The 57,671-nt window shown below is 45.8% G+C and carries 50 protein-coding genes (2 of these 50 cut by a window edge); 17 read left to right on the forward strand and 33 right to left on the reverse strand.

Features of this window, described 5'->3' with window-relative positions; all coding sequences use genetic code 11:
* The 5 genes from fabD to yceD all read right to left on the reverse strand — a co-directional run.
* Positions 1-407: the 5' end (the start) of an ACP S-malonyltransferase gene (fabD, locus tag RH89_RS20810; protein ID WP_004406116.1), read on the reverse strand. It extends 517 nt beyond the left edge of the window; only the first 407 of its 924 coding nucleotides appear in the window; it begins with the start codon at positions 405-407; its stop codon lies off the left edge, out of view.
* 76 nt (positions 408-483) lie between these two features.
* Complete coding sequence (locus tag RH89_RS20815) at positions 484-1,437, reverse strand: beta-ketoacyl-ACP synthase III (protein WP_004406117.1); 954 nt, start codon at positions 1,435-1,437, stop codon at positions 484-486.
* Positions 1,438-1,442: 5 nt separating this feature from the next.
* Complete coding sequence (gene plsX / locus RH89_RS20820; RefSeq protein ID WP_004406118.1) at positions 1,443-2,468, reverse strand: phosphate acyltransferase PlsX; 1,026 nt, start codon at positions 2,466-2,468, stop codon at positions 1,443-1,445.
* A gap of 9 nt (positions 2,469-2,477) precedes the next feature.
* The gene (rpmF, locus tag RH89_RS20825; RefSeq protein ID WP_004406120.1) at positions 2,478-2,648 is read right to left on the reverse strand and encodes a 50S ribosomal protein L32; all 171 of its coding nucleotides are present in this window, start codon (positions 2,646-2,648) and stop codon (positions 2,478-2,480) included.
* Between the two features lie 30 nt (positions 2,649-2,678).
* Positions 2,679-3,203, reverse strand: coding sequence for a 23S rRNA accumulation protein YceD (gene yceD / locus RH89_RS20830; RefSeq protein WP_004406121.1), 525 nt, complete (start codon positions 3,201-3,203; stop codon positions 2,679-2,681).
* 138 nt (positions 3,204-3,341) lie between these two features.
* Between yceD and RH89_RS20835 the strand changes: the two genes are divergently transcribed.
* On the forward strand, positions 3,342-3,923 hold the full coding sequence (locus RH89_RS20835; RefSeq protein WP_004406124.1) for a Maf family protein: 582 nt from the start codon (positions 3,342-3,344) through the stop codon (positions 3,921-3,923).
* Between the two features lie 71 nt (positions 3,924-3,994).
* Here the strand turns inward: RH89_RS20835 and rluC are convergent, their stop codons facing one another.
* A complete protein-coding gene (rluC, locus tag RH89_RS20840) occupies positions 3,995-4,945 on the reverse strand; it encodes a 23S rRNA pseudouridine(955/2504/2580) synthase RluC (RefSeq protein WP_004406126.1) in 951 nt (316 codons plus the stop codon).
* Between the two features lie 773 nt (positions 4,946-5,718).
* Between rluC and rne the strand changes: the two genes are divergently transcribed.
* Together rne and RH89_RS20855 are read left to right on the forward strand one after the other, a co-directional pair.
* Complete coding sequence (rne, locus tag RH89_RS20850; RefSeq protein ID WP_004406129.1) at positions 5,719-8,694, forward strand: ribonuclease E; 2,976 nt, start codon at positions 5,719-5,721, stop codon at positions 8,692-8,694.
* A gap of 296 nt (positions 8,695-8,990) precedes the next feature.
* Positions 8,991-10,550 (forward strand): SulP family inorganic anion transporter, encoded by a 1,560-nt coding sequence (locus tag RH89_RS20855; RefSeq protein WP_004406133.1) that lies wholly within the window; start codon positions 8,991-8,993, stop codon positions 10,548-10,550.
* Between the two features lie 40 nt (positions 10,551-10,590).
* On the opposite strand, the gene RH89_RS20860 is transcribed toward RH89_RS20855, so the two are convergent.
* The gene (locus RH89_RS20860) at positions 10,591-11,187 is read right to left on the reverse strand and encodes a DUF1287 domain-containing protein (RefSeq protein WP_004406134.1); all 597 of its coding nucleotides are present in this window, start codon (positions 11,185-11,187) and stop codon (positions 10,591-10,593) included.
* Positions 11,188-11,304: 117 nt separating this feature from the next.
* Positions 11,305-11,760: a low molecular weight protein-tyrosine-phosphatase gene (locus RH89_RS20865; protein WP_038146897.1), complete on the reverse strand. Its 456-nt coding sequence runs from the start codon at positions 11,758-11,760 to the stop codon at positions 11,305-11,307.
* A gap of 99 nt (positions 11,761-11,859) precedes the next feature.
* Between RH89_RS20865 and cobO the strand changes: the two genes are divergently transcribed.
* Complete coding sequence (gene cobO / locus RH89_RS20870; protein ID WP_004406141.1) at positions 11,860-12,465, forward strand: cob(I)yrinic acid a,c-diamide adenosyltransferase; 606 nt, start codon at positions 11,860-11,862, stop codon at positions 12,463-12,465.
* A gap of 83 nt (positions 12,466-12,548) precedes the next feature.
* Here the strand turns inward: cobO and RH89_RS20875 are convergent, their stop codons facing one another.
* The 4 genes from RH89_RS20875 to apbC form a co-directional block, all read right to left on the reverse strand.
* Positions 12,549-13,505 (reverse strand): nucleoside hydrolase, encoded by a 957-nt coding sequence (locus RH89_RS20875; protein ID WP_004406142.1) that lies wholly within the window; start codon positions 13,503-13,505, stop codon positions 12,549-12,551.
* Between the two features lie 206 nt (positions 13,506-13,711).
* The gene (locus tag RH89_RS20880) at positions 13,712-16,042 is read right to left on the reverse strand and encodes an AsmA family protein (RefSeq protein WP_004406144.1); all 2,331 of its coding nucleotides are present in this window, start codon (positions 16,040-16,042) and stop codon (positions 13,712-13,714) included.
* Between the two features lie 120 nt (positions 16,043-16,162).
* The gene (gene udk, locus RH89_RS20885; protein ID WP_004406146.1) at positions 16,163-16,804 is read right to left on the reverse strand and encodes a uridine kinase; all 642 of its coding nucleotides are present in this window, start codon (positions 16,802-16,804) and stop codon (positions 16,163-16,165) included.
* Between the two features lie 210 nt (positions 16,805-17,014).
* On the reverse strand, positions 17,015-18,088 hold the full coding sequence (apbC, locus tag RH89_RS20890) for an iron-sulfur cluster carrier protein ApbC (protein WP_004406147.1): 1,074 nt from the start codon (positions 18,086-18,088) through the stop codon (positions 17,015-17,017).
* 160 nt (positions 18,089-18,248) lie between these two features.
* On the opposite strand from apbC, the gene metG reads away from it, so the two are divergent.
* Both metG and RH89_RS20905 read left to right on the forward strand, forming a co-directional pair.
* The gene (gene metG, locus RH89_RS20895; RefSeq protein ID WP_004406149.1) at positions 18,249-20,324 is read left to right on the forward strand and encodes a methionine--tRNA ligase; all 2,076 of its coding nucleotides are present in this window, start codon (positions 18,249-18,251) and stop codon (positions 20,322-20,324) included.
* A gap of 631 nt (positions 20,325-20,955) precedes the next feature.
* Positions 20,956-21,837, forward strand: a complete 882-nt coding sequence (locus tag RH89_RS20905; RefSeq protein WP_022613122.1) for a hypothetical protein — start codon at positions 20,956-20,958, stop codon at positions 21,835-21,837.
* Positions 21,838-21,855: 18 nt separating this feature from the next.
* Here RH89_RS20905 and fadR read toward each other — a convergent pair whose 3' ends face one another.
* On the reverse strand, positions 21,856-22,695 hold the full coding sequence (gene fadR / locus RH89_RS20910; protein ID WP_004406152.1) for a fatty acid metabolism transcriptional regulator FadR: 840 nt from the start codon (positions 22,693-22,695) through the stop codon (positions 21,856-21,858).
* 637 nt (positions 22,696-23,332) lie between these two features.
* On the opposite strand from fadR, the gene nhaB reads away from it, so the two are divergent.
* Positions 23,333-24,916 (forward strand): Na(+)/H(+) antiporter NhaB, encoded by a 1,584-nt coding sequence (gene nhaB, locus RH89_RS20915; protein WP_004406154.1) that lies wholly within the window; start codon positions 23,333-23,335, stop codon positions 24,914-24,916.
* A gap of 77 nt (positions 24,917-24,993) precedes the next feature.
* Positions 24,994-25,515: a disulfide bond formation protein DsbB gene (gene dsbB / locus RH89_RS20920; RefSeq protein ID WP_004406155.1), complete on the forward strand. Its 522-nt coding sequence runs from the start codon at positions 24,994-24,996 to the stop codon at positions 25,513-25,515.
* 75 nt (positions 25,516-25,590) lie between these two features.
* On the opposite strand, the gene RH89_RS20925 is transcribed toward dsbB, so the two are convergent.
* Entirely contained in the window at positions 25,591-26,184 is a 594-nt protein-coding gene (locus RH89_RS20925; protein ID WP_004406156.1) for a YecA family protein, read from the reverse strand.
* A gap of 135 nt (positions 26,185-26,319) precedes the next feature.
* On the opposite strand from RH89_RS20925, the gene dusC reads away from it, so the two are divergent.
* The gene (gene dusC, locus RH89_RS20930; RefSeq protein ID WP_004406158.1) at positions 26,320-27,276 is read left to right on the forward strand and encodes a tRNA dihydrouridine(16) synthase DusC; all 957 of its coding nucleotides are present in this window, start codon (positions 26,320-26,322) and stop codon (positions 27,274-27,276) included.
* A gap of 11 nt (positions 27,277-27,287) precedes the next feature.
* Here the strand turns inward: dusC and RH89_RS20935 are convergent, their stop codons facing one another.
* From RH89_RS20935 to yfbV, 5 genes are all read right to left on the reverse strand, one after another.
* Complete coding sequence (locus RH89_RS20935; RefSeq protein ID WP_004406159.1) at positions 27,288-28,745, reverse strand: sensor domain-containing diguanylate cyclase; 1,458 nt, start codon at positions 28,743-28,745, stop codon at positions 27,288-27,290.
* 170 nt (positions 28,746-28,915) lie between these two features.
* Positions 28,916-29,710 carry an ABC transporter ATP-binding protein gene (locus RH89_RS20940; RefSeq protein WP_004406162.1) on the reverse strand — a complete coding sequence of 265 codons (795 nt, stop codon included), beginning with the start codon at positions 29,708-29,710 and terminating at the stop codon, positions 28,916-28,918.
* Positions 29,707-30,627, reverse strand: coding sequence for an ABC transporter permease (locus RH89_RS20945; RefSeq protein WP_004406166.1), 921 nt, complete (start codon positions 30,625-30,627; stop codon positions 29,707-29,709). Before RH89_RS20945 ends, RH89_RS20940 begins: the two co-directional genes overlap by 4 nt.
* Positions 30,628-30,691: 64 nt before the next feature.
* Positions 30,692-31,657 carry an ABC transporter substrate-binding protein gene (locus RH89_RS20950; protein WP_004406168.1) on the reverse strand — a complete coding sequence of 322 codons (966 nt, stop codon included), beginning with the start codon at positions 31,655-31,657 and terminating at the stop codon, positions 30,692-30,694.
* Positions 31,658-32,179: 522 nt separating this feature from the next.
* Complete coding sequence (gene yfbV / locus RH89_RS20955) at positions 32,180-32,632, reverse strand: terminus macrodomain insulation protein YfbV (RefSeq protein WP_004406170.1); 453 nt, start codon at positions 32,630-32,632, stop codon at positions 32,180-32,182.
* 345 nt (positions 32,633-32,977) lie between these two features.
* Between yfbV and RH89_RS20960 the strand changes: the two genes are divergently transcribed.
* Both RH89_RS20960 and pta read left to right on the forward strand, forming a co-directional pair.
* Positions 32,978-34,174, forward strand: coding sequence for an acetate kinase (locus RH89_RS20960; RefSeq protein ID WP_004406172.1), 1,197 nt, complete (start codon positions 32,978-32,980; stop codon positions 34,172-34,174).
* Positions 34,175-34,277: 103 nt separating this feature from the next.
* Positions 34,278-36,431, forward strand: coding sequence for a phosphate acetyltransferase (pta, locus tag RH89_RS20965; protein WP_004406173.1), 2,154 nt, complete (start codon positions 34,278-34,280; stop codon positions 36,429-36,431).
* Between the two features lie 52 nt (positions 36,432-36,483).
* Here pta and RH89_RS20970 read toward each other — a convergent pair whose 3' ends face one another.
* The 3 genes from RH89_RS20970 to RH89_RS20980 all read right to left on the reverse strand — a co-directional run bounded on the left by RH89_RS20970 (position 36,484) and on the right by RH89_RS20980 (position 39,168).
* On the reverse strand, positions 36,484-37,452 hold the full coding sequence (locus RH89_RS20970) for a DUF3137 domain-containing protein (protein WP_004406175.1): 969 nt from the start codon (positions 37,450-37,452) through the stop codon (positions 36,484-36,486).
* 8 nt (positions 37,453-37,460) lie between these two features.
* The gene (locus RH89_RS20975) at positions 37,461-38,024 is read right to left on the reverse strand and encodes a LemA family protein (protein WP_004406177.1); all 564 of its coding nucleotides are present in this window, start codon (positions 38,022-38,024) and stop codon (positions 37,461-37,463) included.
* 271 nt (positions 38,025-38,295) lie between these two features.
* Entirely contained in the window at positions 38,296-39,168 is an 873-nt protein-coding gene (locus RH89_RS20980; RefSeq protein ID WP_004406180.1) for a Tim44 domain-containing protein, read from the reverse strand.
* Positions 39,169-39,509: 341 nt separating this feature from the next.
* On the opposite strand from RH89_RS20980, the gene RH89_RS20985 reads away from it, so the two are divergent.
* Both RH89_RS20985 and RH89_RS20990 read left to right on the forward strand, forming a co-directional pair.
* On the forward strand, positions 39,510-40,106 hold the full coding sequence (locus RH89_RS20985; RefSeq protein ID WP_004406182.1) for a TetR/AcrR family transcriptional regulator: 597 nt from the start codon (positions 39,510-39,512) through the stop codon (positions 40,104-40,106).
* A gap of 9 nt (positions 40,107-40,115) precedes the next feature.
* Positions 40,116-41,990, forward strand: coding sequence for an MFS transporter (locus tag RH89_RS20990; protein ID WP_004406184.1), 1,875 nt, complete (start codon positions 40,116-40,118; stop codon positions 41,988-41,990).
* 63 nt (positions 41,991-42,053) lie between these two features.
* Here the strand turns inward: RH89_RS20990 and menE are convergent, their stop codons facing one another.
* The 6 genes from menE to RH89_RS21020 form a co-directional block, all read right to left on the reverse strand.
* A complete protein-coding gene (gene menE, locus RH89_RS20995) occupies positions 42,054-43,436 on the reverse strand; it encodes an o-succinylbenzoate--CoA ligase (protein ID WP_004406185.1) in 1,383 nt (460 codons plus the stop codon).
* Positions 43,430-44,416, reverse strand: coding sequence for an o-succinylbenzoate synthase (menC, locus tag RH89_RS21000; RefSeq protein ID WP_004406186.1), 987 nt, complete (start codon positions 44,414-44,416; stop codon positions 43,430-43,432). The genes menE and menC overlap by 7 nt, the downstream gene beginning before the upstream one ends.
* A gap of 75 nt (positions 44,417-44,491) precedes the next feature.
* Positions 44,492-45,358 (reverse strand): 1,4-dihydroxy-2-naphthoyl-CoA synthase, encoded by an 867-nt coding sequence (gene menB, locus RH89_RS21005; protein WP_004406188.1) that lies wholly within the window; start codon positions 45,356-45,358, stop codon positions 44,492-44,494.
* A gap of 15 nt (positions 45,359-45,373) precedes the next feature.
* On the reverse strand, positions 45,374-46,171 hold the full coding sequence (gene menH / locus RH89_RS21010; RefSeq protein WP_004406189.1) for a 2-succinyl-6-hydroxy-2,4-cyclohexadiene-1-carboxylate synthase: 798 nt from the start codon (positions 46,169-46,171) through the stop codon (positions 45,374-45,376).
* The gene (gene menD / locus RH89_RS21015) at positions 46,158-47,870 is read right to left on the reverse strand and encodes a 2-succinyl-5-enolpyruvyl-6-hydroxy-3-cyclohexene-1-carboxylic-acid synthase (protein ID WP_004406190.1); all 1,713 of its coding nucleotides are present in this window, start codon (positions 47,868-47,870) and stop codon (positions 46,158-46,160) included. The genes menH and menD overlap by 14 nt, the downstream gene beginning before the upstream one ends.
* Positions 47,867-49,156 carry an isochorismate synthase gene (locus RH89_RS21020; RefSeq protein WP_004406191.1) on the reverse strand — a complete coding sequence of 430 codons (1,290 nt, stop codon included), beginning with the start codon at positions 49,154-49,156 and terminating at the stop codon, positions 47,867-47,869. The genes menD and RH89_RS21020 overlap by 4 nt, the downstream gene beginning before the upstream one ends.
* 256 nt (positions 49,157-49,412) lie before the next feature.
* On the opposite strand from RH89_RS21020, the gene RH89_RS21025 reads away from it, so the two are divergent.
* The 3 genes from RH89_RS21025 (at position 49,413) to RH89_RS21035 (ending at position 52,727) form a co-directional block, all read left to right on the forward strand.
* The gene (locus tag RH89_RS21025; protein WP_004406192.1) at positions 49,413-50,627 is read left to right on the forward strand and encodes a pyridoxal phosphate-dependent aminotransferase; all 1,215 of its coding nucleotides are present in this window, start codon (positions 49,413-49,415) and stop codon (positions 50,625-50,627) included.
* A gap of 147 nt (positions 50,628-50,774) precedes the next feature.
* Positions 50,775-51,359 (forward strand): 5'-deoxynucleotidase, encoded by a 585-nt coding sequence (yfbR, locus tag RH89_RS21030; protein ID WP_004406194.1) that lies wholly within the window; start codon positions 50,775-50,777, stop codon positions 51,357-51,359.
* 48 nt (positions 51,360-51,407) lie between these two features.
* Positions 51,408-52,727: an anti-phage deoxyguanosine triphosphatase gene (locus RH89_RS21035; RefSeq protein ID WP_004406196.1), complete on the forward strand. Its 1,320-nt coding sequence runs from the start codon at positions 51,408-51,410 to the stop codon at positions 52,725-52,727.
* A gap of 32 nt (positions 52,728-52,759) precedes the next feature.
* Here the strand turns inward: RH89_RS21035 and RH89_RS21040 are convergent, their stop codons facing one another.
* Entirely contained in the window at positions 52,760-53,380 is a 621-nt protein-coding gene (locus RH89_RS21040) for a tRNA-uridine aminocarboxypropyltransferase (protein WP_038146900.1), read from the reverse strand.
* Here RH89_RS21040 and rrtA point away from each other — a divergent pair.
* Positions 53,369-53,935, forward strand: coding sequence for a rhombosortase (rrtA, locus tag RH89_RS21045; protein WP_004406199.1), 567 nt, complete (start codon positions 53,369-53,371; stop codon positions 53,933-53,935). The genes RH89_RS21040 and rrtA overlap by 12 nt on opposite strands.
* A gap of 56 nt (positions 53,936-53,991) precedes the next feature.
* On the opposite strand, the gene RH89_RS21050 is transcribed toward rrtA, so the two are convergent.
* The 4 genes from RH89_RS21050 to lon form a co-directional block, all read right to left on the reverse strand.
* Complete coding sequence (locus RH89_RS21050; protein WP_004406201.1) at positions 53,992-54,312, reverse strand: ComEA family DNA-binding protein; 321 nt, start codon at positions 54,310-54,312, stop codon at positions 53,992-53,994.
* 126 nt (positions 54,313-54,438) lie between these two features.
* Positions 54,439-56,310 carry a peptidylprolyl isomerase gene (gene ppiD / locus RH89_RS21055; protein ID WP_004406203.1) on the reverse strand — a complete coding sequence of 624 codons (1,872 nt, stop codon included), beginning with the start codon at positions 56,308-56,310 and terminating at the stop codon, positions 54,439-54,441.
* A 327-nt stretch (positions 56,311-56,637) separates the two neighbouring features.
* Positions 56,638-56,910, reverse strand: coding sequence for an HU family DNA-binding protein (locus RH89_RS21065; protein WP_004406206.1), 273 nt, complete (start codon positions 56,908-56,910; stop codon positions 56,638-56,640).
* Positions 56,911-57,105: 195 nt separating this feature from the next.
* Positions 57,106-57,671: the end of an endopeptidase La gene (gene lon / locus RH89_RS21070; protein ID WP_004406208.1), read on the reverse strand. The gene runs 1,786 nt beyond the window's last position; 566 of the gene's 2,352 nt are visible here — the last part of the coding sequence; its start codon lies beyond the right edge, outside the window — the gene reads right to left on this strand; the stop codon is at positions 57,106-57,108.

Raw genomic sequence — 57,671 nt, forward strand, 5'->3', positions numbered from 1 at the left:
ATGATAGCGTACATTGCACCCGTACCTGCTGGTACCGCTTCTTGCATAAGGCGACCGCGTAGCTCAACCAGTTTAATGGCTTCTTTGAAATCGATAACGCCCGCACAAACCAGTGCAGAGTATTCACCCAAGCTGTGACCCGCTAGCATTTCTGGTGCTGCAAAGCCCTGCTCTTGCCACACACGCCAGATGGCAACAGAAGATGCCAGTAATGCTGGTTGAGTGCGGAATGTCTGATTCAGATCTTCAGCCGGACCATTTTGTACCAGAGCCCAAAGATCGTAGCCTAGAGCGTCAGAAGCTTCTGCAAATGTATTTTTTACTACTTCATGTTGCTCGCCTAGTTCAGCCAGCATGCCAACAGCTTGTGAGCCTTGACCTGGGAATACAACAGCAAACTTGCTCATCGTAAAGTTCCTTTAAAGCAATGCAATAAAATTGAAAATGCCAGACAGCAGGTAACTGGCTGCCTGGCAGAAATGATTAGAATCGAACGAGCGCCGATCCCCATGTAAAGCCGCCGCCAAATGCTTCAAGAAGAAGCGTCTGACCACGTTGAATTCGTCCATCTCGTACCGCTTCGTCAAGGGCGGTTGGGATGGTTGCCGCAGAGGTATTACCATGGCGATCGAGTGTGACCACCACTTGTTCCATAGGCATAGACAGTTTTTTCGCTGTAGCCGAAATGATTCTTAGGTTAGCTTGGTGAGGTACCAGCCAATCCAATTCAGCTTTTTCCATTTGGTTCGCTTCTAACGTGTCTTTTACCAGACGTGAAAGCTGAGTAACGGCCACTTTAAAGACTTCGTTACCTGCCATATGCAGCCACTTATCCGCTTCTGCATCTTCACGGCTTGCCAAAGGTAAGTTAAGTAGATCACCAAAACGACCATCGGAATGCAGGTGGGTCGATAGAATGCCAGGCTCTTCGCTCTGACCGACTACAACAGCACCCGCACCGTCACCAAACAAAATAATGGTGGAGCGGTCAGTCGGGTCACAGGTTTTGGATAGAGTATCCGAACCAACAACCAAAACATTCTTACACATACCCGTTTTGATGTGTTGATCAGCAACCGATAAGGCATAAACGAAACCTGAACAAGCCGCCGCTAAGTCGAATGCCGGGCAGCCGCTGATGTCAAGTTGAGCCTGTAATTGGCAGGCTGCAGATGGGAAGGCATGACTACCGCTCGTTGTGGCAACGATAATCAGGTCGATGTCTCTGCGATCAATACCCGCCATTTCTATGGCATTTACCGAAGCATGGTAAGCCATGTCCGCTACCGTTTCGTTTTCTGCTGCGATACGGCGCTCTTTGATGCCAGTACGAGTTACGATCCACTCATCACTTGTATCTACCATTTTTTCAAGATCGGCGTTAGTACGCACTTGAGACGGCAGGTAGCTGCCTGTTCCTAAAATTTTGCTATACATGAAGACTAATAATGCCTCTCGAGTAAAACCGCTTCCAAACGATCGCTAATCCGGCTGGGAACCTGTCGTTTGACCTCGTGTACTGCTTCGCCAATCGCGTTGACGACTGCAGATACGTCAGCACTTCCATGACTTTTAATGACAATGCCGCGCAATCCTAACAAACTTGCGCCGTTATACTGGTCGGGGTTCAGTTTTTTTAGCTCATCCATTAGCCCACCGAACAATTTTCTTGCAATCCAGGCTTTTATACCCGAACTTCCAAGCTGGCTTTTCAACTTATCTATAAAAAGATGAGCAACCCCTTCCGTTGTTTTGAGACAAACATTGCCGACAAATCCATCGCATACGACCACATCGGCTGAATCATGCAATAACTGATCCCCTTCTACGTATCCTACGTAGTCCACTGCTTCGGTCTCTGAAAGTAATTCGGAGCAGCGTTTTACCAGATCATTGCCTTTGATGTCTTCTTCACCGATGTTTAGAATCGCCACTTTGGGTGTACGAGCCAAGTGCTGTTCAGCGAGTGCACTGCCCATAACTGCAAACTGGAATAAAGTATCGGCATCGCACGATACATTCGCCCCCAAATCCAGCATCCAGGTTTTGTTGCCATTGGCTGTGGGTAATGCGGAGACCAGCGCAGGTCTTTCTATTCCAGGTAACAGTTTTAAGCGAAAACGCGACAACGCCATCAACGCTCCCGTATTTCCGCCACTTACACATGCATCCGCAGATTCATCGGCAACAGAATCTATCGCCAGTTTCATCGAACTGCCATTACTGTTACGCAAAGCCTGAGACGGACGCTCGGTATTGGAGATGGTACGATCGCTGTGTTTGATACTTAAGCGTGAATTTGGGATATACCCAATTCGGGAAAGTTGAGATGTGATCAGATCGCGATCACCAATTAAGATCACTTTTAGCTCTGGGAAATGCGACAATGCCTGCACGGCGGCAGGCACTGTTACGCGGGGACCGAAATCCCCGCCCATTGCATCAAGTGCAACGGTAATAGTTTGCAAAGGTCAACCTTACTTGTTGATAACCTTTTTGCCACGGTAGTAACCGTCAGCAGTCACGTTGTGACGTAGGTGAGTTTCACCTGAAGTTGCGTCTACAGATAGTGCACTAGAAGTTAGCGCATCGTGTGAACGACGCATGCCACGCATTGAACGTGATTTCTTGCTCTTTTGTACGGCCATTGACCCTACTCCTATGTTATTACTTAAAAATTAACGTTTTAAGTCTTTTAAAACATCAAATGGGTTCGGTTTCTCTTCCACCACTTCTTCGGGGATTTCGCCAAACACCAAATTGTCTGAATTAACGCTACAATCCGCTTCGTCGTGCATTGGAACTTGAGGCAAAGATAAGATGAACTCGTCTTCAACCAGTTGTATGAGGTCGACTTCACCGTACTCGTTCAGATCTACCAAATCGTACTCTTCCGGTGCATCCTCTTCACTTTTCTCACTGTAATAAGGAGTATAAGTAAATTGGACTTCGCACTCATGTGCGAAAACTTCATTACAACGTTGACACTCTAAATCGATTTCGACGTTAGCTTTACCAGAGATAACGACTAATCGCTGTTCATCATGCCCAAAGGACAATGAGACTTCTGCGTCACGTTTTACGCCTTCGGCTGTATCGGTTAAGCGTTTGAAAAGGCTAGTTTGGATGATGCCATCGTAATCTAATCTTTTCTGAGCCGCTTTCGCCGGGTCAACCGTTCGCGGTATTTTTACCTTTTGCATAGGGCGCGAATATTATCGTCCAAATCCTCTTGAGTCAAAGAAAAAGGTAAAAAACTTGAGTTTTTTTCCTTACGATTAGGATAAGCGATAAAACTTGGTTTATTCTGCCACAAACCCGTAATTATTCTGACGAAAACCATGACTTCACGCACTTTGATTTTGGCATCCACCTCCCCTTTCAGGCGAGCTATTTTAGACAAGCTTTGTGTACCCTTTGAAGTCGCATCACCCAAATGCGATGAAACGCCTTTAGAGAACGAATCGCCTGAAGATCTTGTTCTACGGTTAGCCGAACTGAAAGCACGCTCTTGTTCAGTAGAATCGGACGCTCTGGTCATTGGTTCAGATCAGATCTGTGTGATCGACGGAAAGATCGTCGGTAAACCTCACACCCGAAAAAATGCGATCAAGCAGCTTACTTCACAAAGCGGTAAAGCCATCACTTTTTACACCGGAGTTGCTCTTTATAACTCTCAAACGGATCAGTGTGATGCGGAGATAGATACCTTTAAAGTTCACTTTCGCGAACTTTCTGCATCAATGATAGAAAATTATGTAGATAAGGAAGCGCCATTATATTGTGCAGGCAGCTTTAAAAGTGAAGGTTTGGGGATTGCACTGTTTGAACGTCTGGAAGGAAAAGACCCAAACACATTAGTTGGTCTTCCGCTCATCACGCTTATTTCAATGCTAGAGAAGCAAGGCTTTCAAGTCATCTAGCCGTCAAACTAGAAAGACCGCGATTCATGCGGTCTTCTTTATATCTGTTTTATGTCTGTGCGATTGGACAGTTAGCTTTTAAGCTTTCGAAGCCCAGCTAACACTTTTTCAAGTTTGTCTCCCATCGGAGCAGAAATATCGACCTTATCTCCACTCCCTGGGTGCTCAAACTTAATGTTTGCTGCATGCAAAAACAAACGGTTCAAACCAACTTTTGCTGTATAAGCATCGAAACGAGGATCGCCATACCGGTCATCCCAGCCAATCGGGTGCCCTGTATATTGCGTATGCACGCGAATTTGGTGGGTTCGACCCGTAATCGGGCTTGCTTGAATCAGGGTTGCTTGCTCGAACTTTTCCAGCACTTTGAAGCGTGTTTCCGAAGGTTTGCCTTTCGGGTTTACCCGAACAATGCTGTTGACTTCATTTTTCAGAAGCGGAGCATTCACGACTCGGCAACTGCTTTTCCACTGCCCCATCACTAGCGCAAAGTAATACTTCTGAACCGTTTTCTCTCTAAACTGAGCCTGTAGATGACGCAGCGCCGAACGCTTCTTCGCCACCAGAAGTATGCCCGATGTATCGCGGTCAATTCGGTGAACCAACTCCAGAAAACGAGCATCAGGTCTCAAAGCCCGAAGAGCTTCAATCGCGCCAAATTTCAAACCGCTGCCACCATGCACTGCAATACCAGACGGCTTATTCAGGATCAGCATATGATCATCTTCGAAAATGATGTGCTGCTCTAGCTCCGCAACTTTGTTCAGCTTAGTGCTCACGGGGGCGGCTTCTGGTTCTGCTGATGTTTTAACAGGTGGAATTCGAACAGTATCACCAGCCTGGAGCTTATATTCTGCTTTGATTCTTTTTTTATTCACGCGCACTTCGCCTTTACGCAAAATGCGATAAATCATGCTTTTAGGGATATTTTTAAGCTGATTGCGCAAAAAGTTATCAATTCTTTGCCCAGCCATGTCGTCGTCGATATCGACGAACTGTACGGAAGTTTTGATTTCGTTCATGACGCGCATTCTAACATTTTCAATCTTTGAAGCTAGATAAAATGAGCGCTAGCAGAGAAGCGAACGACCATTTGGGCAAAAAGCAAAAACTTAGAAAATTGTGCAGTGAAAAAAGTTGTGAATAACTGGTGGGCGAATAAATATACAATTCATTGAGTTTTACTAATTTAACCATTAATAACAGTGAATTACTGAACAGTTAAACTATTCATCTCTCATTTTTTTGATGCTTTCTATGAATCCTGATTGCCCACTTTTCTTTGCACTGCTATAGTTCAGTGCTGCAATGGTCGAATTGATTACATTTTGTACTCATACCGATAAACAGAGCTGTGTTAGGTCAGTTGCGCAGATAACTTTTCCAAGAAACAAGCGTGAATTACATTTTACCGGCAATTCCGGGATCAACTTTTCCGCTATTGGATCTTTTCAAACCGCAACCTTTACCCATTCTCTGTTTCCTTGGTAGCAGAATCCATGAGCAATCAGCAATAAAGAGTAGATCGCTTCTCAGCTTCTATGCAGCAGTCGGCGTCAGACATAGAAATGGAAGTGTCACTTGTCGTTCTACTCTCTTTATTTGTGTTGAGTTATGACTGCCAAATTCGGCAGGTCACACTTTTTAATAAGGTGTGGCAACTGAAGTGTCCGAGAGCATCCCTTCCAGCCGTGAGGTTGCATCGTAAAACCATGGGATCAGACACCACAAGCAAAGTGCTAAACGACAAGCTGAAAAATGAAAACAAAGAAAAAGACAACGAGATTTTTTTACAATGAAAAGAATGTTAATCAACGCAACTCAAAAAGAAGAGTTGCGTGTCGCTTTGGTCGACGGACAGCGACTTTTTGATCTAGATATCGAAAGTCCTGGTCACGAATCCAAAAAAGCGAATATCTACAAAGGACGTATCACTCGAATCGAACCTAGCCTTGAAGCTGCATTTGTAGACTACGGTGCCGAGAGACACGGTTTCCTCCCTCTTAAAGAAATTGCCAAAGATTACTTTCCTGAAGGTTATACCTACCAAGGTCGTCCTAGCATTAAAGAAGTGCTGCAAGAAGGCCAAGAAGTTATTGTTCAAGTAGAGAAAGAAGAACGCGGCAGCAAAGGTGCTGCGCTAACTACTTTCATTTCTCTTGCTGGTAGTTACCTGGTTCTTATGCCTAACAACCCTCGTGCTGGCGGTATTTCACGCCGTATCGAAGGTGATGAGCGTACACAACTGAAAGCGGCGTTAAGCACTCTTGAGCTGCCTCAGGGCATGGGCTTGATCGTACGTACAGCTGGTGTAGGCAAAAGTGCTGAAGAGCTAGAGTGGGACTTAAACGTTCTGCTTAATCACTGGAGCGCAATTAAAGAAGCGTCTGATGCCAATGCAGCCCCTTTCCTGATTCATCAGGAAAGTAACGTCATCGTACGTGCAATTCGTGACTACTTGCGTCGTGATATTGGTGAAATCCTGATTGATAGCAATACCATTTATGAGCGTGCTAAACAGCACATTCAATTGGTTCGCCCGGACTTCATTAATCGAGTTAAGAAGTACGACGGTGAAGTACCGCTATTTAGTCACTACCAAATCGAAAGCCAAATCGAATCAGCATTCCAGCGTGAAGTTCGCCTTCCGTCTGGTGGTTCTATTGTAATCGACCCGACAGAAGCACTGACGTCTATCGACATCAACTCAGCGCGTGCTACTAAGGGTGGTGACATCGAAGAGACCGCGCTAAACACCAACCTAGAAGCAGCTGATGAAATTGCCCGTCAACTTCGTCTACGCGACCTGGGTGGTCTGGTTGTTATCGACTTTATCGATATGACGCCTGTTCGTCATCAGCGTGAAGTTGAGAACCGTCTGCGTGAAGCCGTTCGTTTAGACCGTGCCCGCGTTCAGATTGGTCGTATCTCTCGCTTTGGTCTTCTGGAAATGTCTCGTCAGCGCTTGAGCCCTTCTCTGGCAGAAGCAAGCCATCACATTTGTCCTCGCTGTTCTGGTACAGGTGTGGTTCGTGATAATGAATCACTGGCTCTGTCCGTTCTTCGTCTGATTGAAGAAGAAGCACTAAAAGACAACACATCCCAAGTACTGGCTGTTGTTCCTGTTGCTATTGCTTCCTACCTTCTTAACGAAAAACGTCGCTCGGTGAACCACATCGAGAAACACCAGGAAGTGAAGATCACGGTTGTTCCTAACTCAGATATGGAAACGCCGCACTTCGAAGTAATTCGTGTTCGTGATGGTGAAGAGCAAGATCTGCTTTCCTACTTGGTTCCAAAGAAACTGGAAGCGATGAAAGAAGCAGAAGCGAAAGAATCTGAAGAGCCTTCTCTGAAGCCTAAGAAAATTGAAGAGCCTGCTCTGAAAGGGTTTGCTGCACCGGCACAATCTGCTCCGGCACCGAAACCAGCACCTGCTAAAAAGCCTGAAGCGAAGAAAGAAGAAGATGCTCAACCAGGATTGTTTGGTCGCATTTTCAAAGCTCTGGGTAGCTTCCTGTTTGGCTCTGATGAAGAAGAGCAGAAACAAGAAGAGAAGAAAGAAGAAAGAACGGATAATCGCCGTGGCAACCGTCAGCGTCGTGATCGCAAAGACCAGCGTGAAAACCGCCGTCGTAACTCTCGTGATAACAAAAACCGTAATCGTCGCCGCGATCGAGATCAGGAAGCTGAGGTATCTGAAAACGATACTAAGAAAGCTGCAGATTCTCGTAAGCAAAACCGCAAACCTCGTAACGAGAAACGCACCAAAGACGAGAACAAGAACTCTAAACTAGCGAAAGAAGGTCAGCAGCTAGCCGCTGATGCTCAAGCAACCGCTAAACCAGAGAGAAAAGAGAAGAAAGCGGAACAGGTTAAAGAACGTCGTCAGCGTCGTAATCTTAAGAAACAAGTTCGCGTTAAAGACCAGAAAACGGCAGAAGAAGCTAACACCGAACAGCAACTAAAACAGGCTGCTGAAGTGGAAGCGAAGAAGCCGGAAACAGCAGGTGAAGAAGAGGAAACCAAGCAACGTCGTAACCGTCGTTCACCTCGTCATTTGCGTGCGAGTGGTCAGCGTCGTCGCCGTGGTCGTGATCGCAAGCCGAACCCGTTCCGTCTACGTAAAGGTGGTGTAGCGTCACCTGAGATGGCGATGGGTAAAGTCATGCCTAGATACGATCTTGCTAAGCCAAAACGTCGTAAAGACGACAAGGTTGAGAAGAAAGTTGAACTGGCAGCACCAGTACACGGTGGTTACGCATTCCCAGAAATGGCAATGGGCAAAGTGATCATTCGTCGTGAAGAGGTTGCAGTTGAAGAAAAACCAGTAGCACCTGTGGTTGAAGCTACTCCTGTTCAGAATGATGTTGTTGTAGCGGCAGATAAACCTGAACAAGAAGCAGTATCAGCGACTGAAACTGTAGCACCAGCAGTTGAAACAAAAGCGGAGCCAGAAGCACTGAAAGATGCGCCTGTGGAAACGAATACTGTTGCGGAAACTGAATCAGCACCAGCACTTGAAGTTAAAGAACCAGTACAAGCTTCTTTAGCCGAAGAGTCTGCAGAGCCGATTAAGGTGAAAGTCGCGCATCAGGTGAAATCTCACGTTTCAGCGCCAATGGCAAGTGCGCCAGGCAGCACAGAGATGCGTGAAATTCAGGTCGTTGCTGCACCTTTCCGTACAGAACGCTTCCAGCCAATTGGAGCCGGAGCCGTTTCTGCGAAAAACCGCGCTTCTGCTGAAATGGCAAAGCCTGATTTCAGCTAATCTGAACCAGAAACGAAAACGGGTCGCAAACGCGACCCGTTTTTTTCTTTGCAATATTTAATGGCTATTCTAGGATTCTGGTGTCTGTTCACCTAAACCAGTAAATAAGGTGTCTCGATAGAGAGCGTTATTCACGAAGTCTATTGATTAGTTTGGTATCAATATTGAACTTCATCACGCTTTTCTGTAGGATTCGCCGACTCAAGTGTCGATTATTGAGCTGCTCTTTTAAACAACCTGTTACTCAGCCCCAATAGTCGGAAGTATGTATTTTTAAGCTAATTGACTGAGCTAACATGTTCGAATTTCCACAATTTTCCAAGCATTCCGTAAAAAATGATGTGCTTTCTGGTTTAACCGTTGCACTAGCACTGGTACCAGAAGCAGTTGCATTTGCTTTTGTCGCTGGTGTCGACCCTATGGTCGGTCTTTACGCAGCATTCATTGTTGGTCTGATTACCTCTGTATTCGGCGGTCGTCCAGGCATGATCTCTGGTGCAACTGGTGCAATGGCCGTTGTTATGACCAGCCTGGTTATTTCTCACGGAATCCAGTATTTATTTGCCGCTATCTTGTTAGCGGGTATCCTGCAGATCGCAGCGGGTATCTTCAAGTTAGGTAAGTTCATCCGCATGGTGCCACATCCGGTAATGATCGGCTTCGTAAACGGATTGGCGATTGTCATTTTCCTGGCTCAGTTAGGTCAGTTCAAAGCACCAGACATCGACGGAATGCTAACCTGGTTGCCATCAGACCAGATGTTCCTCATGCTTGGTCTTGTTGCTCTGACTATGGCTATCATCCACTTCTTGCCAAAATTCACCACGGCAGTGCCTTCTTCTCTGGTCGCTATCGTCACGGTGACTGGTTTGGTTGTTGGCTTGGATCTGGAAACGCGCACCGTTGTCGATTTCCTTCGTACTATGTCTGGCGATGAAGCGGCAACGCTGGCTGGCTCACTGCCAACCTTCTCCGTGCCTAGCGTGCCTCTTTCTCTGGAAACACTTCAGGTTATCTTGCCTTACGCCATTATTCTTGCGGCAATTGGCTTGATCGAATCACTACTGACTCTGACCGTTCTGGATGAGATGACAAATACCCGTGGTCAGTCAAACCGTGAATGTGTCGGTCAGGGCATGGCTAACGTTACTTGTTCTATGTTTGGTGCTATGGGTGGCTGTGCGATGATTGGTCAGTCTATGATCAACGTAAACTCAGGCGGTCGTGGTCGTCTGTCGGGTATCGTCGCTGCACTGGCACTTCTGTTCTTCATCCTGTTTGCATCTGACCTTATCGAAATGATTCCGCTGGCAGCATTGGTTGGTGTGATGTTCATGGTGGTTATTGGTACATTCGAATGGGCAACGTTCAAGCTTGCGCGCCGTGTACCTAAGCAGGACTTCTTTGTCATTGTGTTGGTAACTGTAGTAACGGTTCTTACTGACCTCGCAGTTGCGGTTGCGGTAGGTGTGATTGCTTCGGCTCTGATGTTTGCATGGGAACACGCAAAACACATTTACGCGACAAGCAAAATCAACGAAGAAGGTTCAAAGGAATACCACATCAACGGTCCTATCTTCTTTGGTTCAGCAGCGAATTTCCTTGAGCTTTTCGACGCTAAAAATGACCCTGAAGATGTCATTGTGGACTTTGCAGATTCTCGCGTTGCAGACCACTCCGCAATCGAAGCGATCGAAACACTGGCAGAGCGTTATGCCGCAGCAGGTAAAACTCTGCATCTTCGTCACTTGAGCCAGGATTGTAGAGCGCTACTGGATAAAGCAGGAAGCTTGGTTGAAATCAACGTGAAGGAAGATCCAAGCTATAAAGTTGCCACTGATGTGCTAGCTGGCTAATTCAGTTGAGAAAAAAAACCGACGCCATCGCGTCGGTTTTTTATTTCTGAGGGAAGTATCGGTAGTGGCCTGTTATTTGATAATCAAACAACATGTCATCCATCTTGGGACCAAAGCCAATATTGTGAACGATTAACGGTCTCTCCCCATCTTCAGAACGCTGATCAACCACAATGCCAATATGAGGCAAGTTACCGGGAAGCATCCAAGTTACAATGTCGCCAGGTTTATAGTTGGTGCCCTTCTGAGAAACCCTCAGGCTTTCTCCATGACGTTTAAAGTAAGCCTGCAAATTAGGCACGCGTCGGTGGTCTATGTTTTTGTCTGGACGACTTAAACCCCAGATTCGTTTAGATGGGTACTGATCAAAATGGGCTTTGATATCTTCATGCACCCTTTTTTGTAAATCGATATCTAAAGTCCGATAGCTTCGAATAATGACGTCTGTACACACTCCTTTGTTAGGAGCTACATCCCCATTGGGATATGGAATACTCACATAGCTGCCGTCATAGATAACAAAATGTTCTGTACGCTCCATAGCAGCGTCAACCAATTCATTTGGGGAAGCACTGTATGCTCCGCTACTTAGCGCCGCGTAGCACGCCAATAGACCCGCTTTAAATATTCTTGTCATTGCCAGTCCGTCGTTGTGATTTCATGCACAAGCATAACCCGAGCACCTCAGGCTTTGTGCCAGCGAGAAGTAAAATGAGAGTGACCGCAAAATCAAGGTGACGTCATCTTGATAGGTCTAAGATGCAATCTCTTCCAACAGTACGTCACTGGCTTCTTCAATCAAATCGATAACAAGTTCAAACCCTTGCTCACCACCGTAGTAAGGATCCGGTATTTCATCATAGCCACTCTGCCCATAGCTTAAGAACAGCTTGAGCTTATAGCGGTATTGTTGAGGACAGATGTCTTCCAAATCCGATAAGTTGGAATGATCCGCTGCGAGAATAAGGTCGAATTCCTCAAAATCGCTTTGTTCGACTTTCCTTGAGCGAATCCCCTGAAAAGAATAGCCTCTTCTTTTTCCAGCCTGCATGGAACGACTGTCTGGACTTTCACCAATGTGGTATCCAGCTGTACCCGCGGAGTCTACCTGTAAATCAACCCCTGATTGCTTCGCCTTTGCTCTTAGAATCGCTTCTCCGGTTGGTGATCGGCAGATGTTACCTAAACACACCACCAGAACTTTAGAAATCTTTGCTTTCACCTGTTTTCCTTATGGTTTTTCCACCGACTTTGTTAGGCTATTATACCCAGGTCGCTTCAACCAGAACCAGTAAGAAAGGGATGCTCCATGTCGGCAGAAGAAAGAAAAGATGAAAGATACAAAGCACGTCAACAAAGAGTTAAAGAACAAGTTGATGAGCGCATTGCCGCCGCCCAAGATGTAAAAGGAATATTGCTGGTTATTACCGGAAACGGTAAAGGAAAATCAACATCGGGCTTTGGAACAATTTGCCGAGCAGTCGGACATGGCTTGAACTGCGCAGTGGCTCAGTTTATCAAGGGAACATGGGACAACGGTGAGCGTAACCTGCTTGAAAAGCTTGGAGTAGAGTTCCAGGTAATGGGCACTGGATTCACATGGGAAACGCAGAATCGCCAAAAAGACACCGATGCTGCACAGAAGATTTGGCAGGAATGCAAACGCATGCTGCAAGATGAATCTATCGACGTTGTCTTATTCGACGAAATTACCTACATGGTAAACTACGGCTACATCGAGTTAGAAGAAGTTCTTGAAGCACTCAAGAATCGCCCATTCATGCAATCGGTCGTTATTACTGGTCGTGGCGCACACCGTGAATTGACAGAGCTTGCCGATACAGTTTCTGAAGTCCGTAATGTCAAACACGCTTTTGAAAACGGTGTAAAAGCACTGAAAGGCGTGGACTGGTAATTGCTCACATTCGTCTCTGAATGCTAAATTTCAAAGGGCTGAATGCAAGATTCAGCCCTTTTCTCTTCTTACAAATTCTGCGATTACGAAAATCTCTTACTGTAAGTGATAATGTTGTCTCTGTAGTCATTGAGTAAAGCTTCTGTATTCACTCTGACTGCCACTTTCTGCTGTACTTTTCCTTTCGCTGCGTCTCCTGTCACTAAAGTCGTCATGCCTTGCTTTTCTCCTTCAGTCGTTACTTCAATTGCCCCGACTTCAAATTCAAACAGTTCAGGTTTGACTACACAGGCAATGGCAGAAGGATCGTGAACATGGCAACCGTTGTACCCAATGATCGATGAGTAAAATTTAAGGTAAAAACGACTCACGTCCCAGATAAAATCACCTACAGACCCTGCACTTTCCTTTAAATGTGCAAAGTATGGATCATCAAAAACGCTGGACTCTGTCACATCCAGACCAATCACCGAAATCGGCCAAGGTGCAGAAAACACCTGCCGAGCGGCATGCGGGTCATCATGAACGTTTGCTTCTGCATAAGGAGTGACATTTCCACGACGGTTGTTTAAACCAAACGCGCCCCCCATGATGATTACCTCTTTCACCAAAGAAGTGATGCTTTCGTCTTTCTCCAGCGCTAACGCTAAATTGGTAAGAGGTCCCACTGCCACCAGCGTAATCTCTCCTGGGTGCGCCTTTAGAGTATCAATGATGTACTGGTGGGCAGGCTTGTCGCTTATGCCATTCACTTCAACACCCGATACATCGACATCACCTAATCCGCTCTCTCCGTGTACCGCAGACGATGCTCCAACGGGTTCACGGACTAAAGGATTACCAGTGCCCTGCGCAATATCACAGGTGAGTTGGAATTTGTCCTTAAGATAGACGGCATTGCGTGTGCTGTTTTCGATTGTCGCATTACCAAAAATGGTGGTAATGCCAATAAGGTCAATATCTTCAAGAGCCTCGGCATACAGTAACGCCATGGAATCGTCTATGCCTGGGTCGGTATCTAATATGATTTTTGTTGCCATGTAATACATATCCTTATCTCAATTACATTGGGATAATAAACATTTCATTTCATATTTCTTGTGACTCAATTCACGACATAAAGGATATAAAGACCACCTTAATAAAAAGCGCACTGCCTTGCGAGACAGCGCGCTTTTTGTATCTGCAATAATATATAAAAACTCAGTAACCGTATGCTAGCCTACCGTGCTTAGAGGCTATTTGTTTAGTTAAACAAGCCTTTCAACAACTTATCTGCAATGTCTTTGGTCTGATCTGGATTTACTTTATCACCGAGCAGTTTTTGTAAACCTTTCTCAGCCTCTTTCTTGGCTTTTTGCTTTAATACATCATCAAAGACTAGCTTGTATTTAGGATCGGTCCATTTACCCGAAATCTGAACAGGAATGGTCACGTCTTTCAAGTCATCGATACTTTCGCCACCCTGACCTTTCAAAGAGCCGACAATCGACGTACGGATAACCATATCCACATCTTGTTTGATGTAGTTTGCATTACCCTTACCCGTAATACGAAGCAATGGTGACTGCATATTCAGATTGTCTGTAGTTACAACACCCTTATTTAGTTTAAGTGTGGCTGTCATTGCAGAGAAATCGGTTTTCTCTACCGTATCTGCAGCCGAAACATCCTGTCCTTTAAACCTTGCGTAGTGAGTGCGGATAAGGTGAGGTAAGTTCACCCCATATACTGCACCGTCTGCAAAGTTGATCTTTACTGTACCTTTCAAGTTTTCCTGAAGTGCAGTTGGTTTCAAGCTTTTACCCGTCAGAGCCAAATCGATGTTACCCGTTCCTTCCAGCAGGTCGGTTTCTGCAACATCGACCAACAATGGCTGAACTTTCACACCTTTGATTAAACCATTGACGCTGTATGTCGGTGTTGCTTTTCGAGCATCTAACTTAGCTTTTGTAGAGATACTGCCTTGATACAGGTTTGCGCTAAAACGAGTAAGGTCAAAGACCCCATTTTTCAAAGTAAATTGAGTCGTGACTTTTTGCAGTTTGGCATTGTTGGCTTTGAACTTGTCAATCACCACCTTACCTTTCGCATTCACCAATTTCAGTGCACTTAAGTCAGGCTCGACCTCAGGGGCTTTTGGTGCTTCTCCTGTCGGCGCACTTCCCCCACCAGTACTTTGACTGGTTTCTGCTTCTGCTTTCTGGTTTAGCCCCAAAAATGCATCCAAATCGATATTTGGGCTGTGTAAGTCAAAGCTCACTTGAGGCACTGCGGCAAACACTACTCTGGCTTTCCCGTCCAGTGCAATATCATTGGCTGTCAGCTTATTCAGAACCAGCGACAACGCGCTTTTCTTCACATCAAATGTAAGTCCGGCATCAAGGTTAACTGCCATTGGAGACTGAGGAAGCGCCTCGCCTTTCAGGTTATTCGCGAGTTTAATGCCTGCCACTTTAATTTTGCTGATGGCTTTATCGACCGTTATATTCAGTGAGCCTTTCGAGTCAACAGCCAATCCAGCTAAGTCACCAAGCAACTCGTAAGACAGAGCATTTTGTTTATCAAAAGCAAAAGAGGCAAGGTCAAGACGTAGCTTCTCTACCTTATTTGCAGGGTCGCTGAACGAGGCATCCAATCCGAGTTTGCGGAGTTGGTAATCTTGAAAATCTTCAGAAAGGAAAAACTCTGTTCCGCCTTTCGCCGCGAAGTTCTGTTGTTGATTCTTACCGCTCACGTCAAATTCGATGCTGTTCCACGCACCAAGCACAAAGGCAGGCAGCGACAGTTTTGCCTTTGCATTCAGCCCTAACGATTTGTCATCGACGCTGGCATCAAGCGCAACTTCACGAAGTTCGTATTGCTTAAGGTCTTTAGACAGTTTGAACTCGACCTGCCCTTCTGCTGCGAAGTTTTGCTGATTCTGAGCACCAGTGACATCAAAGGTTAGCTTGCTCCACTGACCGAATTCAAATTCGGTTAGCGATGCATTCGCGTCGCTTAGAGTTAAAAGCGTACCCGCCTGTTTATCCGATACCGTCACTTTCGCATTTGAAATGGTGATACCTGCAACCAGAACTTCCCATTGTTCCAGAGCCGACGGTTGTTCACCCGTTTCAGCAGGCGCTTCTTCAGCTGGGACTTGAGTCGTATCTGTTGTTTCAGCCTGCTCTTTTGCTGAGTTGGCTTTGGTCAGGCTATCCAGATTTGACGTGCCGTCTTTGAGTGTTTCGAGTGACACTTCAGCACCATCGAGCAGGATATTGCCAATTACCAGTTGGTTGCTAAGTAGAGGGGTGACTTCGATAGCAAGCCCTACTTGTTCTACTTTTAATAGGTTGGGGCTGGAGAAGCCTTCTGGGTTTCTCAGTTCTGTTTTACCAACACTGAACCCTAAACTTGGGAAAAATTGCCAGCTAATATCGCCTTCAATTGCGAGAGTCATACCGGTGTTTTTCTGCACCTGCTCGACAATCAAAGGTTTAAACTGGTTGGGATTTACGAATAGAATCAGAGCTAACAAAGCAACGATCACCAGAGCGATGAGCGCGGCAATAGATAGAAGCAACTTCTTCATCATGGATTCCTTGAATCTGCGACTGTAGATATTCCTTCAAACATACAAAAGTGGCGCATAATGCGCCACTTTTTGTTATGGATTTTTGTCGATTTATCAGAACTTTGACAAATCTGGTGCTTAGCTCTTCAGAAGCTTAGCGATGTGCGCCTTAAGTACATCAATCGCAATTCGGTTTTTGCCACCGCGAGGAACAATGATGTCGGCGTATTGCTTAGAAGGCTCAATGAATTGCATGAACATTGGACGAACCGTATCCTGATACTGCTTAAGTACCGATTCCATCGTACGACCACGCTCTTCCACATCACGCTTCACACGGCGCAACAGACAAATATCAAGTGGCGTATCCATAAACACTGTTGCGTGCATTAAGTCACGCAGACGTGGATCGGTAAGAAGCAGGATACCTTCAAGAATGATCACTTTCTTCGGTGTCATTGTAGCTGTGTTGTCAGTGCGGGTGTGTACAGAGTAGCTGTACTCAGGAACTTCAACAGAGTTGCCTTGAACTAACTGCTCTAGGTGCTGACAAAGCAGGTCGTGATCAAGTGCGTTAGGGTGGTCGTAGTTGGTTTTCTCGCGCTCTTCCATGCTCAGCTGGCTTTGATCTTTGTAGTAGCAATCTTCAGTGATCACGCCGATATGGTCGTCTCCGACTTTCGCACGAAGCTCATTGTAGATAGTACTTGCGATTAAGCTCTTTCCAGAAGCAGAAGCGCCAGCAATTCCCACGATGACGCATTGATTATTATTAGACATGTAAAAGCACCTGATACTAATTTGGTAGCTGTGGTTGGGTTAAACCGCCTGATTATAGGGAGATAAAATACTTAATACCAGTATAGTGTGTCGAAATTATCATTAGTAAATGAGTAATCACTCAATATCTGTATGAAAAGCAGGGGATATATACCATTTCCTGCTATTAACCTTGGCTCTTATACTGCGTGATTCAGACGAAATTCTTTGCTACAGCGCCACAAAACTGATCGCGTCAGGTTTGGCTTTTCCTTGCCAGAACATCTTGCTGATTACTGTCTCAGCCAGTTCTCGGTAGATGTGGGTGTGGTCGGAGTTAGGGCGAGCAACTGTGGTGGGTTTCCCGGCATCCAGATCTTCGCGCACCGAAATGTGAAGGGGAATTTGTGCGAGTAGTGCAAGCCCGAAATCCTGTGCCATCTGAACAGCGCCACCCTGACCAAAGATATGCTCTTTCTCGCCACAATGGCTGCAAATGTGATAGCTCATGTTCTCCACAAGCCCAAGCACAGGCACGTTGACCTTTTCGAACATGGCGGCACCTTTTCTGGCATCTGCCAATGCCAGATCTTGAGGTGTGGTGACAATTAAAGCACCTGTTACCGGAATCTGCTGTGATAACGTAAGCTGAATGTCTCCCGTACCCGGTGGCATATCAATCACCAGATAATCTAAATCCGACCATTCCGTTTCGTTCAATAACTGGGATAACGCTTTGGATGCCATTGGTCCACGCCAGATTGCCGCGTCAGCATCTTCAATCAGATAGCCAATGGAATTTGTGTAGAGACCATGTGAAGGTATCGGCTGCATCCATTTGTTGTCTCTGACGTCAGGTTTTTGCCCTTGGGTTCCCAACATAATAGGCACGGAAGGACCATAAATATCCGCATCCAGCATACCCACTTTTGCTCCGGCTTCGCTCAGTGCAAGTGCAAAGTTCACCGCTGTGGTTGATTTGCCCACCCCGCCCTTGGCTGAAGTCACCGCAATGATGTTTTTAACACCTTTCACTTCAGCAGCTACTGTTGTCTGTAGAGCTTTGGTTTTGCTTACGATGTCATATTTAAAATCGGGAACAACCCCGTCAGAAATCTGATTTTTAACCCAGGCTGACAGCCCTTCGTGGAGAGATTGGTTGATAAACGGAAGTTCAATCTTGACTACACCGCTTGCCAAAACAGACACAATACCCGGAGTCTGACTCCAGCCAGAAATCAGCATCGGATGCTGATATTGACCCAGCCACTGACAAAGTGCATCTTTTGATTGAAATTGTTCCATATTACCTCCCGCTATTTGAGCTCATCCTAACACTTCAATCATTGCTAAAGAACCCTGAAAAAACTAGGTAATACACCCAGTCTGTGACTTGGAGTACGCTGCTGCTTAAGGTACTATTAGCGGCTGTCTCATTAATACCTATCTAAAGCGAATAACAAGTATGGCAACCGATCCAAGAAACCTTTCTACAAGGAAAATTCTGGTAACTTGTGCCCTACCGTATGCAAACGGTTCTATTCACCTTGGTCATATGCTTGAGCATATCCAGGCGGATATCTGGGTTCGTTATCAGCGCCTTCGTGGCAACACTGTTAATTTCATCTGTGCGGACGATGCTCACGGCACGCCAATCATGCTTAAAGCACAACAGATGGGTATTACGCCAGAAGAGATGATCGCTGCTGTAAGTGAAGAGCACCAAAAAGATTTCGCTGGATTCGATATCAGTTTTGATAACTACCATAGCACGCACTCGGAAGAGAACCGCGAGCTGGCTTCTCACATCTACCTGCAGCTCAAGAAAAACGGTTTTATCTCCAGTCGCACGATTTCACAACTTTACGATCCAGAGAAGGAAATGTTCCTTCCAGACCGCTTCGTAAAAGGTACGTGTCCTAAGTGTAAGTCCGACGATCAGTACGGCGACAACTGTGATAACTGTGGCGAAACCTACAGCCCGACAGAGCTGATTGAGCCTAAGTCTGCTGTTTCTGGTGCGACGCCAGTAATGAAAGACTCTGAGCACTTCTTCTTTGACCTGCCTCAGTTTGAAAGCATGCTGAAAGAATGGACTCGTTCAGGCTCACTGCAGTCAGAAACGGCCAACAAGATGCAAGAATGGTTCGAGTCTGGTCTTCAGCAATGGGATATCTCCCGTGATGCACCATACTTCGGCTTTGAAATCCCGGGCGAGAAAGACAAATTCTTCTATGTTTGGCTGGACGCACCTGTTGGCTACATGGCTTCATTCAAGAATCTGTGTAACAAACGCGACGATCTAGATTTCGACGAGTACTGGAAAAAAGACAGCGAAGCCGAGCTATACCACTTCATCGGTAAAGACATCGTCTACTTCCACTCTCTGTTCTGGCCGGCAATGCTGGACGGCAGCGGTTTCCGTAAGCCAAACAACGTATTTGTTCACGGCTATGTAACGGTAAACGGCGCGAAGATGTCTAAATCGAAAGGTACTTTCATTAAGGCAGCGACCTACCTGAATCATCTGGATCCTGAGTGCCTGCGTTATTACTACGCTGCGAAACTCAACAGCCGTATTGACGACCTGGATCTTAACCTTGAAGACTTCACTCAGCGTGTAAACGCCGATGTAGTAAACAAGATTGTTAACCTTGCTTCTCGTAACGCAGGTTTCATCACTAAGCGTTTTGAAGGCAAACTGTCTGAAAACTTTGCTGAGCCTGAACTGTACAACGAATTCGTTGCAGCAGCTGACCGCATCGCAGAGCTATACGAATCTCGTGAGTTTGGTCGTGCTATTCGTGAAATTACAGCTCTGGCAGACAAAGCAAACCAGTATGTCGATGAAAAAGCACCTTGGGTAGTAGCGAAGGAAGAAGGGAAAGATCAAGAACTGCAGGACATCTGTTCTGTTGGGATCAACCTATTCCGTGTTCTGATGACTTACCTGAAACCAGTGATGCCTGCTCTGGCGGCTCGTACTGAAGCGTTCCTCAACGAAACACTGACTTGGGAAGGCATTGAAGCGCCACTGACTGGTCACGAAATCACTAAGTTCAAAGCTCTGTTTAACCGTATCGATCCTAAGAAGATTGAAGCTATGGTTGAAGCATCAAAAGAAGATGCAGCAGCAGAGATGGCAGCAAAAGAGAAAGCTGAAGCAGAGAAGAACAAAGCAAGCCAGACAGAACTTGATAAAGATCCAATTGCAGACGAAATTGAATTCGACGCCTTTGCAGCTGTCGACATGCGTATTGCTCGTATCATCTCCTGTGAAGAAGTACCTAAAGCAAACAAGCTGCTTAAATTCCAATTGGACATCGGCGGTGAAACAAGACAGGTCTTTTCTGGCATTAAGTCAGCTTACAAGCCAGAGGAACTAGAAGGTAAACTAACTGTAATGGTAGCGAACCTTAAGCCTCGTAAGATGAAATTTGGCATGTCTGAGGGCATGATTCTAGCAGCAGGTCCAGGCGGAAGTGATTTGTGGTTGCTTGAGCCACATGAAGGCGCTCAGCCAGGCATGCGTGTGATGTAATCACCCTTTGCAAATACTAAAAACCGCCAGCTTTGCTGGCGGTTTTTTTATGCAGAGAAAGCCGATTGCCGTTGCTTTCATTATTCAATCTCGGTCCGAAAACCAGCAGATTTACATTTTTGATAAGTGTAGAAGCCCCCAAAAATAGGGAGCAATAAACTAAGAAAAACCAGTTTATATCTGCTCTTTAGGTCGTTAGTCCTAATAGCAATTATGATTGGTCCGACCCAAGCAACCATAACAGCAGCTATATATGTAATAAGCGAAAAAAATAAAAGAACTTTTATGATTCTACCTTCCGGTAATTCATTTGGAAGAACAAAAGAAAGACATAAAAATACGGCTAGTACGAAGTAAGAGAACTTCACTGATGCGTATAAAATTTTAAGAAACAAGTTATGCTCCAGTTCTTGGCCAAATCGTGCCACTAATAATAATCATATTAACCAAATTTCAAAATCCTCTGTAACTACAAATGAATTTCATACCTTAAGATACATTTTTGGTGCAACTGCACCAACCTATCGCATCATTACCATAGCCAACCTGGCTAACCTACTGATTCTAAATTATTAAAATACTGGCACTGACTATGCACACTATTGAATTGAGAGATACATAGGAGGTGTATATGTTCGTGCTCATCAGCTTAACCACTATATTGATCTGCATACTGCTCTTGTTTATGCATAGCCAGACACGCGCCGTGAATGACCAGCGTCATCTTGATAACCTCCACCTGCTCAGGCAACTCATAGAACTGTGCAGAACGCATCGAACGCTTACACATCAGGTATTGGTAGAGGGCAACCATGCATCACATTCAACGCTCAAAGCTCTGTTCAAACTGAAGGAGCAAATTAAAGCCATCTCGGCTCAGGCTAGAAAAATCAGCACCACATCAGATAAAGCTAAGTATCGTGTTCTGCAGATTAACCTGACGCTCTTATGCAAAGAGTGGCGAACGCATTCAATCAACCGCAACCAAATTTCTCACGGAAAGGTTATTCGCCATTGTTTGTATTTGATGGATGAGCAGATAGTAACCTGGATGATCGAAGCATACAGAGAGGATCTGACCGAACAATACCATCAGGACTGGCAGTTAATCTGCGAAGCCATGGAGTGTTTAACTCAATTAAGGATGTGCATTCAGGATACAGAAACAGAGACCGGTAGAAAACGCTACCTTCACTATGGTCACCTGATACTTCGACGGTTAAATCAGATAAGCGTCAATTGCTCGGTTCCCATTTCTTCAGACGTTTTGTTCAGTCTGAATGATGTGCTAAACCGACTTTCAAATGAATCCTATAAGGAAAACCCGATGGATATTGCTGCTTTGTACAAGCTAACGAATGGTATCTCTGCATTTCTGTTTGGTTCTTACGACAAAATCATCAGTGCCATTTGCGAAGAGCTTTATGAGCCGTTACCTGAAATTTTGGAGTATATGCCAACTGATAAAACCAGAAATTATGAAATAAAAAAACCCGCCAATAGCGGGTTTTAAAATGGTTTCTGTGCTGAATCAGCTGTCGTCTTCGGTAAAGCTTGTTGGAAGAGAAACTTTCATCTTGTTCCAGATTTGCGCACTTTCCAGACCATAGTGGCGGATAACTAGCGGAAGCTGATCACGAGAACCCGATTCGCACACTTCACCAAGCTGTTTATAGAAGCTCAGAGCCAATGCTCGTGCTTCTGGGCTGGAGAAGTAGTAGCTGCCTACTCGATCGTAAAGCTTTTTCAGACCGTTGAAGATCAATCCATAAATTTGGTTACCAGAATGGAAAGCCAAACGCTGGAATAACATGTAGTCATAGAAGTTGAAGGTTTTTGCAACCAGAATTGCCTGGCGCTTCTCTTCATCCTTCTCGTTTTCGTCTTTTACGTTCGCCCGGATTTTTTCTGCATACGGAGACGCTTCAACAAATGTATCCCAGTTATCTGCGGCAAGAAGCTGCTCACAAGAATCAATCACACCTTGAATGGTCTTAAGGGAGTTGTCTTTGTTTGCTTTGAATGCGTAACGCATAAAGATAGGGCTGATATTGGTGCGTGCTGCCAGCAGGTCTTCCACTATGCTGGTCGCGTTATCCGCATCAAGCGTCATTAAGGTATCCAGAATGTGTAAACCCGATGTTTCCATAAACTGGTTAACTTTGGTGGGTTTGCCGTGCTGTATCGTCAGCCAGCCGTCACGTGCAAGGCGCTGAAGCACTTCTCGTAACGTAGTTCGTGTCACACCAATCAGTTCCGATAGCTCGCGCTCTGCAGGAAGGATAGAACCAGGAGGAAAACGCCCCTTCCAAATACTTTCGATAATGTACTTCTCAGCAAAACCTGCTGGGCTTTTTGCCTTTATAACCATGAATTCGGGTTTCCGGTACTTTTATAACGTAAAATTGCACTCATCATACCACTACTTGCTCAATTCAGAAAACTGACATGCACTTTCCTGACTTAATTGTGAGATCTGCCGTTAGAATTTTTTATTCTGAAATAGATTAGACCCCTCATTGTGAGTCAACTCCCATTTTTCAACAATTTTAACAATCAGCTAACGAAATAAATTTGTCATCTCATGCATTTTTACGACTTAATTTTGACCGGAAAATTAGGCTAATTTCGGCAAAAACACCTGCATATTCATAAAAAACAGCAATAATTTGTTGAGTTGTACAGGCAAGATCAAAAGTGTAAGTAAAAGTAAAATTTCGTGGTATTCTATGCCACGCTGACCTCGAATCTCAATAAAAAGGCCTGCCATTATTACGTTTTTAAACATTTTTAGGTTGACTAAATATTAGGTAGGAGTAGAGTTGCGGGCGAAAGTAAAGGAGTGCTTGTCTTTCTCAAGGAGTGACTTGGCAAGGCTACAGAGATTCTCATCGAAGTTGTTTTTCTAAGTCGCTGTTTAAGATGTAATTTTTATGAAATTTAACATTTCATAATCAGGGATCGAGACACACTCTCAGTGTCGAATTTACTATAAAAAGAGTCTTATCATGCCGATGTCACTCGGAAATGCGTTTATTAAGAATTTTCTAGGCAAAGCCCCAGATTGGTACAAACTTGCCATTATTGCCTTTCTTATTATTAACCCGATTGTCTTCTATTTTGTTGACCCGTTCATTGCAGGTTGGATGCTCATCATTGAGTTCATCTTTACTTTGGCAATGGCGCTAAAATGTTACCCACTTCAGCCCGGTGGTTTGTTAGCGATTCAGGCGGTCGCGATCGGGATGACGAGCCCAAATCAGGTTTACCATGAAATCGAAGCCAACCTGCCAGTGCTTCTTCTATTAGTATTTATGGTTGCTGGTATCTACTTCATGAAAGAGCTGCTGCTGTTTATCTTTACCAAGATACTTCTTGGCGTTCGCTCTAAAATGATGCTTTCAGTAGCTTTCTGTTTTGTGGCGGCTTTCTTATCTGCTTTCCTTGATGCACTAACCGTAATTGCCGTTGTAATTTCGGTCGCTGTTGGTTTCTATTCGATTTATCACAAAGTCGCCTCAGGAAAAGGCTCACAAGCAAGCCACGACCATACGAGCGATGACCACTTGTGTGAAGTAACTCGTGATGACCTTGAAAACTACCGTGCATTCCTACGTTCACTGCTGATGCATGCCGGTGTTGGTACTGCACTAGGTGGTGTAATGACCATGGTAGGTGAACCACAAAACCTAATTATTGCGGATCAGGCGAGCTGGAACTTCGGTGAGTTTATGGTTCGTATGCTTCCTGTAACTTTACCTGTGTTTTTCTGTGGTCTGATTACCTGTGCTCTGGTTGAGAAGCTTAAGATTTGTGGTTACGGCACCGACCTGCCAGCAAGCGTGCGCAAAATCCTTGTAGATTTTGATAACGAGCAACGTAAGCGTCGCAATAAACAAGATGTGGCTAAGCTCATCATTCAAGGTTTAATTGCTGTTTGGTTGATCATCGGTTTGATGTTCCACCTGGCAGAAGTAGGCTTGATTGGTTTGAGCGTTATCATCCTTGCCACTGCGTTCACTGGTGTTATTGAAGAGCATTCTCTGGGTAAAGCGTTTGAAGAAGCCCTGCCGTTTACTGCTCTACTTGCTGTTTTCTTCGCAGTTGTTGCGGTCATCATCGATCAGGAACTGTTTAAACCAGTTATCGATGCTGTACTTGCGCTGGAAGGTGGTCAGCAAATGATCATGTTCTACATCGCGAATGGCTTGCTATCCATGGTATCGGATAACGTATTCGTGGGTACGGTGTACATCAACGAAGTGAAATCTGCGCTGGTAGATGGTGTGATTACCCGTGACCAGTTCGACTTGCTAGCGGTTGCAATCAACACAGGTACTAACCTGCCTTCTGTTGCAACACCAAACGGTCAGGCTGCCTTCCTGTTCCTGCTGACTTCTGCACTGGCACCACTGATTCGTCTGTCATACGGACGCATGGTTATTATGGCATTGCCATACACTGTTGTACTGGCAATCGTAGGTCTGTTTGGTATCGCATTCCTGCTGGAACCAATGACAGCAAGTTTCTACGAGATGGGGTGGATATCGCATCACACAGCGGAAGCGGTAAGTTCATCACACGGTCACTAATTTTTTTATTGAATAGAGAACTTATTCAGGATAAAAAGCTCTGAGTTATCAGAGCTTTTTTTATAAGGATTCTTCACTTGAACGCTTTATATGCCATTAAACAGTTTTCTGAAAGCCGTTTGTCCTGGCTCATCTTACTGATTTCCATCGTTGCGCTTGAAGCAACTGCCTTGTACTTCCAACATGTCATGATGTTGGCGCCTTGTGTAATGTGTATCTATGAACGTGTCGCCATGATGGGTGTGGGCTTTGCAGCCATATTGGGGATGCTGAATCCGAAAAATGCCATCATACGCTGGCTGGGGTTTGCAGGCTGGGGCGCAAGCGCATACAAAGGCTTGATGCTTTCTTTACAGCACGTCGACTATCAATTCAATCCATCACCTTTCGCGACATGCGATATCTTTGTTACCTTCCCAGAATGGGCACCTCTGCATGAATGGATGCCTTCCGTATTCAATGCATACGGTGACTGTAGCAAAGTGGTCTGGCAGTTCCTGACGCTTTCTATGCCTCAATGGCTGGTGGTGATCTTTGCAGGCATGCTTGTCGCTCTGGGTGTGGTTATCATTTCTCAGTTTGCAAAGAAACCTGAGTGATACATCTAGAGTTACGTATCTTAGATAACAAAAAGACTCCGAAAGGAGCTTTTTTGTTAATTTGGATAAAGCTATTTATTTACCACAACACTGCTTAAACTTTTTACCACTTTCACATGGGCACTGGTCGTTTCTGCCAATGTCTTTGTATGGATTTACGTTCTGCGATTTTGAACCAATCATCATTTCATCGGCCGCCATTGCCACTTCAGAAATCATAATGTCTAGCTGGGGTAATAAGTCTCCCAATCGAGGGGGGTGTTCAATACCTGCCGCTTTCATCTGCTCGTGGGTTTGTGCTTCATCGATCCCAAGCATAAAAGTGGTTAGCAGAGCCTGAAGCATTCTAAGCGTGCCATCAGACGGGTTTGCTTCATGCCACTGCTCCTCAACCACTGGCCATACGGACATGAATCCTTCAGAAAAGTCTGCGAAGCCCTCTTCATCCATTGTCAGATTTAACGCTTCATACGCTGAGGATTTAAGCGCGGCATATTGCTTATGAATCTGTTCCGTTATTGTGGGTTCAAGTTCCAATGCATTCAGACCAGACAACCAGGTTTTAGGGTCTAAAGGCTGAGTGGCAAAATTCGCAGCCAGCACGGCGCCCTCGTAGAAAAGCGGTGTTTCGCCTTCGAAACTCTCGGGTAAGGTCATCAATTGGTACATGTTTAGCGTCTTCATTGTGCATTGGGGGCTGGATTATACCCAAGCCAAGATGCCCGCACCACTTTTGCATCACCAAAAGTTCTCGCGTACAATCGCGCATCCCTCGGGTCTCTGACCTAATGCAAGGTAACCAATATGCGTGTAATACTCGGACCAATGGAAGGCGTATTAGATCATCTAATGCGTGAAATACTGACCAACATTAACGACTACGATCTGTGTGTCACAGAGTTCGTGCGTGTGGTTGATCAAGTGTTGCCCGACCATGTCTTTACACGCATCTGCCCGGAAATACTCACTGGAAGCAAAACCAAAGCTGGCACTCCTGTTCGTACTCAGTTACTCGGTCAGGAACCAAACTGGATGGCTGAAAATGCCGTTAAGGCAGTTACGCTAGGCTCTGATGGCATTGATCTTAACTTTGGCTGCCCAGCCAAAATGGTCAACAAAAGTAAGGGCGGTGCTGCCTTGCTTCAGCACCCAGAGCTCATCTATCAGGTTGTTAAAGCCTGCCGAGACGCAGTAGACCCTTCTGTTCCCGTAACAGCAAAAATCCGCCTAGGCTGGGAAGATCCGAATGACTGCTTTGAGATTGCCGATGCGATTGAGCAAGCAGGTGCAAACGAACTCACCGTTCATGCTCGCACCAAAGCAGGTGGATACAAGGCAGAAGAAATTAAGTGGGAATACCTAACCAAGCTGAAGCAAAAAGTGGGGATTCCGATGATCGCCAATGGCGAAATTTGGAACTATGAGGATGGTCAGCGCTGCATTGACATGACCGGAATTGATTCGCTCATGGTCTGCCGCGGAGCGTTCAACGTGCCTAACTTAGGTAATGTAGTCAAACATAACCATTCTGCGATGCCATGGCATGAAGTGGTCGATTTGCTCTTGAAGTATTCTGAATACGAAATCAAAGGCGACAAAGGCTTGTACTACCCCAACCGCGTTAAACAGTGGTTCTCTTACCTTAGGCAAGAATACCCAGAAGCCGCAGCGTTATTCAGAGACATTCGCACTTTTAACAAAGCGGCTCCAATCGTCGAGCATATCTCTCGTTACAGAGACAGTCTGCTGGAAGCGGTATAACCCCCGCTTCCTTAAAAGGTGACCTGATTCTTGCCAGACTCTTTAGCATGGTAGAGTTTTTTGTCGGCTGACTTCACCAGCTCTTTTAACCCTTTGTGGTCATGATGATCTTCCACACACACGCCACCCGATAGCGTAAACCCTTCTGCCAGTATATTGGTGGATTCTCTCGCGACTTGATTGTGTATCCGATGCGCAATTTCGACAATCAACTGTGGGCTGTTGGCACGTATGTACACAACAAACTCTTCCCCTCCAAAGCGTGAAACCACATCCATTTCACGTAACACACTCCGCATTTGGTCAGCCACAAAGCAAATCACCTGATCGCCCATCTCGTGACCATAGGTGTCGTTGATCTTCTTGAAATTATCGATATCAAACACTGCGATCCCTTCAAACTGAAATCGACACGGCTTCTTAAATTCAATCTCTAATCCGCGTCGATTGAGCAGACCCGTCATTGGATCTCTCTCCGCGAGGTTTTGGAAGTATCGCCTTTCAAAATTGAGGTTAAGGTAAAACAGGCTGATAACCGTGAGTATGTATATGATCGCAATAATAAAGACGGCGTTACGTTCTTCATTAAGCAATGAGATCAGTTCATCCATCAAGTCAGACTGATAAAAAAGAACGTGCTCAAATGCCACCCCCTGAATGGATAGTGGGTAAACGTATTTGCGGTTTTGGTAATCAGCGAGATTTTCGTGTTGTACCAACATCAAACGCTGGCTGGCAGACGTATTGGATGTCAGCAGCAGATTGGTATTTATTTCAAGAGAGACGACACCTTTAAAATCCTCTCCATGGCTAACAGGTAAAGACAAGGTCAGCACTCTGTCCAGATCGTTCGGGCTTTCTATTGGTCCGGTCACCGTAATGGAATCAGAGTTTTGGCTTGTCAGATACCAGAACGGAAGAGATTTAAAGTGCTCTATTGAAGAACGTTCAATATTGTTCGCAAGATTATCTGGAGATGAGATAACCAGCCCCTCTTCCGCCACATAGTGAACGCCAAGTATGTGCTCATCCAGATCATGCAAAAAGGACAGCATAGGGGCGAGGTCCATCATTTCAACGGCATGAAGATTCAGCGCAGAACCTCGAACGCACATGCTGTCATCGCCGGAAATCATATAGCTGATGTCTACAGCTGGAATGTTCAGATTTTTGTCTTCAGCAAGTATTAGAGCTTCGATCGGCCAAATCCGACACACTCCGTTTTGCACCTGAGAATTGTGCTGAAAATGCGGAAAGTTCTCGTTCTGATAATGAGTAGAAAGTGTGTAATCAAGAGAGGTCAGTATCTTAACGGAACGGTGGATGGCGTGTTCAACACGCTGATATTCGTGAGCTACCCGCTTTTCGGTTCGCTCGAAGTAATTCATTGCTACCATCAGCAACATGCCAATGGCAAATATGGCAGGGACAAGAAATACGTATCTTAAACTCATGTGTTGGGAAGACATTATATGAACCCCAAACACAACAACAGCGCCTTAAAACACATTCAGAGAGACACTCCATCTCAAAACGAAAGCGCAATATTAACAGTATCTTAATCAAAGAAAAAACCCTCTTTATGATAAAGAGGGTTTATAAAGTGTGTTGCCTTGCCGAGCTGATTTTTATAAAAATTCTAGTTCAAGAGCAAACTATCATCCGCCAGCTCTTCACCTCGAACTTTAGAGAACATTTCAAGCAGGTCTGGCACCGACATATTTGCCCTTTCTTCACCAGCGACATCCAGCACAACTTCTCCCTGATGTAGCATCACAGTGCGATCTCCGCAAGCAAGTGCGTCTTTCATGGAGTGAGTTACCATCATGACCGTTAAGTTGAACTCTTTCACGATGCGCTTGGTTAAGTCGATGATAAACGCCGCCATTCTCGGGTCGAGTGCCGCTGTGTGTTCATCAAGAAGCAAAAGCTTACTGTCTGACAACGTCGCCATCACAAGGCTTACCGCCTGGCGCTGTCCACCTGAAAGCAAGCCAATGTTGTCCCCTAACCTGTCTTCTAAACCAAGACCCAGAATGCTGATTCGCTCCTGAAACAGTTTTCTTCGCTTGGAAGATAGCGAAAGCTTCCAGCCACGGCGCTTGCCACGCATGTACGCCAGCGCCATGTTTTCTTCAATGGTCAAATCGCCACAGGTTCCGGCGAGTGGATCCTGAAATACACGAGCACATTGGTTTGCACGTTGATCAACCGTTTGTCTTGTTACGTCTACGTTATCGATAACAACACTGCCACCCGCCATTGGGGTTTCGCCCGTTACTGCTCCAAGTAGCGTGGATTTACCCGCCCCGTTTGAACCAATCACAGTGAGAAATTCATGTTCTGGAACCGTCAGAGAAACACCGCGTAGTGCACGGTTTTCTAGAATAGTGCCTGCATTGAAAGTAACTTGAATATTGTCGAGCTGGATCATGCTACCTCCTTAGATTCAGACTTCGCAGGCTTACCGCCCTTTTTTGCGTTTAGGTTTCCTTTTAGTTTTGGTGCGATCAGTGCAAGTGCCACCAATACCGCTGTCACTAAGTTCAGATCAGACGCCTGCAAACCAAACATTCCTGTACTCAGTGCAAACGCGACCGCTAATCGATAGAGAACCGAACCCACGATAACAGCCACTACAGCAACCCAAATCTTTCTACCTGGAATCAGGGTTTGCCCCAGAATAACTGCTGCAAGCCCTACCACGATAGTACCGACACCGGAGGTCACATCCGCAAAGCTGTTCGTCTGGGCAAACAAAGCACCAGAAAAACCGACAAATCCGTTAGACAGAGCTAAACCAAAGTAGGTATAGAAAGCGGTACTCGCTCCCTGAGATGCGACCATGCGAGCATTCACACCTGTAGCGCGAAGCCCAAGTCCAAAATCACTGTTAAGAAGTCGAACGACAAAGATGGCAGAAAGCACAACAAGTACGCCGACCACAATTGGTCTTACGTACATCGAATCACCCAACGCTTCGAACGGCGTTAAGATGGTATCTTCGCCGATCAGAGCCATATTAGGGCGACCCATAATTCGAATATTGATTGAGAAAGCCGCGATCATGGTTAAGATCGAAGCCAATAGATGCAAGATCCCACACTTTACAGCTAAAAAAGCCGTAACCCAGCCAGTTATTGCGCCTGCAATGATTGCCATTCCTGTAGCAATCCAAGGGTCGATACCTGCCACAATCGCTGTTGCAGCCACCGCGGCTCCCATGGGAAAACTCCCATCAACACTTAAGTCGGGAAAATCGAGGACCCTAAAGGTTAAGTAAACGCCCAGTGCGACCAATCCATAAATGAGCCCAATTTCGAGGGCTCCAAAAAATGCAAAAGCAGACATAACGACTCCCTTTCTGCTTGATATAAAAAACCCGAATAGCAGGCGCTATTCGGGCTAATAGTTATTATTTTACGCTTGTTGCACGATCCAGAATGGATTGAGGAATGGTGATACCAATTTTTTCAGCCGCTGATTTGTTCACCACTAAGTCAGAACCTTTTGCGACTTTTACATCCAAGCTACCAGGATCAGCGCCTTCTAGAATTGCTGCAACGTAATCTGCTGTCTGAACACCCACCTGATAGTAATCAAAACCAAGGCTCGCCACCGCGCCTTTTTCAACGTAAGACGTTGCACCACCTAAAACTGGAGTTTTCGCCTGATTCGCCGCCACAATCATACCTTCGATGGCACTTGCGACTGTGTTATCAGTTGGTGCGTAAATAACGTCGGATTTTGCTGAAATAGCCTGAGTCGCCGACTGAACATCAGCACTTTTCAGCGCTGTCGCTTCAACAACTTTGAACCCTTTAGATTCTGCTGCTTCTTTTAGCAGTTCAACCAAAGTCACAGCATTCGCTTCACCTGGGTTGTACACCACGCCGATAGATTTAGCATTGGGAAGAATTTCTTTAATAAGGTCAACATGCTGTGCAACCGGAGACAGATCAGACAAACCCGTTACGTTTTTGCCCGGCTTTTCGTGTTGGCTAACCAGTTTTGCCCCTACCGGGTCCGTTACCGCTGTAAACACAACAGGAATTGAACGTGTAGAAGATACCAGAGCCTGTGCAGTAGGCGTTGCGATACCTACGAGCACGTCAGGGTTTTCACCTACGAACTGACGCGCAATTTGTACAGCGATAGCAGGGTTACCCTGAGCGGTACGGTATTCAAAATCTAAGTTTTTGCCTTCTTCATACCCTTTCTCTTTCAGACCGTCGAGCAGACCTTGGCGGGTAGCATCCAATGCTGGGTGCTCAACGATTTGAGACACTGCCACTTTTGCAGTTTTTGCAATAACACCTGTGGAGGAAAGTAACGCTGTTCCTGCAATGCACGCAGCAACAATGATTTGACTTGCTTTCATCTTGACTCCTTGATTCAGCAGTAAAGTAGTTGTGATGTTGTGACCACCCACTCCGGGTGGAAAGCTGTTTGATTCCAGTAAGCTAAGTGGCTGAAATTCTCTAAAAACTAGAAGAAAAACTTTTCAGTCGCTCGCGCTTAAGTTTAGGAAACTTGAAATAAACAGCTACTATTTTTTATTTATTTGTTTTGTACGCGCTTATTTACGCATATGTACACATTTTTACCAGCAAGACCGGACAAATGGAAGCAAGTATTAACAACGAAGTAACAAAATGTAGATCTAAGGTTATTTAGCACACAAAACCACCGCTTTTTGTTCTAACAACTTTATCTTCTCGTTAATCCCGAGCAAGTCGGATGATGATTTTATGCACAAAACTAGCTTTGGCAATTTTTCGTTAAGGGTTGACTTTCATATAAAAGCAAATCTTGGGAGGGATGATGAATGGCACAATGAATTTACTAGGCAGTAAAAAAGGAGGCAAATGCCTCCTTTCATGTATCTCTGTGGTTTTCGCTGTTAGAACCAACGTTCCAGTGCAGATTTGTCGAGCTGTCTGAAAGCACGATTTAATGTAACCGCCAGTTCTTTGTATCTCGGTTTGCTTTTGATGGGCTCCAAAGCACCACCAGCTTCTATGATCTTTTGATGGATTTCTCGATACCAAGAGGCAAGAGCAGGAGGAAGTTGAGTATTGGAGCGATTTCCCAACCACCACATTCCCTGAAGCGGAAGGCTTATGGCAAACAGCGCCATTACGATTGCCTGTGGCATCGCCTGCTGGTTCTGAAACACCATTTGCATCAGCACGCTGATCGCAGCTACAGCTGGCATCACTTTAATACCAAACTTCGTCGCTTTGATGATGCGTTGTTCTGGAAAAAGAGGGGTCAGCTCTTTTCTCATAGGCCAAATATCCATGTATTTTTGACCATCTTTCAAACTATGGATAAGCCCGACTTTATTATTCATACCGACCTCTCACTAAAATAAAATGACAACCTTTAAAAAAAAGCTGCAAAAAAATTGATTCTAGTTAAAATGCACTCAAATTTTTTTGTTATCTTGGGTCATTATCGCTATCCTTAGCAAACCCTCAATCTCATTGTTGCTGTTATTTACAATTTAGGCAACCGTGAGTGTTATTTTGCAAGGATGCGTATTTCGTATTGATACTGAATCAATACGCTCAACGATACGGAATTTCAAGTATTTTTTGACCAAGCGTAATTGGCTTTTAACGAAAGGCGATTACGCTTGCGATTGATTTTCATCCTTAACTGATTCTTTTATCAGACGAATAACAGGTAGTCACTCATGTCTAAGCTAGTTTTAGTTTTAAACTGCGGTAGTTCTTCACTTAAGTTCGCCATTGTTGATGCAGCAAATGGCGACGAGCACCTAACCGGTCTTGCAGAATGTCTTCATCTTCCAGAAGCACGTATCAAGTGGAAACTTGATGGCAAGCACGAAGCACAACTAGGTGATGGAGCTGCACACGATGAAGCACTTTCTTTCATCGTTGAAACTATTCTTGCTTCTAAGCCTGAGCTTGCTGAGCAACTGAAAGCTATCGGTCACCGTGTTGTACACGGCGGCGAGAAGTTCACTCAGTCTGCATTGATTGACGAAGCTGTACTTAAAGGTATCGAAGACTGTGCAACTCTGGCACCTCTTCACAACCCTGCTGCAATCATCGGTATTAAAGCGGCTCAGAAAGCTTTCCCAAGCCTGCCAATGTCTGCAGTTTTCGACACAGCTTTCCACCAGACTATGCCTGAAGAAGCGTACCTGTACGCGCTTCCTTACAACCTGTACAAAGAGCACGGTGTTCGTCGCTACGGCATGCACGGTACTTCTCACCTGTTTATCGCTCGTGAAGCGGCAGAGCGTCTTGGCAAACCAGCAAATGAACTGAACATCATTAACTGCCACCTGGGCAACGGTGCTTCTGTTTGTGCAATCAAGAACGGTCAATCTGTAGACACTTCTATGGGTCTGACTCCTCTTGAAGGTCTGGTTATGGGTACACGCTGTGGTGACATCGATCCTGCGATCATCTTCCACCTACACGACGCACTTGGTTACTCTGTAGAACAAATCAACACTATGCTAACCAAAGAATCTGGTCTGCAAGGTCTGACTGAAGTGACTTCTGACTGTCGTTTCGTTGAAGACAACTACGGTGAGAAAGAAGAAGCAACTCGTGCAATGGACGTGTTCTGCCACCGTTTGGCTAAATACGTTGCAGGTTACACAGCAACACTAGAAGGTCGTCTGGACGCTATCGTATTCACAGGTGGTATCGGTGAAAACTCTGGTCCAATTCGTGAGATGGTTCTTAACCGTCTGGGTGTATTCGGTATCGAAGTTGATGGCGAAGCGAACCTGAAAGCGCGTTTCGGTGGTGAAGGTACTATCACTACTGCTGACAGCCGCATCCCAGCGATGGTTATCTCTACAAACGAAGAGCTTGTAATCGCTGAAGACACTGCTCGTCTGGCAGGTCTATAATAAACTGACTTTACTGGGTGACGCATATTGCATGCGTTAACCCAGTTCTTATTTTCAGCTCTGCCAAAACAGAGCATTACCTGATAGTGATAGGAACTCCCCTATGTCCCGTACTATTATGCTTATCCCAACTAGCGCCGGTGTTGGTCTTACCAGTGTTAGCATGGGCGTTCTTCGCGCAATGGAGCGCAAGGGCGTTAAAGTTTCTTTCTACAAACCTATTGCCCAGCCTCGTAGCGGCGGTGATCAACCCGATCTAACGTCTACCATCGTATCTTTCAACAGCGACATGAAAATTGGCCGACCAACGCCAATGACAGAAGCTGAAGCACTGATCGGTGCTGAGAAGATGGATGAGCTGCTGGAAACTGTGGTCGAGCGTTACAATCAAATCAATAAAGATTCAGACGTGACCCTGATTGAAGGTTTGGTTCCTACTCGCAAACATCCATTCGCCAACCAGGTAAACGCAGAAATCGCGAAAACGCTGGGTGCAGAAATCGTGTTTGTTGCGACTCCGGGCACAGACAACCCTACTCAGCTAAAAGAGCGTATTGAAGTTGCCTGTTCTAACTTCGGTGGCACCAAAAACAAGAGTATTTCCGGCGTTATCATCAACAAGCTAAACGCACCCGTTGATGATGCAGGTCGTACCCGCCCTGACTTATCTGAAATCTTCGATGATGCAGACAGTGCTCAGCAGGCAAACCTTGAAGTAATGCAAATCTTCAACTCTAGCCCAATCCGTGTTCTGGGTTGCGTGCCTTGGAGCATTGACCTGATTGCAACTCGTGCTATCGACATGGCGAAACACCTGAAAGCGGAAATCGTGAATGAAGGTGACATCGCAACTCGTCGTATCAAGAGCATCACGTTCTGTGCGCGTTCTCTGCCACACATGATTGAGCACTTCCGTCCGGGTTCTCTGCTGGTGACTTCCGCAGACCGTCCTGACGTTATTGTTGCCGCAGCACTTGCAGCCATGAACGGCGTGGAAATCGGTGCAATCCTGCTAACAGGCGGTTACGACATTCCTGACGAGATTCTGGACTTGTGTAAGCCAGCATTCGACACTGGTCTTCCTATCTTCAAAGCGCAAGGTAATACTTGGCAGACGTCTCTGAACCTGCAAAGTTTCAGCCTTGAAGTACCAGCAGACGACCGCGAGCGTATTGAGTTTGTTAACGATCACGTTGCAAGTCATATCGACGGTCCTTGGATCGACACACTAACTGAAGGTTCTGCAGCGGTACGTCGCCTGAGCCCACCAGCGTTCCGTTACCAGCTAACAGAGTTTGCTCGTCGCGCAGCGAAGCGCATCGTGCTTCCTGAAGGTGATGAGCCACGTACAGTTAAAGCGGCATCTATCTGTGCTGAGCGCGGCATTGCAGAATGTGTCCTTCTTGGTAACCCAGAAGAGATCAAGCGTGTTGCTGAGCAGCAGGGTGTCACTCTTGGCACTGGCGTTGAAATCATCGACCCACAATCCGTCCGAGAGAAATACGTAGAGCGTCTGGTTGAGCTTCGTAAGAACAAAGGCATGACAGAAGTTGTGGCTCGCGAGCAACTCGAAGACACCGTAGTACTGGGTACTATGATGCTTGAGCGCGCAGAAGTTGATGGACTGGTATCAGGTGCTGTTCACACAACAGCAAACACGATTCGTCCACCACTACAGTTGATCAAGACGGCACCAAGTGCGTCTCTGGTTTCATCTGTGTTCTTCATGCTTCTGCCAGATCAGGTACTGGTATACGGTGACTGTGCGATCAACCCTGATCCAAATGCAGAGCAACTGGCTGAAATTGCGATTCAGTCTGCTGATTCTGCTGCCGCATTTGGTATCGACCCTCGCGTAGCAATGATCTCTTATTCTACCGGCACATCCGGTCAGGGTGCTGATGTAGAAAAAGTGCGTGAAGCAACTAAGATTGCTCAGGAAAAACGTCCTGATCTGGTTATCGATGGTCCGCTTCAGTACGATGCGGCCATCATGGAGAATGTTGCAGCTTCTAAAGCGCCAAACTCTCCAGTTGCTGGTAAAGCGACAGTATTCGTATTCCCTGACCTAAACACAGGTAACACGACATACAAAGCTGTTCAGCGTTCAGCTGACCTTGTTTCAATCGGTCCTATGCTTCAGGGCATGCGCAAGCCGGTTAATGACCTATCTCGTGGCGCACTGGTTGACGACATTGTTTACACAGTGGCACTTACTGCAATTCAGGCGAAACAAGCGGAAGACGCAGGCGCGTAATTCTGTTCGCAAGCATAAAAAAACCCGCCATCTGGCGGGTTTTGTTTTTGTGTTACTGTTTGGTCCAGATCCGAGTATTCAAATCTAAATCCTCGACAACACCGATAAAGAAATCCAGATCTCTGAATATTTCTTCCACCATACCAAACTCGACTGCTGACTTATTCAGTTTCGGCTCAAAAAAGTCTTTTCTGTTTGGAATTGCGATGTAAATATTACCGCCAACAAAAGACAGGCTTATTCCAACATTGCCGGCACTTTTTCGAAATTCCACCAGCCTCTGCATCAGCGCAGGGCTCAGCAGATAGCGCGCTTCAACCTGATCGTCACTGTACACTTCAAAATATTGTTCGAAGTCCACATCTTCAAGTGCGACTCTGTCTCCGATTCCACCAAATTTATCCGTCAGGGTTTTGCTAATTGACGAAAAGAAGCCCTGACTGTCAGCAAGAACGTAAGTCTTGCTATTAAAATGTTTATTCGCATCTGCGATAAAGAAGATGCCTTTAAAAATGGTGTGCCAATTGGTCGTCGTTCGACCTTTGGAGTCACGCGACGTGGTTTTGTACTCCGTATGAAGCTCGGAGAACTCAATTGCCGTCTTGCCGATTTTTCCCGAAATATGGTCTTCACCGCTGTATCTGTCATAGCTCCTGCGGTAAAGCCCACTGGTTTTGTATTTTGTGGAATCGACATGACCATTGGGTCGACAAGTCAGTGAAGGGTCTATAAATTCAAGTAACGCGGTGACAACTTCATTTTTGTAGGCTTTTCGGTAAACACTCCACTTAGCATTAAAGAAAGCCGCTAAGATCAGCCCCCCAATGAAAATTGGGAACATTACGACTTCAATTTCCTGATTGGTTGCTAAAACCCAGAAAAAGGACGCTGCAATCAATATAGCCCCAAGAACAAGACATATGTTCTTTCGCTTCACTGCTTCCAGGCGCGTTTGCTCCAGTGGCTCTAATTTTGGCTTTAACTCATTTTCAAACAGAGTCTGTAATTCAGTTGCGTTCATTTGCTTCCCTATGAATTGCCAAACAGACTACCAACATTTGGGTTGGCTTTTTCCGCTTCAGGGATTTCAAACAATGTTCGCGTTGTCAGCCCCATAAAGTTGGCAAAGATGTTAGAAGGAAACATTTCAACAGCATTATTCAGATTGGTTACAGCTGCATTGAAGGAACGACGAGCGGCAGAAATCTGCTCTTCTACTTCATTTAACGTGCGTTGCAGGTGGGAAAAGTTTTCGCTGGCTTTTAGCTCTGGGTAAGCTTCTACCGTCACATTGAACTGAGACAAAGCCTGATTCATTCGCTTATCCAGCTCTACCTTATCTTCACTGCTTAGATTGCCACTCATGGCTTTCGAACGGATGTCGGTCAGTTCTGTCAATACCGAGGACTCATGCTTAGTGTACGCTTTAACAGACTCGACTAGGTTTGGAATCAGGTCAAAACGCTTTTTCAGCATCACATCAATGCTGGATTCGGCATTCTCAACCTGATTCTTTTTTGCAATCAGCCCGTTGTAGGTCATGATGCAGAACAAGAGAAATACGACAACTAGCCCAATAATTACCCAATCCACTGGCAACTCCTTGAATTAAAATAAAGAAACCAGAAGACGCTAACAAATCTCAGGAAATAATGAAATCATTGCATATGGATCTTGCGATTTACGTTTAACGAATTCCATATCAAATGTAGCTATTGATATTTTTGGCAATTTTTTGCTCGAATCAGAACTTAAAATGAGCCTAGATGTTCTGGTAAAAGCGGGGGACCTGTTTTCCTTGGGGCAAAAAGAAACCCCTTCCTCATAGAGAAAGGGGCTTACCTATAGGGTGACTAAATTGAGCTTAAGCTTGGATACCGACGATTAACCATGGCGCATTTGGTTGAGTCAGATCGCGCTCTAGATGCCATACGTCAGTGATGTCTTCTTCTACACCTTCAACTGAGTCGCGGTAACGACCACTGAACTGAAGGCTAAGTTGTGCACTGGATGAGTCGTAATCCGCGCGTACAATTTCCGCATCGACGTACATGACTTCAGTATGCTGCTCGCCTTCAAGCTTGGCACGTTCTTCAGACAAATCTTCAAAAAGACCCGGAGAAACGTACTCGCGGATTGTCTCAAGCTGGTTATGGTTCCATGCGCCCTGAAGCGTGCGGTAGTGCTCACGGGAGCCGTTGATAAATGCAGCCTGATCAAAGCCCGGTGGGTAATTATGCGGAACATCGCTAGTACCTGTCGCGCCAAAACCACCAGATAAAGGCTGGCTCTGTTCGAAGTTATGACCGTTTGGCTGCTGTTGAGGCTCAAACGTGTTGCGATTCATTCCTGTGTAAGCAGGTTGCTGCTGATTCATGCTGCCCTGTTTAGCGGCAAGCATGCCTTTCATCAATTTGAAAATAACAAACGCAATCAGACCGATAATCAGAATATCCATGAACTGGATACCTTCAAATGCACCGCCAAAGAATGCAGCAAGAAGTCCACCAGCAAGCAGACCACCCAGTAAACCGCCCATCAGCCCTTTCTTGCCGCTGGTTTGTTTACCCTGGTCTTTACCGATCGTATTGGTATTTTGTTGTTGCTGTTTTGGAGCAGGCGCAGTTTTGTGGCTCTTACCAAATGACTTACCACCACCGAACTTTTTCGCTTCCGCGATTGGGGCAGTGGTAACTGAAATCATCAACAAGGCGACAAACGCAAATAATCGTTTCATCGTTATTTTTCTCTTAATTCTGGTATTAACATTACGTAGCTATGGGCATGTAAAGCCGATATCAAGTCCCATAACGACTTTTAGAATCATAGCCCCTCGTTGTTAACATTTAAATACGTGCAACAAAAATCTGTGTTTCAGAATATTGCCATACTAAAAAAGAGTGATATCTTGGTTCCAAATAAATTAAAATATTTGTTTAACAGTAAACTAACCTGTACAGCTCTAAATTCAGTAAATTGGGCTCGTAGGCATGTTTATCACCTTGACCCTTATATAAGCGACACATAAAATAATGAACATTGTTCATTTTTAACTACCCAACAAAACATCACCCCATCATGGCCAGACGTAACGATCATACTCGCGAAGAACTGATTGCACTGACTCTAGAGAAAGTTAAATCGTTTCTTGAAGAAAAACCCCATCACGAGCTTAGCCTCAGAAAGATAGCCAATATGATTGGTTACGTCCCAAGTACACTTGTTAATGTGTTTGGCAACTACAACCTGCTCCTGCTTAAAGCGGTCGCCCAAACGCTGGACGAACTGTCTCTGCAAGCAGAAAAAGCGGTAGAGGACGCGCAGCACCCTATAGACGCGTTACACAAACTCGCGTATTGCTATCACGATTTTGCGCTGGCTCACCCACATCGCTGGCAACTGATTTTCCAGCACACCATGAATGGTGAAGAGCTGCCGACCTGGCAAGCAGAGCGAATCGACAAAATGACGGGAATGCTTGAAGGCTTGATTGAGATGATTACACCTGAAGGCGCAGATCGTAACGTTGTTGAAGCAAGCCGAGTGTTGTGGGCAGGCGTACATGGCATTACATTGCTCAGTGTTGATGATAAGTTCTTTTCAGCTTCTCCAGTCGATGGCAAAATCTTGATCGATAATCTACTTTCCAACTATTTGGCTAACTGGCAAGCATAAGGATTTTGAATGCCTAATCAGCACCCGTCTCTCATGAGACAGAAGCGCTTCCTCCCGTACTTTATTACTCAGTTTTTTGGCGCATTCAACGACAACATTTTTAAAAATGTTCTGTTGTTGTTTGTTGCGTTTGCCGGAGCCGAAGCCCTTCCTATTTCCAGCAATCTGTTCATCAACCTGGCGGCTGGTCTGTTTATTCTTCCGTTTTTCCTTTTCTCTGCATCCGCTGGGGTGTTGGCAGACAAATACGAGAAAAGTGCTTACATCCGAAAAGTAAAACTGGCTGAAATTGGCATCATGACTTTGGGGGCAATTGGGTTTGTCACTCAAAGCTATTTGATTTTGCTGATTCTGCTGTTTCTAATGGGAACACAGTCGGCTTTCTTTGGACCTGTAAAATACGCACTTCTGCCACAACACCTAAAACGTGACGAACTGGTTTCGGGTAACGCATTGGTAGAGACGGGCACATTTTTGGCGATTCTGCTGGGTACATTAGGTGCAGGGGTAATCGCATCTGCTGACAATTCCACTATCGTGGCCGCCATTTGTGTGGTCAGTTTCGCCTTATGTGGTTACGTAGCCAGCCGTTCTATCCCAGAAGCGGCACCAACGGCGCCAGAAGTCGAATTTAAGTGGCGACCGATTTCCCAAACAAAGCACACCTTAGCCATTGCCAAACGCGACCGAGTGGTCTTTCAGGCAATAATGGCAATCAGTTGGTTCTGGTTCCTTGGCGCAAGTTATCTTACTCAGTTCCCGAACTACACCAAATTACACCTGAACGGCAACGAAAGCGCAGTTTCCTTCCTTCTGGCATTGTTCTCTGTCGGCATTGCTATCGGTTCTATGGCGTGTGACCGCATTTCCAAGCACAAGCTGGAACCCGGCATTGTTCCTGTCGGTAGCCTTGGGATCAGTGTCTTTGGCATTATGATGGCAGGCTTCACTCCAGACTCACTACCTGAGTTTGCCGACTTCACCAGTTTCCTGACCTACCCTGCTCTCTGGCCAGTATTTTTCAGTTTGCTAATGTTGGGGGCGTCCGGTGGTTTGTTCATCGTTCCGCTTTACACACTGATGCAAACTCAGGCGCGCGAAGATGAACGTGCACAGATCATTGCAGCGAATAACATCTATAACTCAATCTACATGGTAGGTAGTGCGGTTCTTGGTATTGTTTGTTTGAGTGTGCTGGAACTTTCCATTCCGACGCTTTTCCTGCTTCTGGCGATTGTGAACATTTTTGTTGCGATTTACGTGTACTGGCAAGCGCCTATGTTCTTCTCTCGCATCGTACTGTGGATGTTTACCCACACCATGTACCGAGTGAAACATAAGAACTTAGATAACATTCCTAAGGAAGGCGGCGCACTGATTGTTTGTAACCATGTGAGCTACATGGATGCGTTATTGATGATTGGTGCCTGTAAGCGTCAGATTCGCTTCGTGATGGAAGAAGAGTACGCGCACTTTAAACCGATTAAAACACTGCTCGAAAATGGGGGCGTGATTGCGATTGATGGCACCAATAGCCGTTCAGTTCGTCAGGCGTTCACGCAAGTCAAAGAAGCACTCTCTAAGGGAGAAGTGGTCTGTATATTCCCAGAAGGTCGCTTAACAAACGATGGTGACATGAACCCGTTTATGCGTGGGATGGATCTGATTTTACGCCGCTCCCCCGTTCCTGTTATTCCAATGGCATTAAAAGGATTGTGGGGAAGTTACTTCAGCCGTTCCAAAGACGGGCGAGCCTGTCACGGTTTCCCCAGACGTTTCTGGTCAAGAATTGAAATTGAGGCAGGTAATCCTGTCCAGCCAGACAATGCTTCAACCGAATACATGTTTGAACAAGTTTCCACACTGCGCGGCGACTGGAAGTAAGCATTTATCTAAACACCCTGAATTCGAGATAATTAGCAAAAGGAGCGAATCATTCGCTCCTTTTCATTTTTCTCTTTCCAAACGCAGCCAGTCTTTCAGCCACTTTCTTGAAATCTTAATTCCACCCTGCTCTTTTGCTTCACTGGGCATCAGATGGTATTCAATAGGGCACTTAAACTTTTCCAGACGGTTAGCTAGCTGGGCATCATAGTGTGACTTGTTTGCCAAGACTTGAGTTTCCAGAACCGCGATAGGTCGCTGCCCGTAAGTATCATCATCCAAAGGTATTACGATTGCATTGAAGATGCTGTCGAGACTCATCAATGCTGATTCAATCTCTTCACATGAGATATTCTCGCCCCCCGAGATAAAACGATTATCGGATCTGCCCAATACAACGAGTTCACCTTCATGCCATTGTCCTAAATCACCTGTAGCGTACCAACCATCCTCTAATTCCAGTGGAATCACAGAGCCATTTTGGTAGTAGCCTTGCGCTAAGGTTTCACCTTTTATCCAGACCTCATCATCAGATAATTTCAGCTCACGGTTTGGAAGCACCGTTCCCGCACTGTGAAATCCTTTAGCCCACTTTGCTGTCACCGTAGACGCCGCCTCTGTCAGCCCATATCCCATCCAGACTTCAACTCCTGCCCGATTCGCTGCGGAAATAAGCTCAGAGGGAATATCGCTGCCTCCTAATAACACCCGTTTCAGTTCGGTCTTCTCACCGCTGTCTAACAGAGTTTTCAATTGAGTCGACACCAGAGAGGCGTGAGTCACCGCTTTCAAATCCTGTATTAGCCCTTGGGTAGAAGGCATCACCAGTGTCGAGCCAGTAGCAAGCCAGCGCCAGATGATGGCGAGACCGGATACATGGTACAGTGGCAAGCTCAGTAGCCAAGAATCTCCTTTGGAAAACTCAAACTCTTCCAAAAGCCCTTTTGCAGAAGCCAGGTGGTGAAGAGCTTGATGCGCTACTGCTTTAGGATCACCTGTGGTGCCTGAGGTGAAAATGAGGCTCGATATCAAGGTTTCATCAAATAAGGTCTCATCGAATGAGGAGACGGGTTTAGGTGGTGAGGTAACTGATAGCACCAAACTTGGAAATGAGTGTGTCTGAGGTTCCTGATTTTGCCAGTACACCAAGCTCGGTGCGATGGTATTCAGTTTCTTATTGATGACTTTTGTAGGACCAGGTGCGATAGGGGCAAAAATCGCACCCATATCTGCGCAGGCTAGGGTCAACTCCAACAACGTTATTGAGTTTTTTCCTACACATGCGACCACACTTTGCTTCGAAATACCCTGCCCTTCGAGCAACGCACGCATAGATTCCACTCTGACTTTCAGATCCGCCCAGCTAATGGTTTTATCTTCGAAAACAAGCGCAATGTCATTCGGAGAACGTTCTGCCCAGTAGCGAAGCGGAAATCGGTCTAGCACTGAAACACAAGCTCCTGCGATTCAAGAGACTCGATCGGTAACGGTGAACCCGGCCATGGTACTTCCAGTTGAGAAGCAAACATACTCAGGGTATCTAATCCGGGGACACTTTTGGGAGTGAGCCAGTGCGCTAAGCGAGCAAGTTGATTCAGTCCTAAGCTGGATTCTAAAGAAGAACTGATCACGCTGGTAATGCCCAGTTTTTCCGCCTGCTTAACCAACGCGGCGCAGCGTTCTATTGAACCTATCAGGCTGGGTTTGATAACCAGACTTTTCACGCCCGTCAGTTCCGACAGCACAAAACCTTCTTGTTTTACTGCGTGCTGCAATGTCTCATCCCAGGCAATGGCAATCCCAGTATCAATCGCAAAGGCGAGGCTTTCTCCCGGTTGCTTGCACGGTTCTTCTAAAAAAGCGATTCGCTGGCGGTAAGAAGGGTTAATGTGGCTGGCAAATTTTCTAGCTTCATCGGGCGACCATGCGCGATTCGCGTCTAATCGAAGGGACAGATCCGGAATGGATTCCAAAAACAGGTTGACCAGCATGCCATCACGAATGGGTTCATAAAGCCCTACTTTTATCTTCGCGACTTTCTCTCCGTTTAGCTGACTCAATACGGGAAGAAGATCGTCGGGATCCCCTGTACAAAGTGGCGCGACGGAGTAATTTCCATTTTCTGGTAAGCCACCCACCAGCTCCATTTGCGCAATCGACAGCCCAAACGACACCGATGGGTATAAGTTATCGAGATGTAATTCTTCTCCCGATGCCCATTTAGCGAGTTGTTCCTGAAGCTGTTCACCCGCATCTTCAAAGCTTTCTTTACTGAATCCGGGTAAAGGAGCAACCTCGCCAAACCCGGTGTTTTCCCCCTCTTTCAGTTCGATGATCCAACCATCGCGCTGAGGAAGTTTCTGATCTCGCAATATTACGCCGCTGTCCATCGCCAGCTGGTAGCGGTAAAGCTTTACGTTTCGCATATGTCCTGTCCTTTTGCCCGGCACACTTTCATCCATAAGGTCCACTGACCTGATACCGAGCTTATTTGCGTTTTCCTAGGGGTTGCGAGGAAATTTGTCGAAGTCTGGTCTGCGCTTTTCATTGAACGCATTTCGACCTTCCTGCCCTTCTTCTGTCATATAAAACATCATGGTCGCGTTTCCTGCTAACTCTTGCAGACCAGCCTGACCATCACAGTCCGCATTCAGTGCTGCCTTCAAACAGCGTAGTGCCATTGGGCTATGCTGCAAAGTTTCTCTGCACCAGCGCACCGTTTCGCGTTCTAGCTGTTCAACCGGAACAACCGTATTTACCAATCCCATATCCAACGCTTCCTGTGCATCGTAAAAACGACACAAGAACCAGATTTCTCGCGCTTTTTTCTGCCCAACGATTCGCGCCATGTAAGAAGCACCCCATCCGCCATCAAACGACCCGACTTTAGGTCCTGTCTGACCAAACTGCGCATTTTCCGCAGCGATGGTTAAGTCACACATCATGTGAAGAACATGACCACCACCAACCGCATAGCCAGCCACCGAGGCAATCACTGGTTTTGGGCAGGTACGAATCTGACGTTGGAAGTCTAGTACATTTAAATGATGTGTCCCTTCTTCATCACGATAACCGCCGTAGTCACCACGAATTTTCTGGTCGCCACCACTGCAAAAGGCATCTTCACCTAGCCCAGTCAATATGATCACACCAACATCACTGTCGTAGCGAGCGTCTGATAATGCATGAATCATTTCGTTAACCGTCTGAGGGCGAAATGCATTTCGAACCTGTGGTCGGGCGATGGTAATTTTCGCTATGCCTTCTTTGGATTTATGGTAATGAATATCCTGATAATCTGAGTTGGCACAGTGCCATTCCACAGGTGCGTAAAGCTCTTCTTCAGTGATACCGACAGTTCTTGCCATAATTTTCTCCAGAAGTTACGACTGATATTGATATTCAGCCATACATTGATTGACGATTCGGGCAAACGCAGCAGGCTGTTCCTGATGCACGTTGTGACCCGCACCTTTCACTTCGCTGAAGGGTAAACCGCTTGATTCAGCGAGCGTTTTAAACTTTTGATCTCTTTCCCCGCAGATATAATGAATCGAGGTTCGGTTTTGTAAACGAGCGAGCAGATAAGGCTGCTTTGACAGCGATGTCGCACGTAGCATTTGAGCTACCCCTTTAGCATCATTATCCCGTCGCTTAGCGATAAAATATTGTCTTTGCTCATGATTTAGCGAACTAAACACAGGCTGCCTGTACCAATCGAGTAAGACTTGTTCAATGATTTCCGATGAAAAACGATGCGACCAGTTTTTGTCGTTTACCCAGCGTTTTTTCCTGTCAGATTCACTTTGTAAACCAAAATGCCCTCCTTCCAGAATCACTTTTACAATATTTATCTTGCTCCAGATCGAATTTGCGACCCCATACATCGCAACTCTGGCACCCAGAGAATAGCCGACAAGAACAACAGGTCTGTTTTTGGAAATACGGGTTTCTAAAGTTTCCGCCACCTGATGGCAAACCGTAATGAAGTCTTTTGGTTCAACCTTCGAACTCTGCCCATGACCGGCCAAATCAATCGCCAGACAGTCTGCACCTTCGAGGTACTCTATAATCGGCTGCCAGTCGACGGCACTTCCAAGAAGCCCGTGCAGAAATACAATGACAGGGCTGTTCTGAGTATTAAGCTCTGAGTGATTCAACCAGGTGCTAGATAAGATCATGCACCACCTTATCGACAATAGGCTTGAGCTCCTGAGAGGTTTGCTCCGGCGGTGTGATCAGCTCGACTAACAGTGTGCCGTCACCTCGGTTCAAGTGACTCTGAATTTCCTGAATGCAGGTTTGTGTGCTTTCGGGCGCTGTGTAACTCAGCCCAAATTGCATAGCAGCATGTTTGAACAGAAACCCATGAGGCATTTGATAAAGTGCACGCTTCTTGTTAGCCGGAACGGGCAGGAAATCGAATATTGCACCACCATCATTGTTGGAAACAAAGATCACCGATGGCTGCGCTTCTTGATGAGTCCACAGCGCTAAAGAGTTGATGTCATGTAACAGCGAAGTGTCTCCTAGCATCACTAACGACTTCTTACCACTGGCAGCATGTATGCCTGCCGCCGTAGCAATCAATCCGTCAATGCCAGAGGCACCACGATTGGAATACACCTCTGTGTCTGGAAGTGAGGTGAGCATATCAACTAACCTGACAATCAGACTATTTCCTAAAAACAGATTGGTGCTTTCTGTTTGCTCCTCAAACAGGTCGATGGTCAGTCTGGTTTCAGAGCATAGTGCGTGTTCACTTCGTTGTATCAGCTCTGAAGTTTTCTGCGAGATATCCTTCAGGCTTTCCGCCCAGCCTCGAAATCGGACTTCCGCAAGGTGCAGTCTATCCAACATCTCTGAACACCATTGCGTTATATGAGTCCCAATACGGTTCTGTGCTCTCAACCCCGGATTCAGTCGTTGGTTGTACGGCTGCACCATCCAGTAGTCGCATGTTTCTGAGCGGTCATCTATCCACTTCAACAAGCGCTTGGACACCAACCGTCCACCGAACTGGAGGACAAAATCGCACCCGTGAAGAACTCTGGTGGCTTCTTCGTTTCTCAACCAGAGATCAAAATGAGCGTACTCGCTGCTCACTCCAGATTGAGGGTCGCAAAATATCGGCCAGCCGAGACGCTCACCGAGCTTTCTCGCATTCTGAGCTTCTTCTAACGACAGCGAACCCAGTATGACTACCCCTTTCTTAGTCGCAAAATCGTTGGGGTTGATGCTGTTCGCTACAACTTGACTGTGTTTAGTCGTAAATGGCTTCTTATGGGTAAACCATCCCCGAACACCATTGAAGTAGTGGGAGTCTGAAGATACGGGTTCACCACCGTACAAAGGTTCTGGATATGGGCAGTTGATATGGATGACACCACCCTGCTCTGCCTGTAGGTGCAAGCATTCATCCAGACTGGAGAGTAACCAGTTAGGAGAAATCCTGGTATTGGGGCTAGGAAGATTGAGTGCTTTTACAACGTGAGATGAGAATATCCCGATCTGCTCTATCGCCTGATTCGCTCCACAATCAATTAGCTCAACCGGGCGATCCGCCGTAAGCAACACCAGCTTTTCTCCGGTTAGATTCGCTTCACAGACTGCTGGAAGAAGGTTGGCAACCGCAGTCCCTGATGTCACGACGATAACAACGGGCTTTTGAGTAGATTTAGCGATGCCCAATGCATAAAAGCCCAGCCCGCGCTCATCAAAATGACAATGTAATTTCAAATTGGGGTGGTCGTCCGCTTCTAGCGTCAGTGGTGTAGAACGGGATCCCGGAGCGATACAGATATGTTCTGCGCCAAATCGGGTTAGCTCTTCTAAAATCAGCTTAGCCCACGTTCTGTTCAAACTGGCTTGTTCAATCATGATGCCACCTCCACTTCTGGTAGCTCTGTCAACAGGTCAAGTAATGTCGACATTTTCTTGTTTAGCTCCTGCCATTCTGCATTGGGGTCTGATCCCGGCACTATGCCTGCCCCGGCGTAAAATTTGATGCTTTTTTTATTGATAAGTGCGCTGCGAATAGACACGCAAAACTCGGAACGGTCCTGACTGATGTAGCCTATCGCTCCGCTATAGAGCCCGCGTTCAAACGACTCATTCTGCTGGATAAACTCCATCGCCTGATCTTTTGGTAGTCCGGCAATCGCCGCAGTCGGATGGAGCACATCAACCAAAGAACTTTCGGCTTTCTTCGGATTTAGGTATCCCACAATCTTACGTTTTAGGTGCTGCACTTTTGCCAGGCGGATCAAAGACGAAGCTTCACTTATTTCTAAAGACCTGCAGTAAGGGTGCAATCTCGACTCGATGTCTTCGACAACCAACTGGTTTTCGTAACGGTTTTTTTTGTCATTCCACAACCAGTGACCTTTTCCATAGTCATCTCGCGCGTCGCAACCACGCTCGATTGTGCCTGCCAAGGCTTCCGTTTCTAGCTCGTATCCATTTTGTCGGAACAAGCACTCCGGAGACGATCCGAAGAATAACGAATCTCTGTTTTTGGTGAAGGCGAAATGGTAGCTGTTTTGGTTAGATGTCTGACTCTCTCTTAACAAAGTAAATCCAGAAGCAGGCTCAGAGAGTAGGAACTCAGATTCTCGCGCCAACACCACTTTTTTCAGATCCGATTGTTCGAATGTTGATAACGCGAGATTTATGGAGTGGGTCCACTCTTTCAGATCTGGAATATGTCGAACAAATTTAACCTGAGTATTGTTGGGTGATGAGAAATGAGTCGGGCTTTTTAATTTCACGCGTTCCAGCGCGTTAATCGCCACCTCTTTACTCTGGTTCACATTGACACTCAACGTCCAATTTGAGCCTAGTCTTTGAATTTCAATATTAGGTAAGAAAACATCGGGGTGCTGGGCATCAAATGGCATGACCACCCAGAGATTTTGATTTGACTTGATGTACTTTTCGCCAATTTCAGGGGTGTCAAATGTCCTGGCAATACCTAGTGCAACAACTTCGCGGTTCTTGTCGCGTGATTGCCAATAGAGTTTGGTGGAATGTGGCTGCGCTTCCAGCCAGTCCAGAGGGGAAAACGAATTGTCTGGCTCAAATGGAATACTGATTCGCTCATCGACATCCACAACGGACTGAATTTGTTCAATTAACGCTTCGATTTTGGCTCTGAATGGCGACAAGGCAATCTCACTCTTCTGAAATCTGAGATCATCTTATCTATCTCGACTAGTCTATTTGTTGATATCAGACAAATCTGAGCCGATTTAGGGAGAAATTCGGGCTACACAAAAAATTAATGACAAGCCCTCACTCTCTCCTGTGGTCAGAATGTCAGAACAATATAAAAACCTGCGATTTCAAACAGATTTTTATTCTATTAACACCTTAAATAGTGTACTTTTAAAAATTAAAATAAAATAAATCGGGATTTACTCAATGCAAAATATCGGGATGTCATCAAAACTCGACAATGTCTGCTACGACATTCGGGGTCCTGTACTCAAACATGCTAAACGCATGGAAGAAGAGGGGCATAAAATACTAAAGCTGAATATCGGTAATCCCGCCCCGTTTGGCTTTGATGCCCCTGATGAAATCCTGGTTGACGTAATCCGCAATCTTCCCACCTCGCAGGGCTACTGCGACTCTAAAGGTATTTACTCGGCGAGAAAAGCCGTGGTTCAGCATTATCAGCGTAAAGGCTTACTGAATTTAGACGTTGAAGACGTGTACATTGGGAATGGTGTATCTGAGCTGATTGTGATGGCAATGCAGGCTCTTCTGGATAACGGTGACGAAATGTTGGTGCCTGCGCCAGATTACCCGTTGTGGACAGCGGCTGTGTCTCTGTCTGGAGGTAATGCTGTTCACTACCTTTGTGATGAAGAATCAGACTGGTATCCAGATCTTGAAGATATCAAAGCCAAAATCACGCCTAAAACTCGTGGGCTGGTACTGATCAACCCGAACAACCCAACTGGTGCCGTTTACAGTCGGGACTTTCTTTTAGAGATAGTTGAAATTGCTCGTCAGCATAAACTGATCATCTTTGCTGACGAGATCTACGATAAAGTCCTTTATGACGGCGCAACCCACACATCCATTTCCACGCTTGCTGATGATGTTTTGATGGTGACATTCAACGGTCTTTCTAAAGCCTATCGCGTGTGTGGTTTCCGCGGTGGCTGGATGTTTTTGACAGGTCCTAAGGCGCAAGCCAAAGGTTATGTCGATGGGTTAGACATGCTGTCGTCGATGCGCCTGTGTGCCAATGTACCGATGCAACACGCGATACAAACGGCTTTAGGCGGCTACCAGAGTATTAACGAACTGATTTTGCCAGGTGGGCGCTTGTTGGAACAGCGAGACAAAGCCTACGAGATGATCACCCAAATTCCCGGGATCAGCTGCGTTAAACCTAAGGGCGCTATGTATCTGTTCCCTAAAATTGATGTGAAAAAATTCAATATCAGTAACGATTTGAAATTCGTACAGGATTTTCTGATTCAGGAAAAAGTACTTCTGGTTCAGGGAAGTGGGTTTAACTGGCCAAAACCGGACCACTTCCGAATTGTGACTTTGCCTCACATCGAAGACTTAGAGACAGCCATTGGAAGGCTGGATCGCTTCCTGACTACATATCGTCAGTAATCTAAACATGTTCTTTCAAGCGCACCTATTGGGTGCGCTTTTTGTTTGTAATCTGTTATCTCAAGTCCCGGGTTTCCTAGTTAAGTTGTGCCTTTAAACTCAATCTCTTAAGCTATAGGGAACCGTGTGAAAAACAAGGAGCACCACATGGCACGCAGTCACTTTTTTGCCCATCTGGCCAGAATGAAGCTTATTCAACGTTGGCCACTCATGCGCTCTATTTCCACTGAAAACATTTCAGAACATAGCCTTCAGGTCGCGTTTGTGGCGCACGCTCTGGCAATCATCAAAAACAAAAAGTTTGGCGGCAACGTAAACCCCGAACGCATTGCACTTCTTGGTATGTATCACGACACCAGTGAAGTCCTGACTGGCGATTTACCTACCCCAGTAAAATACTATAATCCTGATATTGCTAAAGAATATAAAAAGATAGAAGCGGCGGCAGAAGCTAAACTGTTATCGATGCTGCCTGAAGAATTTCAGGAGGACTTCGCTCCATTTCTGATTTCAAAAGATGCCAATCAGGAAGACCAAGGGATCGTAAAACAGGCAGATTGCCTCTGCGCATATTTAAAATGCCTTGAAGAGCTTTCTGCCGGTAACCACGAATACGCGCAGGCAAAGAAAAGGTTAGATAAAACGCTCAAAGACCGAGAGTCGCCCGAGATGCTTTACTTTCTAGAGACCTTCGCCGAAAGTTTTGAAATGTCGCTGGATGAGATCAGCTAGAGCATCAACCATTCAACGTTCCAATATAACGATAATAATGAGGACAATATGACCAAACTCGACCATTTCGCTTGGCAAGAGCGCATGAATGAAGAGCAGAAACTGCGCCGCGACGATCACCGTGACCCATTCCAGCGAGACCGAGCAAGAATCCTGCATTCTGCGGCATTTCGCAGGTTACAGGCTAAAACGCAGGTGCATGGCACTGGCGTTAATGACTTTCACCGTACTCGCCTCACCCATTCTCTTGAAGCCGCACAGCTGGGATCGGGTATTCGAGCCCAAGTAAAGCGTAAACAACCTGAATTGTCTGATTTACTGCCGACTTCCAGCCTGATGGAGGCACTGTGCCTTGCTCATGATATCGGTCACCCTCCCTTTGGTCATGGCGGCGAAATCGCACTGAATTACATGATGCGCGAACATGGCGGCTTTGAAGGCAATGCTCAGACATTCCGGATTGTTACCCAGTTGGAGCCCTATACTGAAAACCATGGCATGAATTTAACCCGTCGCGCTCTGCTCGGATTAATTAAGTACCCGGCTTTAATCAGTGAGACTCGCTCCACTTCGATCCCTGAATCGGTCAGCAATCAGCGAAAACTGAAAGCCAGCGACTGGCATCCAGCCAAAGGGATATACGATGATGATAAATCCCTGTTTGACTGGGTATTGGAGCCTTTGAGCGACAATGACAAACTTGCTTTCTCTGCTATGCGCGAGAAGGACTATGCTTCCTTTGAACATAAGAAAACCCGATTCAAGTCGCTGGATTGCTCCATCATGGAGTTGGCCGACGATATTGCCTACGGCATTCATGACTTAGAGGATGCCATTGTGCTTGGTTTGGTTCATCGAAACCAATGGCAGGAGGTAGCAGCGAGCCAACTAGCTGAATGTGGTGACAAATGGTTCGAGGAGAATATCCAAACTATCAGTGACAAGCTGTTTTCCGGTATCCATTACCAGCGTAAGGATGCAATTGGAGGCATTGTTAATGCGCTACTGACCAGTATCAGCGTCGCTGAGTTACCAGAAAGCAAATTTGATGAGCCTCTTCTTCGATGGAATGCAACTTTAGAGCCATCTTCAGAGCGAGCACTCGAGATCTTCAAACAGTTTGTAAGCCGATATGTAATTCAGATTCCTGAAGTTCAGGTCGTCGAATACAAGGGGCAACAAGTGATTATGGATATCTTCGAGGCAATAAGTGGGGATCCAGAAAGATTGCTGCCAGATTCAACTCGTCTTGAATGGTTAAAAGCAGCAGAAAGTCATGACGGCGGGATGCGAGTGATCACTGACTTCATATCTTCACTCACGGATGGATCTGCGCAAAGGCTCCATCAACAGCTTTTTTGTTCCTAATTAGGACCGACTGCTCCGAGTAATTAAAACAATCAGTAATTTTTTGATCGGACGTGCGGTGGGATATGAGAAAACTGCATGTCCACCATCCTTTCAAAGCTATCCAGAAGTGCGGAGAAATCCCGGCTGCTATCCAAAAGACGAAGTACATGAAACCCTGCTTCAACTGTCGATAAGCTATTGCTGGAAGGTGCTTTTCGAATCCGATAGTTCCCTTCTAGGTTTTCTGGCAAAGCGAGGCAAGGCAAGTCATGCAACATGGTGTTCAGCCTCCACATCTTGTAGGCTTTTTTCCAGGTTCCATCCAGTAGTATCACCCTTAGCTTTTTACCCCTATGCTTAGCTATCTCGGACACAGAGAGGCTACTTTCCTGCGGAAACAGAACACAGTGATGATAGGCGTCATCCTCCAGCAATTGAGCTAGCCTTTTATCGTTTGTGAAGTCTTCTCCGATCAATACATGCATATTCGCTAACGAGAGCTTTAGTATCCGAGCCGTCCCCATTGCACGATTCACTTCATCCGGATGTTGAAGAATCAGCAGTTCTACCTCAGAATGAAGGCTTTGAATGGTGTGGCAAATACACATTTTTTTCGCCTTCCCACAATCTTGGCAATATCGAGAGTGCGTTTCAGATTGATGATCAGACATAAAGCAGAATTGGTTCCCGTTGTAGTAATTTATGTAATCGTTATGGTCGTTGCACAGCTTCCGACATTCAGCGATATACTGCCCTGGAACGCAGATGACATTCTAGACGGGCAATGGTGGCGAATCGTAACAGGAAATTTTACCCATACCAATCTTAATCATCTCGCTCTCAATGCGGCTAGCCTGGCGGTGATTGCATTCTTTTTCCGTTTCACTGCATCCTGGTTGTCCATGGCTGTTCTGGTTCTTCTTCTTTCTGCATTGATTGGAGTCGGTTTACTGGCTTCAGATACTTATCAATACGTTGGTTTTTCAGGCGTACTACATGGAATATTTGCTTTTTACGCTCTCACAGAAGCAATACAGGGCAGAAAATCGAGTTTGCTGTTAGTCGGAGCTGTACTGGTCAAGATTGGATGGGAAACCTGGGTTGGACCTTCGGCAGACACCGCCGCATTGATAGAAGCAAAAGTGGCAACAGAGGCACATGTAGTTGGTACTTTCTTTGGTCTGATTCTTAGTGCTTTGCAACCCAAAAAATGGGTAAAAAAATGAGCGCGACCAAACGCTCATTCACATCCATATACAAAGGTCTGTTGTTCTAAAGTTTTCTACAGCAGAATTCGGTCACGATTCTTGTCAACGGTAGCGTTGCCAATACCCTTCACTTTACTCAAATCGTCTGCCGACTGAAATAACCCGTTCTTTTCACGGAACTCTACGATGGTTTTCGCCTTCTTAGCACCTATACCGATTAAAAGCGTTTGTAGCTCCTCTACGGTCGCTGTATTGATGTTTACGGTAATTTCTATTCCGGCATGCTTATCATTGCTTGAAGCCGCTTTAGATGGCGAATTTGAATCCCACGCGTTTGCAGATACGGCAGAGCAAAGAGAAAGAGCGGCTATCAAAGCCAGTTTTATGATTTTCATATTTCCTTCCTTGGTTATAAAAAAACGTATTTTGTACGGTCAACAAAGGTTAGAAAATCATCAATACTAAAAATACAACAGGCCGCATATAGCGACCTGTTTGATAGACAAATTAGTTACACACTTTTACGGGTGAGTACTAGCATTATCAATTACATAGAACTCAACATCCGCTTTATCACGAAGCGCTTTGCTCAATGCAATCATGTCTTGCTCACCATTGCTGCGAACCAATTGCATGCCAATTTGTGCTGCAAATGCAGGCTGTTCTTCAAAAGAAACACCCTCCAATTCAACAACCACAATGTTGCCTGTGAAGTCTTTAGACTGGCTGTAAACCTTTTTACCTTCTTCAGGTTTAGTCATTGCAAACACCGTGTTAGCCAGAGGGTTACCACGATTAATGGTTTCCTGCTCGCCAAACGCCAAGCCTTCCTGCTCTAATACGCTACTATCGCCATTAGAAAGCGCTTCAATCAACTGGTCAGCCAATTCAACCGCTTTTTGCTCACCTTTCACAACAGACAGTTGCTGAACGACTTGTTCTTTCACTTCTTCGAAAGGCAATACCGTTTCTTCACGAACCTCGTCGACACGAACCACAACAACGTGTTCTGGCGCAATTTCCACAGGTACAGAGTTTTCACCGTCTTCTTTCACTTCAGGGCTGTAAATAGCTTCCTGAACTTCTGGGCTACTCAGAATCTCTGGAGCGTTGAAACGAGAGATAAACTCTGTAATTTGTACAGTGCCTTCGAACAACTCTGCTGACGGCGCTAGAGAATTTGGAGACTCAAACGCTACACGCTCAAGATCGGTGTAAATGTCATGGAAGCTTTCCGCAGCACGTTGGTTTACCAAGTCTGCTTTGATTTCTTCCTTCACTTCAGAAAGTGGCTTAGTTTCTGAAGCTTTAAGCTCATCAAGCTTGATGATGTGGTAACCGAAGTCAGACTTAACCAAACTCGTTACGTCGCCTACATTCGCCAGGGCAAATGCCGCTTCTTCGAAAGCTGGGTCCATAACGTCGCGCTCAATCCAACCTAATGAACCACCTTCGTCGGAACTGCCAGGGTCTTCCGAACGAGTTTTCGCCAGCTCAGCAAAGTCAGTACCTGCGTTCAGGTCATCCAGAATCGCTTGAGCTTTTGCCTCGTCGTCACCTTCAACCAGAATGTGGCTTACGCTGCGTTGTTCCGCAGAGGAGTACTGGCTAAGATTTTCCTGGTAGTAAGCATCTACGTCTTCGTCAGTCACTTCTACGCTTGCTTTAAGCGCTTCACCAGACAGTTCAAGGTATGAAACCTTAACTTGCTCTGGACGAGTGAACTGAGCCGAATTTGATTCGTAGTACTCTTGAAGTTCTTCGTCTGATAACTCAGCTTTTTTCGCAAACTCTTCAACACTCAGTTCCAAAGTGCGAATGTCACGAGTTTGAGTAATCAGTTTAGATTGGTCGGCAACTTCACCCGGTAAGCTGAACTCGCTCGCGCTCACCGCTTGTAAAAGTTGATTACGAATTTCACTACGACGCATAACTTCGCCGAAGGATTCTGGTGTGTAACCAGCACGACGCAATGATGTTTCGTAAATATCCTGATTGAACTTTCCATCTAACTGGAATTCAGGCATCTGAAGAATAAGGTTCAGCACTTGTTCGTCACTGATGCGCATACCTAGTGAACGAGCGTGGTTCTCTAGCAAGATTTCATTGACCATCTTGTCTAATACAGACTGACGAAGTCTTTGAACGAAATCTGGGTCTGCAAGCAACGCTGCGTATTGTTCACCATATTGCGCTTGAAGCATGTTGCGCTCATTCTGATACGCTTGCTCAAAAGCACCGCGGCTAATTTCAATGCCATCAACTTTTGCAGCAACGTTGTTGCCACCGCCAATGTAGCCACTCACACCTGTGAAGACAAAGGACAGAATGATCAGTCCTAAAATAATTTTAATTGCGATGCTGTTTACGCCTTCGCGCAATCGTTCCATCATAATGTAACAACTCTCCAAAATTGAGCCTGAGCTCTGACTAAGCCATTAAATCTACACATTAGCGAATACTACAAGCCAGCTCACTGATAAATATGTGTGATTTAGATCTGTAGCCCACAAAAAAGTTCACCTCAAAACTGAGGACATTTTCATTTTTTCGGACATTAGCTTGTTCAGAAGAATTCAGGCAAATCGCCTTATAGCGCTGAATGGTGAAGATGATATCAGAAAAAGAAATGCGCACCACATTGATGCGCATATTTCAGGATTTTTTGGCGTTTTTGAGCGCCATTCCCAGTAATTGACCTTTTGCAGGTCAATCCAAAATTAGTTGCACGCGTCTTTAAGCGCTTTACCTGCTTTGAAAGCTGGTACTTTAGCTTCTGCGATTTGGATTTCTTCACCAGTCTTAGGGTTACGACCTGTGCGAGCTGCACGAGTACGTACGCTGAAAGTACCGAAGCCAACCAATGCTACTTGGTCGCCAGATTGTAGAGTGTCACTCACTGCTTCAATGAATGCGTCTAGGGCACGACCCGCTGATGCTTTAGAAATGTCAGCGTTCTCTGCGATTTTTTCTACTAGTTGTGTTTTATTCACGTGATGTTCCCCTTTAGTACCACCGATTCCAAAATTGGCAGTATTCGTTCCGTTAAAAAATTTAGTTATTTTTAAACCGCGCCTTATGGGAAAAGGCGTTGTCCTTGGTGGATAAACTTAGCCTCCAAAAAAAACGCTGACAAGCCTTTTCAAGCATGTCAGCGTATTTTGTTTAGTTATTTTTGCTGCACGTCACTATTTTACAGACTCTAGAGTGACTCCAGACGGGTCTTTCTCCAATGCAATCGTTAACACATCGTCAATCCACTGAACCGGTTTAACCACCAGATCTGCAATAACATTGTCTGGAATTTCTTCCAAATCGCGTTCATTTTCTTTCGGAATGACCACTGTTTTGATTCCACCGCGATGGGCCGCGAGCAACTTCTCTTTCAGACCACCGATTGGTAAAACTTCACCACGAAGGGTAATTTCACCTGTCATTGCGACATCGGCTTTAACCGGGTTACCTGTCAGGCTAGAAACCAGTGCTGTGCACATTGCGATACCCGCACTTGGTCCGTCTTTAGGTGTAGCCCCTTCAGGAACGTGTACGTGAATGTCGCGCTTCTCATAGAAATCTGAGTTGATACCCAGTTTTTCCGCACGAGAACGAACAACCGTCATTGCAGCCTGAATCGATTCCTGCATCACATCGCCAAGAGAACCGGTTTGAGTCAGCTTACCTTTACCCGGCATAGACTCAGTCTCGATGGTTAACAGGTCGCCACCTACTTCCGTCCAAGCCAGACCGACTACCT

It is taken from the genome of Vibrio nigripulchritudo ATCC 27043, assembly GCF_000222685.1.
In the GTDB taxonomy this organism is placed as follows: domain Bacteria; phylum Pseudomonadota; class Gammaproteobacteria; order Enterobacterales; family Vibrionaceae; genus Vibrio; species Vibrio nigripulchritudo.

What these genes read in the sequence shown, in the direction of transcription:
- RH89_RS20815 (WP_004406117.1), bottom strand. Translation starts at nt 1,437, where the DNA reads ATGTATAGCAAAATTTTAGGAACAGGCAGCTACCTGCCGTCTCAAGTG.
- rpmF (WP_004406120.1), bottom strand. Translation starts at nt 2,648, where the DNA reads ATGGCCGTACAAAAGAGCAAGAAATCACGTTCAATGCGTGGCATGCGT.
- yceD (WP_004406121.1), bottom strand. Translation starts at nt 3,203, where the DNA reads ATGCAAAAGGTAAAAATACCGCGAACGGTTGACCCGGCGAAAGCGGCT.
- RH89_RS20835 (WP_004406124.1), top strand. Translation starts at nt 3,342, where the DNA reads ATGACTTCACGCACTTTGATTTTGGCATCCACCTCCCCTTTCAGGCGA.
- rluC (WP_004406126.1), bottom strand. Translation starts at nt 4,945, where the DNA reads ATGAACGAAATCAAAACTTCCGTACAGTTCGTCGATATCGACGACGAC.
- rne (WP_004406129.1), top strand. Translation starts at nt 5,719, where the DNA reads ATGAAAAGAATGTTAATCAACGCAACTCAAAAAGAAGAGTTGCGTGTC.
- RH89_RS20855 (WP_004406133.1), top strand. Translation starts at nt 8,991, where the DNA reads ATGTTCGAATTTCCACAATTTTCCAAGCATTCCGTAAAAAATGATGTG.
- RH89_RS20860 (WP_004406134.1), bottom strand. Translation starts at nt 11,187, where the DNA reads ATGACAAGAATATTTAAAGCGGGTCTATTGGCGTGCTACGCGGCGCTA.
- cobO (WP_004406141.1), top strand. Translation starts at nt 11,860, where the DNA reads ATGTCGGCAGAAGAAAGAAAAGATGAAAGATACAAAGCACGTCAACAA.
- RH89_RS20875 (WP_004406142.1), bottom strand. Translation starts at nt 13,505, where the DNA reads ATGGCAACAAAAATCATATTAGATACCGACCCAGGCATAGACGATTCC.
- RH89_RS20880 (WP_004406144.1), bottom strand. Translation starts at nt 16,042, where the DNA reads ATGAAGAAGTTGCTTCTATCTATTGCCGCGCTCATCGCTCTGGTGATC.
- udk (WP_004406146.1), bottom strand. Translation starts at nt 16,804, where the DNA reads ATGTCTAATAATAATCAATGCGTCATCGTGGGAATTGCTGGCGCTTCT.
- apbC (WP_004406147.1), bottom strand. Translation starts at nt 18,088, where the DNA reads ATGGAACAATTTCAATCAAAAGATGCACTTTGTCAGTGGCTGGGTCAA.
- metG (WP_004406149.1), top strand. Translation starts at nt 18,249, where the DNA reads ATGGCAACCGATCCAAGAAACCTTTCTACAAGGAAAATTCTGGTAACT.
- RH89_RS20905 (WP_022613122.1), top strand. Translation starts at nt 20,956, where the DNA reads ATGTTCGTGCTCATCAGCTTAACCACTATATTGATCTGCATACTGCTC.
- fadR (WP_004406152.1), bottom strand. Translation starts at nt 22,695, where the DNA reads ATGGTTATAAAGGCAAAAAGCCCAGCAGGTTTTGCTGAGAAGTACATT.
- nhaB (WP_004406154.1), top strand. Translation starts at nt 23,333, where the DNA reads ATGCCGATGTCACTCGGAAATGCGTTTATTAAGAATTTTCTAGGCAAA.
- RH89_RS20925 (WP_004406156.1), bottom strand. Translation starts at nt 26,184, where the DNA reads ATGTACCAATTGATGACCTTACCCGAGAGTTTCGAAGGCGAAACACCG.
- dusC (WP_004406158.1), top strand. Translation starts at nt 26,320, where the DNA reads ATGCGTGTAATACTCGGACCAATGGAAGGCGTATTAGATCATCTAATG.
- RH89_RS20935 (WP_004406159.1), bottom strand. Translation starts at nt 28,745, where the DNA reads ATGTCTTCCCAACACATGAGTTTAAGATACGTATTTCTTGTCCCTGCC.
- RH89_RS20940 (WP_004406162.1), bottom strand. Translation starts at nt 29,710, where the DNA reads ATGATCCAGCTCGACAATATTCAAGTTACTTTCAATGCAGGCACTATT.
- RH89_RS20945 (WP_004406166.1), bottom strand. Translation starts at nt 30,627, where the DNA reads ATGTCTGCTTTTGCATTTTTTGGAGCCCTCGAAATTGGGCTCATTTAT.
- RH89_RS20950 (WP_004406168.1), bottom strand. Translation starts at nt 31,657, where the DNA reads ATGAAAGCAAGTCAAATCATTGTTGCTGCGTGCATTGCAGGAACAGCG.
- yfbV (WP_004406170.1), bottom strand. Translation starts at nt 32,632, where the DNA reads ATGAATAATAAAGTCGGGCTTATCCATAGTTTGAAAGATGGTCAAAAA.
- RH89_RS20960 (WP_004406172.1), top strand. Translation starts at nt 32,978, where the DNA reads ATGTCTAAGCTAGTTTTAGTTTTAAACTGCGGTAGTTCTTCACTTAAG.
- pta (WP_004406173.1), top strand. Translation starts at nt 34,278, where the DNA reads ATGTCCCGTACTATTATGCTTATCCCAACTAGCGCCGGTGTTGGTCTT.
- RH89_RS20970 (WP_004406175.1), bottom strand. Translation starts at nt 37,452, where the DNA reads ATGAACGCAACTGAATTACAGACTCTGTTTGAAAATGAGTTAAAGCCA.
- RH89_RS20980 (WP_004406180.1), bottom strand. Translation starts at nt 39,168, where the DNA reads ATGAAACGATTATTTGCGTTTGTCGCCTTGTTGATGATTTCAGTTACC.
- RH89_RS20985 (WP_004406182.1), top strand. Translation starts at nt 39,510, where the DNA reads ATGGCCAGACGTAACGATCATACTCGCGAAGAACTGATTGCACTGACT.
- RH89_RS20990 (WP_004406184.1), top strand. Translation starts at nt 40,116, where the DNA reads ATGCCTAATCAGCACCCGTCTCTCATGAGACAGAAGCGCTTCCTCCCG.
- menC (WP_004406186.1), bottom strand. Translation starts at nt 44,416, where the DNA reads ATGCGAAACGTAAAGCTTTACCGCTACCAGCTGGCGATGGACAGCGGC.
- menB (WP_004406188.1), bottom strand. Translation starts at nt 45,358, where the DNA reads ATGGCAAGAACTGTCGGTATCACTGAAGAAGAGCTTTACGCACCTGTG.
- menH (WP_004406189.1), bottom strand. Translation starts at nt 46,171, where the DNA reads ATGATCTTATCTAGCACCTGGTTGAATCACTCAGAGCTTAATACTCAG.
- menD (WP_004406190.1), bottom strand. Translation starts at nt 47,870, where the DNA reads ATGATTGAACAAGCCAGTTTGAACAGAACGTGGGCTAAGCTGATTTTA.
- RH89_RS21025 (WP_004406192.1), top strand. Translation starts at nt 49,413, where the DNA reads ATGCAAAATATCGGGATGTCATCAAAACTCGACAATGTCTGCTACGAC.
- yfbR (WP_004406194.1), top strand. Translation starts at nt 50,775, where the DNA reads ATGGCACGCAGTCACTTTTTTGCCCATCTGGCCAGAATGAAGCTTATT.
- RH89_RS21035 (WP_004406196.1), top strand. Translation starts at nt 51,408, where the DNA reads ATGACCAAACTCGACCATTTCGCTTGGCAAGAGCGCATGAATGAAGAG.
- rrtA (WP_004406199.1), top strand. Translation starts at nt 53,369, where the DNA reads ATGATCAGACATAAAGCAGAATTGGTTCCCGTTGTAGTAATTTATGTA.
- RH89_RS21040 (WP_038146900.1), bottom strand. Translation starts at nt 53,380, where the DNA reads ATGTCTGATCATCAATCTGAAACGCACTCTCGATATTGCCAAGATTGT.
- RH89_RS21050 (WP_004406201.1), bottom strand. Translation starts at nt 54,312, where the DNA reads ATGAAAATCATAAAACTGGCTTTGATAGCCGCTCTTTCTCTTTGCTCT.
- ppiD (WP_004406203.1), bottom strand. Translation starts at nt 56,310, where the DNA reads ATGATGGAACGATTGCGCGAAGGCGTAAACAGCATCGCAATTAAAATT.